Below are 56,998 nucleotides of genomic sequence, written 5' to 3'. Positions count from 1 at the left end.
TTCAATCACCAGATCGCGGTGTGCAAACCCACTGTAGTCGGTGGCGCCAGTGATCATCGCGAGGGTTTTATCGCGCTCACTGGCCTTGATATGGCGGCGCTTCACTTTGCGATCAAGGTTCTGCCAGCTGTACTGCAACGCGTGGTTGATACCTTTAGGATTGATATCTTTGATACGTACGGGCAATTTGCCTTTGCTGGCGGTGACAAATGCGATGCCGCCGCCCATCAGCCCACCACCCAGAACGCCAACGGCGCGCAGCGGAGCCGGTTCAGCTTCACTGCCCGGATCTTTTTTAACCTCCGTGCTGGCAAAGAAAATGCCGCGCAGCGCCTGCGACTGCGGCGTCATCGCCAGCTCGCCAAAGGCTTTCGCTTCCGCAGCATAACCGCTGCTGCTGCCCTGCGATAAACCGGTTTCAATCACCTTCAGAATGCGCGTCGCTGCCGGATAGTTCCCTTTGGTTTTTTGCTCGGTTTTTTTACCCACCATATTGAACAGCAGCGTGCGCCCCAGCGGCCCGGCGAGGATACGCTCGCGCACCGGCAGAGGGCGTTTCGCCTGACGACCTTTCAGCGCCCGCTCAACGGCGGCCTCAAGCAAGATGGCGTGCGGAACGACCTCATCAACCAGACCCGCCTTTAACGCCTGACGGGCGCGCAGCTGTTTACCGGTTAAAATCATCTCCAGCGCCGTACTGACGCCTACCAGACGCGGCAGGCGCTGCGTGCCACCTGAACCGGGCAGCAATCCAAGCTGTACCTCCGGCAGTCCGAGTACGGTTTTCGCATCGTCGGTACAAATTCGGCTGTGACAGGCCAGCGCCAGCTCAAGCCCACCGCCCAGGCAGGCCCCGTGGATCGCAGCGACAACGGGTATCGACAGCGCATGGATCTCCGCCATTACCTGCTGCCCCTGACGGGCCAGGTCTTCTGCTTCCTGGGCGCTTTTCGCCCGGGCAATCATGTTGATATCGGCCCCGGCAATAAAGTTATCCGGCTTTGCGGAGATAAATACCAGGCCACGTATCGCTTTGTTTTCGCGGATCTGTCTGAGCATCGCACGCACCTGAACGCCGAACTCGGCCTTCAGGGTGTTCATCTTTTCGTCGGGTACATCAATGGTGATAACAGCCACGTTATCAAGGCGAACAGCCAGATTAAATGCAGATGTCGTTTCCATTATTCAGCCTCCAGAACCATTGCTGCACCCAGGCCGCCCGCCGCACAGGCGGTAACGAGACCAAAACCGCCGCCGCGGCGACGCAGCTCGTGCAAAGTCTGGGTTATCATTCTCGCGCCGGTCGCCGCAAATGGATGGCCGTAGGCGATGGATCCGCCAAGCACGTTAAACTTACTCTGATCCACTTCGCCGGTCGCGTGGGCGCGGCCCAGTACATCGCGCGCGAAGCGCTCGCTTGCCAGCAGCTGAATGTTTGCCAGGGTTTGTGCGGCAAAGGCTTCGTGCATATCGATCAGGGTTAAGTCAGCCAGCGTCAACCCCGCACGCTCCAGCGCCAGCGGCGTGGACCAGGCCGGACCGAGCAGCATGTCCTGCCAGACATCAATGGCGGTAAAGGCGTAGCTACGCAAATAGCCCAGCGGTGTTATGCCAAGCTCTTTCGCCCGGGATTCCGTCATCAGGATCACGGCGGCGGCACCGTCCGTCAGTGGCGTACTGTTGGCCGCCGTAACGGTGCCATGTTTACGATCAAACGCCGGGCGCAGTTTTGCGTAATCCTCCAGCGTCGAGGTGCCACGGATATTGTTATCTTCCACCAGCGGTTCGCGGAAAGGCGGGATGTAAGCCGTCATCACCTCGTCGGCAAGTTTGCCTTCCGACCACGCCTTCGCAGCGAGCTGATGCGAGCGATGCGCCAGTGCATCCTGCTGTTCGCGGGTAATACCGTAGGTTTTTGCCATCTGCTCGGCAGTGTCGCCCATACGCAGGCCGGTGGAGTATTCAGCAACGGCAGGTGGCACGGGCATGAGGTCACGCAGACGTAAACGCGAGAAGAGTTTGAGCTTCGCACCGGTGGTCCGGGCTTTGTTGGCATCCACGAGGATGCGGGCCAGCTGTTTGCTAACACCGATGGGCAGCACGGATGAGGAATCCGCGCCGCCGGCGATCCCCGCGCGAATGGTCCCCGCCATCAGGCTTTCCGCCACGTTCGCCACCGCCTGGAAACTGGTGGCGCAGGCGCGGCTGACGCTGTATGCGTCGGTGTGAACATTCATGCCGGTGCCCAGCACGATTTCACGTGCGATATTGGGCGCTTCCGGCATTTGCACCACCTGGCCGAAAACCAGTTGCTCAATAACCTCTGGCGGGATCTCGCTGCGAGCCAGCATCTCCCCCACCACCATTTTTCCCAGATCGACAGCCGGTATACCGTGAAACGCGGTTGCCTGACGCGCAAACGGCGTACGTAACCCGCTGACAATGGCAATGCGGTCACCGTGTCGGGTGATAAGCGGTAATGCCTGACTCATAACACTCCCCTGTAAAAAAATTTTGCGCACACATTAAGTGGTCTGACCTGATAATAGTCTTAACTATTTTTTTACATTGAGCCAATCGGGGAAGCGAAAAATTGCGAGCTAAGGCACAGAGAAGAAAAAGAAAATGCCCCTGCATGGCAGAGGCATTTGTGAGATTTGTTGCCGGGTTGCGGCGTTGCCTTACCCGGCCTACACGATCGTAGGCCCGTGCAAAAAGTATTAACGCAGGCCCAGCTGGAAGATCAGCGTTTCTGCTTCGCAGGCGAACACAAAGTCGATATCCAGCCGCACGCCGCCTTCCACTTCCGTGAAGGTGGATTTGATTTCACACGGATCGGATTCGACTTCACGCGCGCGCTGGCTCAGCGCGGCCAGCGTCTCTTCCGCTTCAGCGCGGTTAGGGAATACGCGGCTGTAAGAGGCGGTGCAATCGGTGTTGTCCATAATGGTGCCAACATCCATACAGCAGCAAACCGGGGTTTCATCAGCACTGCATTTACTCATAGCTCAATTTCCTCTGTATTCGCGCAGGGCGCGAGATAAACACGATGCGTCTATTTTACGCCCCCGGACGAGCCCCCTCCAGCCGTTAATGGCGCAAAATCGGATAAGTGAGCAATATCACACTAAAAAATGATCTAAAACAAAATTCCCCTTTTCAGAGGAATCGCACTGGTCACAATTTTGCCAACCAGATCTCGTTTCAAGAAACATATCTGAAAATATTAATAAACAAACTTGCAACATCCCAGCTGGTCAGACCTATACTCTCGCCACTGGTCTGATTTGTAAGTCATACCTCAGACCCTACACTTCGCGCTCCTGTTACGGTATGTAACAATTATTGAATAAAAATAACTCAATGAGGTTATGGTCATGAGCCAGAAAACCCTGTTCAAACAAACTGCTTTAGCAGTTGCAGTGGCAATCGTCTCAACGTCCGCCTGGTCAGCGGGCTTCCAGTTAAACGAATTTTCTTCCTCTGGCCTTGGCCGTGCGTATTCCGGGGAAGGTGCGATTGCCGATGACGCAGGCAACGCGAGTCGTAACCCGGCACTGATCATGATGTTTGATCGCCCTACCTTCTCTGCCGGTGCGGTTTACATCGATCCTGATGTCAATATTTCTGGCAAATCTCAGTTCACCGGCGCAGATCTGAAGGCGGATAACATTGCGCCGACCGCGTGGGTGCCTAACCTGCACTTTGTTGCGCCAATCAATGAACAGTTTGGTTGGGGTGCCTCTGTCACCTCTAACTATGGCCTGGCAACGGAGTTCAATAATAACTATCCGGCCGGGGAATACGGCGGTAAAACCGACCTGACGACCCTGAACCTCAACCTGAGCGGCGCATATCGTCTGAACGATAACTGGAGCTTTGGTCTGGGCTTTGATGCTGTCTACGCCGATGCAAAAATCGAGCGTTACTCCGGGGAGCAAACTGCTGCACTGCCGAAAAACAGCAATAAAATTGCCAGCCTGAAAGGTGATGAATGGGGTTACGGCTGGAACGCCGGTATCCTGTATGAACTGGATAAAAACAACCGCTGGGGTCTGACCTATCGCTCAGAAGTGAAAATTGATTTCGATGGCGATTACAAAAGCGGCATCCTGAGCCCAGTCAACGGTATGGTCCCAGGCGCGGGCACCACCATTCCATGGGGTACCTCGAATCAAACCGTACCGGGTTCACTGTCGCTGCATCTGCCAGAAATGTGGGAAGTGTCAGGTTATAACCGCGTTGCGCCGCAGTGGGCAATTCACTACAGCCTCGCGTATACCAGCTGGAGCCAGTTCGAGGAGCTTAAAGCCACCGGCAGCAACGGCCAGACGCTGTTCTATAAAGACGAAAGCTTCCACGATGCTTACCGTATCGCGCTTGGTACGACCTATTATATGGATGACAACTGGACGTTCCGTACCGGCGTGGCATTTGATGACAGCCCGGTACCGGCCGATAAACGTTCTATCTCCATTCCGGATCAGGACCGTTTCTGGGTGAGTGCGGGGGCAACCTACGCGTTCAACGAGAATGCCTCTATCGACGCGGGCGTGTCGTACATGCATGGCCAGAAGGTGACCTTCCAGGAAGGCCCGTACGAGTTTTCCTCTGAAGGTAAAGCCTGGCTGTTTGGTACCAACTTCAACTACGCGTTCTAATCCCAACACGATTAAAAAAGGTGAGCATTGCTCACCTTTTTTTTATTCCGAATCGATATCTTTTAATTCGTTCTCGATGGCTTTCGCGTTCGGATTATCTTCCGGCTTCAGCTTACCGCCGTTGGCAATAAAGTCATGGTTCTGGAAGTAGGCCTCGCGCACCATGATGTACGGATCGGAAGACTGACGCAGCAGACCATCAGAATCCAGCAGTTGCGCACGCGTTTCAATTCCTTCCACGGTCCATTTACCAATCGACAGCGGCCAGGTGAGCCATGACAGTACAGGATACAGCGTATCCACCATGTCGCCGCCATCATCACGCACGGTAAAGCTGCCGTAGAATGGCAGGTGCACATACGGACCATAACCTACGCCATAATGACCCAGCGTGCTGCCGAAACGGTGCGGCTGTTCACGCTGTAATTTCGGGTTCGCCATGCCTGCGACATCAATTAAGCCGCCCATACCCAGCAGGGAGTTCAGGAAGAAGCGGGTGAAATGCACCATCCCCTGATACGGGTCGCCCTGAAGGAAGTAGTTGACCATAACCGCTGGCTCTTCCAGGTTACTGGTAAAGTTGCTCAGCCCGTTACGCGCCGGCTGCGGAACATAGTCACGCCATGCCACGGCAACCGGACGAACCAGATATGGATCCAGCACATTATAGTTAAAGCTGTACATTGAACGGTTAAATCCTTCGAGAGGATCGGAGCGTCCCGTTTGCTCGCCAGAGCTGGCGCAGCCCACAAGCATTGTTACGCCCAGCGCAAGCGCCGACAGCCGAAGCTTCATAAATTTCTCCCTGTTCAATATGGCTATCGTTGAATGCCATCTGTGACGGAGCCGGTGATGCTCCGCCTGAAACGTGCAAGTGATTGTAACAGCACGCTTACCGATGTCTACGAGGACAATGACGACCCGCTCGCGTCATCACGCTAATTTCAGCATAGCCTGTCTTTCGGAATTCGTTTCGCTGGCAATTTTATATTGGCTTTGAAAGAGATGTCTCACCTTTATTGCCATTTTCAGCAATTTAAGAGCATCCCCACGGGGAAAGCGCTAAAAGCCGCTACGCTTAAATGAGCAATTACCCCGAAGGAGCTGTTATGAAAGACATTAGCGAAGAGAAAATTGGTGAAAGCAAAGAGGAACATGAGGTTGAAAGCGAGGAGAAAGACCGGGGAGAAGAGATAGAAGTCGATGAAGATCGCCTGCCGTCGCGCGCCATGGCTATTCATGAGCATATTCGCCAGGACGGGGAAAAAGAGATGGAGCGCGACGCGATGGCCCTGCTGTGGTCAGCCATTGCAGCCGGTCTGTCGATGGGTGCCTCTCTGCTCGCCAAAGGGATATTTCACGTTCAGCTGGAAGGCGTACCGGGCGGTTTTTTGCTGGAAAATTTAGGCTACACGTTCGGCTTTATTATCGTCATTATGGCGCGACAGCAGCTTTTTACGGAGAATACCGTCACTGCCGTACTGCCCGTCATGCAAAATCCGACCCTCGGTAATTTCGGTTTACTGATGCGCCTGTGGAGCGTCGTGCTGCTGGGGAACCTGATCGGTACGGGCATAGCCGCCTGGGCGTTCGAGTATATGCCAATATTTGATGAACCGACCCGCGACGCATTTGTGAAAATTGGCATGGATGTGATGAAAAACACGCCGGTTGAAATGTTCTCTAATGCCATAATTTCCGGCTGGATCATCGCCACTATGGTCTGGATGTTCCCGTCAGCGGGCAGCGCGAAAATCGTGGTGATTATCCTGATGACCTGGCTTATCGCACTCGCCGATACCACACACATTGTTGTCGGAACTGTTGAAATCCTTTATCTGGTATTTAACGGCACACTCCACTGGAGCGACTTTTTCTGGCCGTTCGCCCTGCCAACCCTCGCAGGCAACATTTGTGGCGGGACCTTTATCTTTGCGCTGCTGAGCCATGCGCAAATCCGTAACGACATGTCCAACAAGCGTAAGGCCGAGCTTAAGGCTCAGGAAAAAAAGGATAAAACTGCCGAAAAATCGGCGTGAACGGTGACTCTTTGACCAGTCAGGCGGCAATGCGCTTAACGAAAAGTGTAAATAACGCTATACTCTTGCCGCTTCGTCCCCTTAGTTAAATGGATATAACGAGCCCCTCCTAAGGGCTAGTTGCAGGTTCGATTCCTGCAGGGGACACTTCTGTCTTTCCTTACGCCCCCTTCCAAAGCTCCACGCAGTTTCGGCCACGCCGTTTCGCGCCGTATAAGGCTTCATCCGCCGCCTGAATCAATCGCTCGTAATCGGGATGCCCGTTGAACATCGCAACGCCTATCGAGAGGGAGAGCGGGATAATATCGCCGGTTGGGGAGTTAACCTTGATTTTTTCCACCCGCCTGCGGATACGCTCGGCAATTCGCAGCGCGTCCACCTCTGAGATTTCCGTTAGCACAATCAGAAATTCATCGCCGCCGTAGCGAAAAACGTAATCACAGGTTCGCACGTTGTCGTAGAACGCGCCGGAGACTTTTCGCAGGATCTCGTCCCCGGTATTGTGCCCCCAGGTATCGTTGATTTGTTTAAATTTGTCGACGTCAATCAGCAGCGTCGAGAGCTTTGTTCCCGCCCGGGTAGCGTGCAGGATTTCGCGTTTGAAGATGGTTGGCAGGAAACGGCGATTCAACAGGCGGGTCAGGACATCAACCCCCACCTCGTGTCGCGACACTTCGTCAAAAAGTTCGCGCAAAAGCGTGATGATTTGCGAGAGGGTATTACGCATTCGCTGCAAGAATTTATCCCGCTGCGCTTTATCACTCAGACCCTGCCCTGCAAGACGGACCTCGTTAAAAAGGTCATCGAATTCCTGAATCAGACGAGAGATATGACCGGCCTCAGCGATGCCGCTGAAATAGTGCCGACCTTTATGGCTAAACCACAGTCCAAATTCAGACTGCCCCAGCGGCAGACTGTTGCCGATACTGGAATTAAGCGTGATCTTATACAGAAGCACCATTTCCCATGACAGCAGCGCCGCGGTCTGTCTCTCCTTCTCCTCTTCTGCGTTCTCCATTAAGGAAAAGATGCGATAATTTTCGTCCTCTTTCGCCGCATTGTTCTCGCTAAATACATAGGCCCGCGACATCACTTCCATGGCCAGATCGATACTGTTTATCGCGTAGTGATAAATATGCAGCTTCACCTCAGGCGAATGGGCGCTGGTAGTAATGACAGGTAACAGCAGCTTTTTCAGAACACGGAAGCCCATTTCGACTAAATCAACCGAAATACCAATACGGGCATGAACATCCGCAGCGCGCTGCTGCGCCCGCATCTGCTCTTCAACCTGCTCCACACGGCATGAGAGCACATCAATAAGCCAGCGACGAAGCGCCTCCTGAAGCTGCCTCTCCACCTGTTCGGTGGTCAGGAATTCAGCTGCCGATGGATCTGCCAGCACAACACGATAGAATTCAGCGACCAGTGGCATTGCATTATCCCTGGCAAGCTCAGTCGCAAGCCAGTGCACATCGGGATCGGTTTCATTAATCAGCTTCACCCACTCTTCTTTCACCGTTTGCAGGTAGGTTTCCATGGTCTGCACCTTCAGGAGACATGCGGGAACGCAGATTTAACAATAGCAAAATCAAACCACTCCGCAATTGCCGCTTTTTTAAACAAAAACGAGTGATAGCTCATAATGTATAACGGTGCTACATTATGCCGCCCACCCAAGTCAGCAATGGCCAGGCAACGTCGTAAAGAACGGTAAAGCCTGCAACCATGACCTCGTCCTACGGTCTCAATGGCACGTGGTATCGCGAAGTCTGCGCTACCTTCACAGGCTTCACATAGGTTCCACTATTTTGTCTCAATCCAAATTTCAGCGGGCGTTTCTGCACCCGCGCTACTGGTTTACATGGTTCGGCCTTGGCGTGCTTTGGCTGCTGGTTCAACTTCCATATCCCGTGATCCGTTTCCTGGGTTCTAAGCTCGGCAGCGCATCGCGTTACTTTCTTAAGCGCCGTGAATCCATTGCCCGAAAAAATCTCGAACTTTGCTTTCCGCATTACAATGCCCAGCAGCGCGAAACGCTGATTGCGGAAAACTTTAAATCTATCGGTATGGCGCTGCTTGAAACCGGTATGGCCTGGTTCTGGCCAGATGAGCGTGTCCGTAAATGGTTTGACGTGGAAGGCCTGGATAACCTGAAACGTGCCCAGATGCAAAACCGCGGCGTGATGGTTGTGGGTGTGCATTTTATGTCGCTTGAGCTGGGCGGCCGCGTTATGGGTCTTTGTCAGCCGATGATGGCAACCTATCGCCCGCATAACAGCGCGCTGATGGAATGGGTACAAACGCGGGGCCGCATGCGTTCAAATAAGGCGATGATCAGCCGTAACAATCTGCGCGGTATGGTTGGCGCCCTGAAAAAAGGGGAAGCCGTCTGGTTTGCCCCGGACCAGGACTACGGTCCTAAAGGCAGCAGTTTTGCCCCTTTCTTTGCGGTTAAAGATGTCGCTACGACGAACGGTACCTTTGTGATTTCACGTCTCTCAGGCGCCGCGATGTTGACGGTGACCATGGTCAGAAAAGCGGATAAGTCAGGCTATCGTCTGCATATCTCCCCAGAGATGGCGAACTATCCTGAAGATGAGAGTGAAGCCGCGACCTTTATCAATAAGGTGATTGAGTTTGAGATTATGCGTGCACCTGAGCAGTATCTGTGGATGCACCGCCGCTTTAAAACCCGTCCCCTGGGCGAAGCCTCACTCTATATCTGACCCCTGCCGAAGGTTAGTTTCGCTAAGAAACTAACCTTTTCAAACACCTGTAATCGCAGTGCGTAACGGCTTTTTTCGACCGTCGCTCAACAGGCATTTATTGCGTACCGAAATCAAACTGTCGCCGTTCCACGACACTCGTAAGTGTAGGAAATTATTTAAAAAAATGCCTCTTGTCACTCCTGAAATTTAGGCGTACATTAGCGCCGTCTGGCGACAGGAAAGCACAGAATTCAGAGCTGAAGTTAGCGACGTCACGGGATAATTCCGATTTCCCCTTTCGCATGATTTCAACTCTCTATACTCAGTTGGACTCTGTTTTTTTAATGCGTACCGGAAGATACGCGGAGCGATGAAACGTGAAATATTTCTTTATGGGCATTTCGGTTATTGTTTTAGTTTGGGCCGGAACGTTTGCTCTGATGATCTAGTTAAGAAAATGCAGTCAAAAAAACAGGCGCCGTTGGCGCCTGTTTTTTTTGTTGTCCGTTACGACTCGGGTTGTTCCGCAACGCTCTTCGCTGCAAGCAGGCCATCCGCGCGGAACATGCTTTTAATGCCCCGCACTGCCTGACGGATACGGTCGCTGTTTTCAATCAGCGCGAAACGCACGTGCGTGTCACCGTAGTCACCAAAGCCAATGCCTGGAGAGACGCAAACCTTCGCGTCCTGAAGCAGTTTTTTGGCAAATTCCAGAGAACCCATCGCCGCATACGGCTCAGGAATTTTCGCCCAGACGTACATAGAGGCTTTAGGCATTTCCACCATCCAGCCTGCTTCATGAAGCCCTTTTACCAGCACATCACGGCGGCGTTTATACTGAGCGGCAATATCGAGCACGCATTGCTGATCCCCTTCCAGCGCCGCGATGGCCGCGACCTGTAACGGCGTAAAGGTGCCATAGTCATGGTAGCTTTTAATACGCGCCAGGGCGCTCACCAGCGTTTTGTTTCCCACCATAAAACCAATTCGCCAGCCCGCCATGTTGTAGCTTTTCGACAGGGTGAAAAACTCAACCGCCACATCGCGGGCACCGGGTACCTGCATAATTGACGGCGCTTTCCAGCCATCATAAACGATATCGGCGTAGGCGAGATCGTGTACCACCAGCACGTCGTAACGCTTAGCCAGCGCGACCACTTTCTCGAAGAATTCGAGTTCAACGCATTGTGCTGTTGGGTTTGACGGGAAACCGAGGATCATCATTTTCGGCTTCGGATAGCTTTCACGAATCGCCCGTTCCAGCTCGTTAAAGAAGTCGACGCCTTCCACCAGCGGGACAGAACGCACCTGCGCGCCGGCAATCACCGCCCCATAGATGTGAATCGGGTAGCTCGGATTCGGCACCAGTACGGTATCGCCGTGATCCAGCGTCGCCAGCATCAGGTGGGCCAGCCCCTCTTTGGAGCCAATGGTCACAATCGCTTCACTTTCAGGATCGATATCGACCTGATAACGATCCTGATACCAGCGGGAGATCGCCCGACGTAAGCGTGGAATGCCGCGTGAGGTGGAATACCCATGGGTATCAGGACGCTGCGCAACCGTGCAGAGTTTCTCAACGATATGCGGCGGCGTTGGGCCGTCAGGGTTACCCATACTGAAATCGATAATGTCTTCGCCGCGCCGACGCGCAGCCATTTTCAGTTCAGCAGTGATATTGAAAACATAAGGGGGGAGACGATCGATACGCGTAAAACGGCGTTCAGGACTGAATTCAGCCATAGATTCCTCAGAGTCACGTTAGCGCCCGGACCGTCCGAGCGACGCTGCCACCCGTGTGGCGTGCTTAGAAAATAACCTGAAGAAAAAGACGCTGTCGAGAGGATAACGGCAAAACAATATTTTGCGCTAAAACGGGAATGTGATTGCAGTGAAAAGCGGAACTCTTATCGCGAACAGGCAGTTTTAAGCGCTACGATTTAACACAATATTTTCAGTATCGTTACCTGACGTTTCTCCCCAAACGGAAAAGCACCGGCTTTCAGTCAAAAGCCAGCAATCCCCTTTGAGAATTATGGTTTTTCCCCATTTGATAAATCTGATGGATAGCTGGTCATCAGGCCCTATGTTTTCTATCATAGATTTTTCCCGTTTTCCCAGGCCTGACCGTGCACGAAATCTTCAATATGCTCCTGGCGGTGTTCGACCGCGCGGCATTAATGCTGATCTGTCTCTTTTTCCTTATCCGCATCCGCTTGTTCCGCGAACTGTTGCATAAATCTGCCCATTCGCCAAAAGAGCTGCTGGCCGTCACGTTTATCTTTTCGATGTTTGCCCTGTTCAGCACCTGGTCCGGCGTGCCGGTAGAAGGCTCGCTGGTGAACGTGCGCATTATCGCCGTCATGTCGGGCGGGATCCTCTTTGGTCCCTGGGTCGGGATTATCACAGGCATTATCGCCGGCACCCATCGGTACCTGATTGATATTGGCGGCGTGACGGCCGTCCCCTGCTTTATCACCAGCATTATTGCCGGGCTGCTCTCGGGCTGGATTAACCGCAAAATCCCGAAAAAGCAGCACTGGCGTGCGGGGATTATCGCGGGGATGGTCTGCGAAACGCTGACCATGATCCTGGTCATCGTCTGGGCGCCAACCGTTGCGCTGGGTCTGGATATCGTCTCGAAGATCGGTATTCCTATGATCCTCGGGAGCGTCTGTATCGGTTTTATCGTGCTGCTGGTGCAAAGCGTGGAGGGCGAAAAAGAGGCCAGCGCCGCGCGTCAGGCCAAGCTGGCGCTGGATATCGCCAACAAGACGCTGCCGCTTTTCCGACACGTTAACGCCGAATCTTTACGTCAGGTTTGCGATATCATCCGCCGTGATATTCACGCCGATGCGGTCGCCATCACCAATATTGACCACGTGCTGGCTTACGTTGGCGTCGGGGAGCACAATTATCGCGACAGCGACGATACCATCAGCCCGACCACCAGACAGGCGATTAACTACGGAAAAATCATCATTAAAAACAATGATGAAGCCCACCGGACGCCAGAGATCCACTCAATGCTGGTGATCCCGCTGTGGGAAAAAGGCGTGGTCACGGGGACGCTGAAAATTTACTACTGCCATGCGCACCAAATCACCTCCTCGCTCCAGGAGATGGCGATTGGCCTGTCGCAGATTATCTCCACTCAACTTGAGGTTTCGCGTGCAGAGCAGCTGCGCGAGATGGCAAATAAGGCAGAGCTGCGCGCCCTGCAAAGCAAGATCAATCCCCATTTCCTGTTTAACGCGCTGAACGCTATCTCCTCTTCCATCCGTCTGAATCCGGATACCGCGCGGCAGCTGATATTTAATCTGTCGCGCTATCTGCGCTACAACATTGAGCTAAAAGACGACGAGCAGATCGACATCAAAAAAGAGCTGTATCAAATCAAGGATTACATCGCCATCGAGCAGGCTCGCTTTGGCGATAAGCTCACGGTCATTTACGATATTGATGAAGAGGTCAGCTGCGTGATCCCAAGTCTGCTGATCCAGCCTCTGGTGGAAAACGCCATTGTTCACGGTATTCAGCCGTGTAAAGGCAAAGGCGTAGTAACGATTAGCGTGACGGAAAGCGGTAACCGCGTGCGTATCGCCGTGCGCGATACCGGGCACGGCATCGATCCTAAAGTCATCGAGCGCGTCAAATCAAACGAAATGCCGGGCAACAAGATCGGACTGCTGAATGTGCATCACCGGGTCAAACTGCTGTACGGTGACGGGCTGCATATTCACCGTCTTGAGCCGGGCACCGAAATTGCCTTTTATGTTCCGAATGAGCGAACGCCCGTGAATGCCCCCATATCCTTGTTGCCGTAGGCCGGAGTAACAGATGAAAGTCATCATCGTAGAAGATGAAATTCTGGCTCAACAGGAGTTGAGCTGGCTTATCAAAACCCACAGCCAGATGGAGATTGTTGGCTGTTTTGAGGATGGTCTGGACGTGCTGAAATTTTTACAGCATAACCGGGTCGACGCGATATTCCTCGATATTAATATTCCGTCGCTGGACGGCGTCCTGCTGGCGCAAAATATCAATCAGTTCGCCCACAAGCCGTTTATTGTGTTTGTCACCGCGTGGAAAGAGCATGCCGTGGAGGCCTTCGAGCTTGAGGCGTTTGACTATATTCTCAAGCCGTACCAGGAGTCGCGTATTATCAGCATGCTGCATAAGCTGGAAGCCGCGTGGCAGCAGCAGGCATTACCCGCCAGTGCCAGCCCGGTAGCGCGGGAAAACGACACGATTAATCTGGTGAAGGACGAACGGATCATCGTCACGCCTGTCGACGATATTTACTATGCCGAAGCGCATGAAAAAATGACGTTTGTCTATACGCGGCGTGAATCCTACGTCATGGCGATGAACATCACCGAATTCTGCAATAAACTCCCGGCCGCTCACTTCTTCCGCTGCCACCGCTCGTTCTGCGTCAACCTGAACAAGATCCGCGAAATCGAACCCTGGTTTAACAACACCTATATTTTGCGGCTGAAGGATCTGGATTTTCAGGTGCCGGTAAGCCGCAGCAGAGTGAAAGAGTTCCGCCAGCTCATGCACCTGTAGCGCGTTCCCTCTCCCGCAGGAGAGGGGAATGAGCGTCAGAGAATCTGACCGAGTACCTGACGCAGATGCGCGCCGGAGCCCAGTAAGCCTGGGTTATCGTGGACAATCAGGTAAACAGGAATGTCCTGGACATAGCTTCTGAAGCGGCCTTTGTCTTCGAAGCCGCCACGGAAGCCGGAGGCGGTAAAGAAATCGAGGAAGCGCGGCACGATCCCGCCCGCAATATAGACCCCGCCAAAGGTGCCAAGGTTCAGCGCCAGGTTGCCGCCGAAACGCCCCATGATGACGCAGAACAGCGACAAAGCACGGCGGCAGTCAATACAGCTGTCGGCCAGCGCGCGTTCGGTCACATCTTTCGGTTGCAGATTTTCCGGCAGACGACCGTCTGATTTTACAATCGCCCGATACAGGTTCACCAGACCCGGACCAGAAAGCACCCGCTCGGCCGACACGTGGCCAATCTCGGCGCGTAGCTCTTCAAGAATAATGCCCTCTTCTTCGCTGTTCGGCGCAAAATCCACATGACCGCCCTCGCCCGGCAGGCTGACCCAGCGTTTGTCGACGTGAACCAGGTGCGCCACCCCCAGGCCGGTGCCCGCGCCGTAAACGGCAATCGGTTTGCCTTCAACCGGGGCCGTACCGCCGAACTGAATCAGATGCTCTGGTTTAAGCATTGGGATAGCCATGGAAACCGCAGTGAAGTCGTTGATTATTTCAAGGTGCGAGAAGCCGAGGTTTTTCCGCATTTCGGCAATTGAGAAGGCCCACGTGTGGTTGGTCATCGCCACCCAGTCACCGGTGATCGGACAGGCGATGGCGATACAACCGTCTTCAACGCTCACTTTATGCTCTTCCAGATAGACGCGAACCACCGCTTCCAGGCTTGGGTAATCCAGCCCTGAATAGGTTTTCGCCTGAGAAATTTCACCGCTGTTCACATCGCACAGGGCAAGGCGCGCGTTGGTGCCGCCTACATCACCTACCAAAGCATACTTTGTCATTCTTCTACTGCTCCGCTAAAGTCAGAATAAATCTTTGGGACACTGTAAATTCAAGGCGTGATAACAACAACGACCAGAAGGTGACTGCCCATGGATTATCGATCTTCGTCACATTATAACTTTACCGTTTCAGCACCTTTTGCACTATTGCCACAATGCTGATTGTGCAAAGTAACGTTAAGCCGTTTTGTACAAGGAAATCATCATGCTCCATCCGCGAGCCAGAACCATGCTGTTATTGGCTGTCCCGGCGCTGATTATTGGCGTGGCGTCGAGCCTGGTGCTCATCGTCGTCATGAAAGTGGCGGCGGTGCTGCAAACGATTTTATGGACCGCGCTTCCGGTAAAACTCGGCATCAGCATTGACTCGCCGGGCTGGATCATGATGATGCTGACCCTGACCGGGATTGCCGTAGGGCTGGTGATCCGCTATAGCCCGGGTCATGCCGGGCCGGACCCGGCACTGGAACCCTTGATTGGCGCCCCTGTCTCTCCCTCTGCTCTGCCGGGGCTTATTATCGCGCTGATTATCGGTCTTGCGGGCGGCGTAAGCCTCGGGCCTGAACATCCCATTATGGCGGTTAATATCGCGCTGGCGGTCTTTCTGGGGGCGCGTCTTTTTCCGCGCGTTGGCGCGCTGGACTGGACGATCCTGGCGTCAGCAGGCACCATCGGGGCGCTGTTTGGCACTCCGGTCGCGGCTGCGCTCATTTTTTCGCAAACGCTCAGCAGTGATCATGAAGTACCGCTGTGGGATAAACTCTTCGCGCCGCTAATGGCCGCCGCTGCGGGAGCCCTCACCACCAGCCTGTTTTTCCATCCCCATTTTTCACTCTCCATCCCCCACTACGGCCAGATGCAACTCACCGATATTTTCAGCGGTGCCGTCGTCGTCGCGATCGCCATTGCGCTGGGGATGGTCGCGGTATGGTGTCTCCCTCGCCTGCATCGCCTGATGCACAGGCTGAAGCATCCGGTGCTGATTCTGGGCATGGGGGGTTTTATTCTGGGCGTTTTAGGCGCCATCGGCGGGACGGTTACGCTGTTTAAGGGTCTGGACGAAATGCAGCAGCTGGCCTTCAGCCAGGTCTTTAGCGTCTCCGATTATCTGCTGTTCGCGCTGGTAAAACTGGCGGCGCTGGTGGTCGCTGCGGCCTGTGGTTTCAGGGGAGGTCGAATCTTCCCGGCGGTATTTGTTGGCGTCGCGCTGGGGCTGATGCTGCATGAGCACGTTGACGCTGTCCCTGCGGCGATTACCGTCTCCTGTTCCATTCTGGGACTGGTACTGGTGGTCACGCGCGATGCGTGGCTGAGCCTGTTTATGGCGGCTGTTGTCGTGCCGGATACCACGCTTCTGCCGCTGCTCTGTATCGTGATGTTGCCCGCCTGGCTCCTGCTGGCGGGCAAACCGATGCTGATGGGATGGCGAAACGACAGGTAATCAGGCGTTATTGCGTGCCTCCAGCGCTTTGGTCAGCGCGCTCAGCAGCGGCGGAATATCGGCTTTCGGCAGCATCACCTCGATCAGCGAAAGCCGCTCATGGTGTGCCACTTTATCCAGCACCTCCGCCAGCGCTTCCGCTTCGCTGACGCGCCAGCACTCTGCCTGAGGCGCCAGGCTCAGCGCCTGCGGGATCTGCGTCCAGTTCCAGAGGGCAATATCGTTATAGCGCTGCTCCGGCCCGTGGATGGCCCTTTCCACCGTGTATCCTTCGTTGTTAAGCACCAGAATAATCGGGCGCTGTTTGTCGCGCAGCATCGATCCCAGCTCCTGAATGGTCAACTGCGCGGCGCCGTCACCCGTCAGGACAATCACGCGTCGGTTCGGACACGCCGTTTGCGCGCCAAATGCTGCCGCCAGCGTGTAGCCAATCGATCCCCACAGCGGCTGGACGATAAAGTTCACGTCCGCGGGTAAACGCAGATCGATAGCGCCGAAAGCAGACGTTCCCTGGTCAGCCAGAATAATGTCTCCGGGGCGGATAAACGTTTGCAGGGTACGCCAGAAGCTCTCCTGAGTCAGCGCCCCTTCGATAGTCGGGAACGAAAAGCCGCTGTGATCCAATGGCGCTCGCGTATCACGAACATAGGTTTTACACAGCGCTGTCAGCGTTTCAATGGCCTCCCTCATCGGGATACCCGTAAACCAGACGTCGCCGACGCGGGACGCGTGTGGCTGAACCTCTATCGTCTGGTCTGGCGTCAGCTGGTGGGTAAACCCGGCAGTGAGCGTATCGGTAAAGCGCGTGCCAATACACAGCACCGTATCAGCCCCCTCGATGGCCTCTTTGACCGGCGCGGCGCTCGCCGATCCGCTGTAGGTGCCGTAAAAACCGCTCTGTCGTTCGTCAAAAATGCCCTTGCCCATCAGCATGGTGGCGTGTGCCATCGGCACCTCTTTCACCCACGTCTGAAGGGCCGTGCGCAGACCATGGCGGAGTACCAGGAAGTCCGCTAACAGCGCGGTGCGTTTGCTCGTGGACAAGCGCTTTTCGGCAGCCTCACGGAACGCCTGCAAGCAGGCTGAATCAGCCGGTGCGGGGTTAACAGTGAGAGCGCTTACAGGGGGCGTAGCGGCTTTTTTCGCCACATCAGCGGGCAGCATCAGGTAGCCCGGACGGCGCTCCCGCAGCATAGTGGTCAGGACTCTGTCAATTTCATAGCAGGCGTTTTGTTCGGTAAGTACCGCCTGTGCAACGGTGATGGGTTCGCTCATATGATAGAAATGGCGGAACTCGCCGTCGCCCAACGTATGGTGCAATAACTCTCCTCGCTGCTGCGCCGCCATACCCGGGGCCCCCACAATATGGAGGACGGGAACATGTTCGGCAAAGCTGCCCGCCACACCGTTCATGGCGCTTAACTCCCCAACGCCGAATGTCGTCAGGAGCGCGGCAAAGCCCTTACAGCGGGCATAGCCGTCTGCGGCGTAAGACGCGTTCAGTTCATTGGCACAGCCCACCCAGCAGATGTCCGGGCTGTCTATCACGTGATCGAGAAATTGCAGGTTATAGTCGCCCGGCACGCCAAACAGATGATCGGCACCACAATCTGTTAGTCGGTCCAGCAGGTAATCGGCGACGCAATAGGGGGTACGCATATTATAAGTGTCCTTCTGACGTTGACCTCACTCTGAGTATTAAATAAGCGTGAAGCGTGTCCAGAATTGGCGACAATCAGGGTCTGGAAAGAATGCTTTACGAAAAAAGCTGAGCTATGCTCATTTTCTTCAGGTTAGTGTAAACGTATACACTGATGTTTCTTTCCAGCGCCAGAGGTCTCGCCAATGGGTTATCAGCCTGACAAAAATCGTTATCAGACAATGCAATATCGCCGCTGTGGGCAAAGCGGCCTTAAGCTTCCCGCCATCTCGCTGGGGCTTTGGCATAATTTTGGCGACGCGACGTTACTCGAAAACAGCCGTCAACTTTTACAGCGTGCTTTCGATTTGGGTATTACGCATTTTGACCTTGCCAATAATTACGGCCCGCCTCCTGGTTCGGCCGAACGTAATTTCGGGCGCATTTTGCAGGAGGATTTCCTGCCCTGGCGCGATGAGCTAATCATCTCCACCAAAGCGGGCTACACCATGTGGGACGGGCCTTACGGCGACTGGGGCTCACGTAAATATCTGATCGCCAGCCTGGACCAGAGCCTCAGGCGTATGGGGCTGGAGTATGTCGATATTTTCTATCACCACCGCCCGGATCCACAAACGCCGCTACGTGAAACCATGAAAGCGCTTGACCATGTGGTACGTCAGGGCAAGGCGCTGTACATCGGTCTGTCCAACTACCCGGCAGAAGTGGCAAGGCAGGCGATTGAAATACTGGAGGATCTGGGCACGCCATGTCTGATCCACCAGCCGAAGTACTCCATGTTTGAACGTGCGCCTGAAGAGGGGTTGCTGGACGTGTTGCAGCATAAAGTGGTGGGATGTATCCCCTTCTCCCCCCTGGCGGGCGGACAGTTGACCGATCGCTATCTGAACGGTATCCCGGCGGATTCTCGCGCAGCAAGCGGCAGTAAGTTCCTTAACCCGGAGCAGATCACCGACAAAAAGCTGGAGAAGGTACGCAAGCTGAATGCGCTGGCGGAAAAACGGGGGCAAAAGCTTTCGCAAATGGCGTTGGCCTGGATCCTGCGCCACGATACAGTGAGTTCAGTGCTCATCGGCGCAAGCAAGACCGGACAAATTGAAGATGCAGCAGGCGTGCTTGAAAATTGTCGGTTCACGGCAGAAGAGCTGAAGACGATAGATACGATCCTGTCCAGTTCAGATTAAAAACACTTTTAGCAAAAAGTGCTCTCGTTCATGATTTAGGAGTTGAGGCGATGAAACGAATGTTTACCAACTCGTAAAATTGCGTTAACAGGTCGCACAGCGGCCCCGATCGTGAAGGAGAAGAGTATGTTCAGGTCACTGATTCTTGCAGCGGTATTACTGGCTTCGGCCCCGCTGGTCGCCAGTGCGGGCGAAATCACCCTGTTGCCATCGATTAAATTACAAATTGGCGATCGTGATGACTACGGCAGATACTGGGACGGTGGCTACTGGCGCGACCGTGACTACTGGCACCGCCATTATGAATGGCGTCAAAACCGCTGGTGGAAACACGATAACGGCTATCACCGTGGCTGGGATAAGCGTAAGGCTTACGAACGCGGCTACCGCGAAGGCTGGAACGATCGTGACGACCGCCGTGGCGGCTGGGGTCATGGAAAAGGCAGAGGCCACGGTCACGGCCATCACCATTAACAACAAAAAGGAGCCTTCCGGCTCCTTTTTCTTTTACAGGCCTGCGGCTGTGCCTATCAGCAACCACAAGTTTAACGCCACCACCACGACCACAATGGCCCACCCGGCGCGCTTCACCCACGTCGAATTCACCAGTTCGCCCATCAGCGATTTATTACTGGTGAAGATCAGCAGTGGCACCAGCGCCAGCGCAATCCCGAAACTTAGCAGTACCTGACTCATCACCAGAATGCGGGTCGGATCCAGCCCCATCAGGATCACAACAAAGGAAGGCAGCATCGTGACCGAGCGGCGAACCCACAGCGGAATATGGAAACGTACGAACCCCTGCATCACCACCTGCCCGGCCAGTGTCCCCACAACCGTAGATGAAAGACCCGCAGCAACCAGGCTTAAACCAAAAATAGTGGCAGCGGCATGACTCAGCAACGGCTCCAGCGTCAGGTAAGCCTGGTCGAGATCGGCAACCCCGGTATGCCCGTTAAAGTGGAACGCGGCGGCGGCGGTCGCCATCATCGCCAGATTCACAAATCCGGCAATGGTCATCGCGATAGTCACATCCCATTTCGAGGCGGAGTAGCGCTCTTTACTCGTCCCGCCATGCAGATTCTGGGTTAATGAAGAGTGCAGATAAATGACGTGCGGCATGATGGTCGCCCCCAGCACCCCGGCAGCCAGAAAAACGGCTTCAGAAGTGGGTAACGACGGGATCACCATCCCTTTCGTCAGCTGCGCCAGATTCGGCTGGGAGAAAATCAGCTCAACAATATAGGCGGCAGCGACGAACAGCAGCAGGCCGCCGATGACTTTCTCCAGCGGTTTTTGTCCCCGCCGCTGGAGCATCAGAATCAGGAAAGTGGCGATACCGGTCAGCACGGCCCCCTGAAGCAGGGAGACGCCCAGGATAAGCTTAAAGCCGATCGCCGCCCCGATAAACTCGGCGAGATCGGTGGCCATGGCGATAATTTCCGCCTGAACCCAGTAAAACCAAACTGCCGGACGTGGATAATGATCGCGGATTTGCTCCGCCAGGTTTTTTCCGGTAGCAATACCCAGCTTCGCGGAGAGCATCTGAATCAGCATCGCCATCAGATTGGCCCAGACCACAACCCACAGCAGTTTATAGCCGAAACTGGCCCCGGCCTGAATGTTGGTCGCAAAATTACCCGGATCGATGTAGCCAATCGCGGCAATGAATGCCGGTCCCATTAATGCGAACCGCAGCTTGCGTGCCGCTCTGCCGCTGCTACTCTCTACGCGACTATTCGTCATTTCTGCCTCTGGAAATATAGCCTTTGCTATGTTTTATGCTATCAAAATGAGAATGATTATCAAGTTCATTTGTAACGGTTAACATGATTTCTCTGATAGTCAGGAACGATAGACAGGCAGGTGGAGCAAGGTCACAGAATGTGAAAATGCGCAGACATTTGTGAAGCGTAGCACACAAACTTAACTTTTCACTCATTTACCTAACATAACAAAAATGTCTTGTTGATCACTATTTTTGAGACTCGTCACAGGATGTAACTATAGTGTGGGCTTGATCTCGTTTTCTTTGTGCTTGTTACATAGAATGTGCACGGAAATTAAACCTGCCTCATATTTGGAGCAAATATGGACCGCGTCCTTCATTTTGTCCTGGCACTCGTTGTCGTTACTGCACTTGCATTGCTGGTCAGCACAGACCGCAAAAAAATTCGTATTCGCTATGTTGTCCAACTGCTGGTCATTGAAGTTTTACTTGCGTGGTTCTTCCTGAACTCCAACGTAGGCCTGGGCTTCGTGAAAGGCTTCTCCGAAATGTTCGAAAAACTGCTCGGATTTGCCAACGAAGGGACAAACTTCGTCTTTGGCAGCATGAACGATCAGGGTCTGGCCTTCTTCTTCCTGAAGGTGCTCTGCCCTATCGTCTTCATCTCTGCCCTGATCGGTATCCTTCAGCACATCCGCGTTCTGCCGGTGGTTATCCGTGCGATCGGCTTCCTGTTATCGAAAGTTAACGGCATGGGCAAACTGGAATCCTTTAACGCAGTCAGCTCGCTGATCCTGGGTCAGTCTGAGAACTTCATTGCGTATAAAGATATTCTCGGCAAGATGTCCCGTAACCGCATGTACACCATGGCGGCAACCGCAATGTCTACCGTTTCCATGTCTATCGTGGGCGCGTATATGACCATGCTGGAACCAAAATACGTAGTTGCGGCGCTGGTTCTGAACATGTTCAGCACCTTTATCGTGCTTTCGCTGATTAACCCGTACCGCGTGGATGCCAGCGAAGAGAACATTCAGATGTCAAACCTGCACGAGGGACAGAGCTTCTTCGAAATGCTGGGTGAATACATTCTGGCGGGTTTCAAGGTTGCAATTATCGTCGCCGCGATGCTGATTGGCTTTATCGCGCTGATCGCTGCGCTGAACGCCCTGTTTGCGGCCGTACTCGGTATCTCCTTCCAGGGTATTCTGGGCTACATCTTCTACCCGATTGCCTGGGTGATGGGCGTGCCCGCTCACGAAGCGTTGCAGGTGGGCAGTATCATGGCAACGAAACTGGTTTCCAATGAGTTCGTGGCGATGATGGATCTCCAGAAGATTGCCAGCACACTCTCCCCTCGTGCGGAAGGGATCCTGTCCGTCTTCCTGGTCTCCTTCGCGAACTTCTCTTCCATCGGTATTATCGCTGGTGCGATTAAAGGCCTGAACGAAGAGCAAGGTAACGTCGTTTCGCGCTTTGGCCTGAAGCTGGTTTACGGTTCAACGCTGGTGAGCGTCCTGTCTGCCTCTATTGCAGCACTGGTTCTGTAATTCATACCGTGCAATAAAAACCGGGAGTCCTCGCTCCCGGTTTTTTTATGCCTCCAGCTCCGTCAGGGGCAGTGGTTTACCAATCAAATAGCCCTGCAAATAGTCCACGCCGAATCGCAGCAACATCTCACGTTGTTCAGCCGATTCCACATATTCAGCCACCACACAAAGCGATTTCGTTTTGGCCATGTTGCAAATGGACTGCACGATCATCGCATCCATGCTGTCGGTGCAGATATCTTTCACGAAGCAGCCATCGATCTTAATGATATCGGCCTCCAGCCGCTTCAGGCGCTCAAAGTTGGCATAGCCGGTACCAAAGTCATCAATAGCAATCCGGAAGCCGTAATCCCGCAGCTGCTGGATATTGTTGATGCTGCTTCCCGAGTCAGAGAAAGCCTGTTCCTCGGTGATCTCAATGACGATATCTTGCGGCGCAATGGCGTAGCGTTCAAAAAGCGCGATGATCTCAGCCGCAATCTCATTTTGCATCAGCGTCAGCGGCATCAGATTAACGGAGAACCGCGTTCCGGCCCGTTCGGACGGATGGCTGCGCATCCACATCAGCAATTTTTCCACCACGTTCAGGTCAAATCGGTGGCTCAGGTTAAACTGAGCAATCAGCGGAATAAAGCGATCAGGCGTGATGATCTCACCCTCGCTTTCAAGCCTTGAGAGGATTTCAAAGTACCCTTCCCCACGCGCGTTATGGATTGGCTGGGCGTAAAGGTGAAGCCCACCGATATCAAGGGCGCGTTTTATGCGGGCCAGCATCAGCACTCTGTCCGTCGTCTGACCGGAGACATCATCCAGACTGTTGGTTAACGCCAGGACGTTGTGCCCGGCACAGGACTGCTCGGAGAGCCAGCTCAGCTGACCCAGCGTGTGATGCAGGCTTTCTCCATCCGGCACTTCACCCCAGGAGGCGCCAAACTCGATGTCGAGCTCAGTCTTGTTCCAGATAATCTTACGGCTGTTCAGATGATCAACCATATATTGCAGACGTTCAGCCGTGCCCGGACCCAGCAAGACCACTACCAGCTCACTGCCCGGCAACTGGAAGAGCTTCTCGTCTTTTTGCAATAACGGTTGCAGCGACGCGGTTATCATCTTTTTACAATGTACACGCATGAGGATGCCGTAGTGACGACTCAGGAATTCGAGATTATCCAGGCGCAGGCAGCAGACTTTGGCCTCGGGATGGTGCTGTAAAAACACTTCCAGCGCACGAATGTTAGGCAGACCGGTGAGCGGATCGGTAAGCGCCCTCTCCTGCCACCCCTGTTTCAGCCATTCACTTTTCTGATAGATCCGCGACATGTAAAGCAGGCAGATGGCGAAAGAGATTAGCACCGACAGGATAAAAGAGAGCGAGTGGCCCGATTCAACGCCATTAAGAAAATTATAATTATAGGTCAACAGCATGAGCGCCGAGGCCGCCCAGAATAAAGAGATGAGCGCATAGCTCAGACGACCAATCCCTAGGGTGAAAAGAATGAAAACGATTGGCATCAAATAACCCGCAATAAACTGCGACTCAAAAGGCGCGCATAAAATAGCGATCATCGAGATCAACAGCATCAGCCACACAACGATAAATAACGCTTTTTTGTGACAAAAGAGGGGCTTCACGCTTCGCCGCCAGAATGTTCGGGCATAGTGAGGATTAATAATCATTCTTAACGGATAATAGAACATCATGGTGAAAATCAGGGCGGCACAAATCAGACTCTGAATATCGATAACGTTATAAATTGCAGAGCCTTCGCCGAAATAGGAGGAGATTGTCACCGGGAAATCAAATAAATATCCCGCCAGATACATCGATAATTTGATGCCCACAGGCACCATAAATCCGAGCCAGAAAATACGTATGCCAATGTACTTATTCGGTATGCTGTGTCGCCAGCGCTTGCCCAGCACCAGACGGATGACGCCACAGGCGGCGAAGACGGTAAACGTCTGACAACATAATAATACGGCAGATTGTAGTGGTGCTAAATCAAGATTATAAATATTAGTAATACTAAAACTTAACAGCAAAGGAATGATTGCCCGCCGTCCAAATAACAACACGATGGCGAGCATGGCACTTAAGGGCAACCACGCCAGATAAACATCATTTTCGCTGACGATGGCCCGTGGAGAGATATAACGAGAAAAAGGAATCGCAATCAGGCTTAGCGCCAGGGCAATCATAAATATCTTTACATTATTGTAAATTTTTCTATTCATTAATCCGGATAATCTATTTTACCATCGTCTCATTGACCGCATGGATAATAGGTTTATTAATAACACGAATCAAGTTCAGGTCTATTTATAGACTTGTTTATTGATTTGGATTGAGGTGAGGTGTAGAAAACGACGTTAATTGCAACAAAAACAGTCTAAAATATTTTACAAGATATAAAAAAACCCCCGTCTTGCGACGAGGGTTTAAATTTTGGTGGAGCTAAGCGGGATCGAACCGCTGACCTCTTGCATGCCATGCAAGCGCTCTCCCAGCTGAGCTATAGCCCCACATGTTACTTTACCTACCACACTCTGTTGGGTTCAGAGTTTGGTGGAGCTAAGCGGGATCGAACCGCTGACCTCCTGCATGCCATGCAGGCGCTCTCCCAGCTGAGCTATAGCCCCGTCGTAAAGCTGTCATGTTGACGGGCGGCATAATATGAATTCCGCCGCAGAGTGTCAACGGCAAATTCAGCCTCCGCCTTTCAATCGCCGAAAAATCATGCAAATGAATCACTTTGCGAGCCTGCTCGCAGCCAGGAGTTAAGCTTGTCACGTTTTCACGTAAAACGGTGCTATAAAATGAACCACTAATTAACCCCACAGATATTCAGGAAATTGTATGATCAAGGAACGAATGACGCCAGAAGAGTTAGCCCTGCTGACTGGCTATAGCCGACAGACCATCAATAAATGGGTACGCAAAGAGGGTTGGATTACATCGCCAAAGCCAGGCGTTCAGGGTGGCAAAGCGCGTCTGGTACACGTCAATGAAAAAGTGCGCGACTTTATTCGCAGCGCGCGCAGGGCAACAGAGACGCCAGAACTGCCAGGTAAGGCGTACCACGAGGGCTCGCTTCATGCCCTGCTCCTGACGCTGGCGAATGAAATGACGCCGGAAGAGCAAAAGCAGATGACATCGCTGTTACTGCGGGAAGGGATTACCGGCTTGTTACAACGTTTAGGGATTCGCGACCAACGCTGATATGAAAAGATTACGCAGCAAAATGACCACGGAAGAGCTGGCGGACAGTCTGGGCGTAGCCCGACAAACCGTTAATCGCTGGATACGACAGAAGGGATGGAAAACGGAGGGTATCAACGGTGTAAAAGGCGGAAGAGCGAGGGTGATATGTATTGATGCGCACGTTAAGGAGCACATCATTAGTCTTCCCGCCATTCGTAACCGTCGGGCTGTTTACCATGTGGCGGAAAGCCCTTCCCACTACGGCGTGGCAACCTCATCCAGCCTGCTTCCACAAATTATCGACTCGCTGGAAAACATGACGACTGTCGAACAGGAACGTTTGCACAAGTTGCTCGCTCGTGAAGGGTTGCAGGGTTTTCTCACGCGTCTTGGTATTGCTGAATAACAGGCATAAAAAACGGCAGGGTAACCTGCCGTTTTTTGTATTACACGAGTATTACTGCTGGCTTTCACGCTCAGCAATAAAGCCCAGCGCTTTGTTGATACGCGCAACGCTACGTGATTTGCCGATGGCATGAACGGTCACGTCCAGCGCCGGAGACTGGCCTGCCCCCGTCACCGCAACGCGCAGCGGCATACCGACTTTACCCATGCCAATTTCCAGCTCATCAGCGGTAGCCTGAATCGCGTGGTGAACATTTTCCGCAGTCCATTCGGTAATGGCTTCGAGTTTATCACGCACCACTTCCAGCGGCTGACGCGCAACCGGACGCAGGTGTTTCTTGGCCGCGTCGGCGTCGAACGCGTCAAACTCTTCATAGAAGTAACGGCAGCTTTCAGCAATTTCTTTCAGCGTTTTGCAACGCTCGCCAAGCAGCTTCACCAGATCCGCCAGTTCAGGGCCCGTACGGGTATCGATGTTTGCCTGTTCAATGTGCCATTGCAGATAAGTCGCCACATATTCTGGCTGCATGGTATTGATGTAGTGATGGTTCAGCCACAGCAGTTTATCAGTGTTGAACGCGCTGGCTGATTTGCTGACCGAGTTCAGAGAGAACAGCTCGATCATCTCTTCGCGGCTGAAGATCTCCTGGTCACCATGAGCCCAGCCCAGACGCACCAGGTAGTTCAGCAGCGCTTCCGGCAGATAGCCGTCATCACGGTACTGCATCACGCTCACCGCGCCATGACGTTTGGACAGCTTTTTACCGTCGTCACCGTTGATCATTGATACGTGCGCATACACCGGTACAGGCGCGTTCAGCGCTTTCAGAATGTTGATCTGACGCGGGGTGTTATTGATATGGTCTTCACCACGGATCACGTGAGTGATTTCCATATCCCAGTCGTCCACAACTACGCAGAAGTTATAGGTTGGCGATCCGTCAGTACGACGAATGATAAGGTCATCCAGCTCCTGGTTGCTGAATTCGATCGGGCCACGGATCTGGTCATCAAAGATGACAGAGCCATCCTGTGGGTTAGCAAAACGCACTACGCAAGGCTCATCCGCAGCATGCTCGCTGTGGTCATGGCGGCAACGACCGTCATAACGCGGTTTTTCGCCTTTTGCCATTTGCTCTTCACGCAGCGCATCCAGACGCTCCCTGGAGCAGTAGCACTTATAGGCCGTGCCTGCCACCAGCATCTCGTCAATTACGGCGTTATAGCGGTCAAAACGTTTGGTCTGGAAGTATGGGCCTTCGTCCCACGCCAGATTCAGCCAGTTCATCCCATCCATAATGGCTTCAATTGCTTCCGGCGTTGAGCGCTCCAGATCGGTGTCTTCAATACGCAGCACAAACTCACCGTTGTTGTGACGTGCGAAAAGCCAGGAGTAGAGAGCGGTACGTGCACCACCGACATGCAGATAGCCTGTCGGGCTCGGCGCGAAGCGAGTTTTGATTTTCATGAAATGGCCTTACGTTATAAAGATGCCGGTAATCGGCAAATTCCGGGAAGAAAACAATGGGCAATATTCTATCACTGTGGGCCGATTCCTCAATGTCGATCACTTTATCCGGTTCGAGATTGCTGTTTTTGTTTATAAATCATGCGCCACTGTCCGTTTTGCGATCGTTTTGACTAATTTTACGACGAACGAATAAAAACTTTAGAAAATGCGTTGACTCATTTTCAACTCTCCCTATAATGCGACTCCACACAGCGGGGGTGATTAGCTCAGTTGGTAGAGCATCTCCTTTACACGGAGGGGGTCGGCGGTTCGAGCCCGTCATCGCCCACCATTTCGGGTCGTTAGCTCAGTTGGTAGAGCAGTTGACTTTTAATCAATTGGTCGCAGGTTCGAATCCTGCACGACCCACCAATGTAAAAAAGCGCCCTAAAGGCGCTTTTTTGCTATCTGCAATACAGTAAATCCCCTTGCAGCCACACCGCTTGTTTTACTCAAGCTCACGCCTTTTTTGCCGATACCCCTATTTTATGGCGAAAAGGATCTCAAAATGACAACACTTAAGCCCGTTTCTCTGTCGGCGATGGAAATCGGCAGCGTAGATAACAGCTCCGGCGGAAACGACATTGCTTCTCAAATCACCCGTCTGACCAAACAGATAACGAAAGTCACTCAGCAGCTCAAAGAAGTGGCCATGGGTGATGCCACAGCAGAAGAGAAGCAAAAGCAGCAGGAATTACTCGAATCTCAGCTGGCTATGTTGCAGGCACAGCTGGCGCAATTGCAGCGTCAGCAGGCAGAAGAGGCGATGCCAAAACAGGAAAAAGGTCAGGCAGTCGCGGAAGGCATCAATAAGCCCTCCGCGGAGCATCAGATTAATATCTACATCTGATTATTGGTTTCGTTAAAAAGTGGATCGCGTGTGCGGGCCTCCATCAAACGTTCGGCCTGCATACGCACCACATCCCAGCAGGCGTGTGCCGCGCCGGAAAGTGACCTGTTTTTACGGCGTACCAGCATCAGCTGGCGTTCGACACAGGGTACGAAACGCTTCACCGTTAAACGACTCCCCTGCGGCAGTGGCAGCGCCAGCGCCGGCAGAACGCTGATGCCAATCCCCGCTTCGACCATCGGGAAGAGCGTGGCAGGATGCCCAATCTCCTGCACAATGGTTGCCTTAACGCCCTGCGCGGCCAGAGCGGCATCTATCAGCGGACGGCTGCCTGATGCATAATCCTGTAACACCAGGTTTGCCCCCTGCAAGGCCTGCCAGGCCACGTGTGGCAGCGATGCCAGCGGATCATCATCGCGGCAGAGCAATAAAAAGGGCTCCGAGAGCACCACTTCACATTCCAGGTCGCTTACCGCTCCGGGATCAATAACGATGCCAAAATCCACATCCCCCTGACGGATACTCTCCAGAACCCACTGCTGCGGCCTGTCATGCAAAACAAAATCGATATCCGGATAGCGGTGATTACTTTCAGCGATGCACTGGGGAATAAGATGCGCCGAAATCGTCTGGCTCGCCGCCACTCTCACGGTGCCGGAAAGCTGTTGTCCGAGCCGGCCGACATCCCTGAGCGTACTGTTCAGTTCATCCAGCAGCCTCTCCAGACGCATTGCCAGCTGCTGTCCCGCTTCGGTGAGTACCACTTCTCGCGTCGTGCGGTCGAGCAGCTTCACTCCCGTTTGCGTTTCAAGCTCCTTAACGCTATGGCTCACCGCCGACTGGCTGAGGCCAATCATCTCCCCTGCCCGGCTAAAGCTGCGGGCCTGCGCGACGGTGACGAAAACGCGAAGCTGACGTAACGAATAATTCATCTGTTTAATTCATGAATGGATGCAATAAATCAATTTTATTTCTCAAAGGGAAGAAAGCACAATAGCGGCATCTGTTTTCAGGAGTGATTATGAAACTTTTTCGTATCCTTGATCCGTTTACGCTGACCCTGATTAGTGTCGTCTTGCTGGCCTCGTTCTTCCCGGCGAGGGGCAGTTTCGTTCCGGTTATTGAAGGACTGACCACGGCAGCCATTGCCCTGCTGTTCTTTATGCATGGCGCCAAACTCTCCCGGGAAGCCATTATTGCAGGCGGTAGCCACTGGCGACTGCACCTGTGGGTAATGTGCAGCACCTTCATCCTCTTCCCGGTTTTGGGCGTGCTGTTCGCCTGGTGGGCGCCGGTGAATGTCGATCCGGCGCTGTATACCGGTTTCCTTTATCTGTGCATTTTGCCGGCCACCGTGCAGTCCGCTATTGCCTTTACCTCGCTGGCGGGCGGTAACGTCGCGGCGGCGGTTTGTTCTGCTTCCGCTTCCAGCCTGCTGGGGATCTTTGTTTCACCGCTGCTGGTCGGTCTGCTGATGAATATGCACGGGGCGGAAGGTAATCTGGAGCAGGTGGGTAAAATTTGTCTGCAACTGCTGCTGCCGTTTGTGCTCGGACACTTATCCCGTCCCTGGATTGGGGCGTTTGTGGCAAAACATAAAAAATGGATCGGGAAAACGGACCAAAGCTCAATTCTGCTGGTGGTTTACACGGCCTTCAGCGAAGCCGTGGTGAACGGCATCTGGCACAGGGTGGGCGCTGGATCGCTGCTGCTTATTGTGGTGGTAAGCATCGTTTTGCTGGCCATTGTCATCGCGGTTAACGTCTTTGTGGCCCGCAAATGCGGCTTCAATAAGGCCGATGAAATCACCATTGTATTTTGCGGATCGAAAAAGAGCCTGGCCAACGGGATCCCAATGGCCAATATTCTGTTCCCGACGTCCGTCATTGGGATGATGGTGTTGCCGCTGATGATTTTCCATCAGATCCAGTTGATGGTGTGCGCGGTACTGGCGCGGCGTTACAAGGCGCAGACTGAAAAGCTGGCGCAGGAAGAGACCCGCGCCGCGAAAGTTTAAGGACGTTTCAGGGGCTGAACCAGCTGGGTCAGCCCCTCTGTTTTGATCAGTAACGTGATAGCCATCAGCTCGCCCAGACGCCCGGCGGGGAACTCATCCTTACGGGCAAACCACAGCAGATACTCTTCCGGTAAATCAATCAGCCTGCGACCCTTATATTTACCGAACGGCATCTCCGTATTGGCGATCTCAACGAGCTGCTCTTTTTCCACGTCACTCTCCTAACAGGCGCATCATTTCCGCTTCGTCGATTACCTCGATGCCAAGCTCCTGCGCTTTTGCCAGCTTCGAACCGGCCGCTTCCCCGGCAATCACCAGGTCGGTTTTCTTCGATACGCTGCCCGCCACTTTTGCCCCCAGCGCCACCAGGCGCGCTTTCGCGTCATCGCGCGAGAGCTGGCTCAGGCTGCCGGTCAGCACTACCGTTTTACCGGCAAACGGGCTGTCGATCTCTTCGGCATTAACCACTACCGGTGCAGGCCAGTGAATGCCCTGTTCCAGTAATTTACCGATCACTTCACGGTTGCTCTCTTCGGCGAAGAAGTTGAAAACGTGGGTAGCGACCACAATGCCGACATCAGGGACTTTCTGTAGCTCGTCGATGGTGGCTTTCTCCAGCGCGTCCAGCGTGCCGAAATACGCCGCCAGCCCTGCCGCCGTCGCCTCTCCGACTTCACGAATGCCAAGCGCGTAAAGGAAACGGGCAAAGGTGGTGTTTTTGGCCGCCTCGAGCGCGTTAACGATGTTCTGGGCAGATTTCGGCCCCATACGATCAAGACCGGTCAGCTTACCTGCCGTCAGGGTAAAGAGGTCCGCTGGCGTATGGACGTACTCTTTCTCAACTAACTGGTCGATAATCTTGTCACCCATTCCGTCGACGTCCATCGCCCGGCGGGAGACAAAGTGCTTCAGGGACTCTTTACGCTGCGCGCCGCAGATTAACCCGCCCGTACAGCGCGTTACCGCTTCCCCCTCCACGCGCTCAACGTCCGAACCACATACCGGACAGTGGGCTGGAAACTCGATGGCACGGGTATCGGCAGGACGTTCAGACTCAACAACGTTAACCACCTGTGGGATCACGTCGCCCGCGCGGCGAATCACCACTTTGTCACCAATGCGCAGGCCCAGGCGGGCAATTTCATCGGCGTTATGCAGCGTGGCGTTACTTACCAGCACGCCAGCCACCTGCACAGGCTCCAGACGCGCCACAGGCGTAATCGCCCCCGTACGCCCTACCTGAAACTCCACGTCGCGAACGAAGGTCATCTGCTCCTGCGCCGGGAACTTAAAGGCCACCGCCCAGCGCGGCGCACGGGCCACAAATCCTAACTGTTCCTGCAACGCCAGCGAGTTAACCTTGATCACCACGCCATCAATATCAAACCCGAGCGTGGGACGATCTTCTTCAACCTTGTGATAGAACGCCAGCACCGCCTCCGGAGAGTCGCAGAGCTGCACGCGGTTGCTAACCGGTAACCCCCACTCTTTGAACTGCATTAAACGACCCAGGTGAGTATCTGGCAGGTCACCGCCTTCCAGGATCCCGACGCCGTAGCAGAAGAAAGTAAGCGGTCGCTTCGCGGTGATTCGTGGATCGAGCTGACGCAGCGAACCTGCCGCCGCGTTACGCGGGTTTGCAAACACTTTCCCACCGGTACGACGCGCTTCTTCGTTGATCTTCTCGAAGCCCGCCTGCGGAAGGAACACTTCCCCGCGCACTTCCAGCCGGGCGGGAATGTTATCGCCACGCAGTTTCAGCGGGATCGCACGAATAGTGCGCACATTAGTGGTGATGTCTTCCCCGGTAGTGCCGTCGCCGCGCGTTGCGGCACGCACCATCACGCCGTTCTCATAAAGAATGCTAACGGCCAGACCATCCAGCTTTAGCTCGCAGCACCAGCTCAGATTGTCGATGCTCTTCAGGCGATCCTGCACACGCTTGTTGAAAGCCAGAAAACTCTCTTCATCAAACACGTTATCCAGCGACAGCATCGGCACTTCATGTCGCACCTGGCTGAAAGCGCCCAGCGGTTCCGCGCCGACGCGCTGCGTTGGGGAATCGGGCGTAATCAGTTCGGGGTGCTGCGCTTCCAGCTCGCGCAGTTCACGCATCAGGCGGTCATATTCCGCATCCGGCACTTCCGGTGCGTCCATAACATGATAGAGATATTCATGATGGCGAAGCGTGGTTCGCAGTTCAGTAAGTTGTTGTTCGATTGAGTCCATATCGCACCATCAATGAGAAAAACCCCCGACAGGCGGGGGTTGAGGAGGAGGTGAAGTTAACGCGACGATTACGCGTTCGCTTCCTTAACTTCGCGGATGCGGTCCTGATACTCGCGCAGTTTCTGCGGCGTCATCATTCGACGCTGATCGTCGAGCACCACACCGCCCACTTCGTCGGCGATGTGCTGAGCGGACTGTAGCATCAGCTTAAAGTTTTGCAGCTCGTCACCGTAGGACGGCACCTGCATAAAGATCGTAACCCCCGGCGTGACGAAATCACCGGTCATTTCCGGGTCAAACGTGCCTGGATTGACCATATTGGCCAGGCTAAACAGCGCCGGACCGCTACCGTCAGGACTCAGGTGGCGATGGAAAATATTCATGTCGCCGAACTTGAAGCCTGCCTGTTGGATGCTGTTAAGCAGCACGTCACCGTTCAGATGGGTGCCATGATGAGCAGCCACGTTCATGATGATCACTGCTTCTTTACGCTGCGGCTTTTCAACAACCGGTTCTGGCTCTGCGACCGGCTCTGGCTCAACGCGCGGAGCGGGCTGTGGCGCAGGCGGTTCAGGCTGCGGCTGCGGTTGTTGTACCGGCTGCGGCTGCTGAACAGGCTGTGGCTGATGCACTGGCTGTGCAGGCTGTTGCACAGGTTGCGGCTGTACAGGCTGTGGCGCAACGGGCTGCTGTTGCACAGGCTGCTGCGGCGGATGACGAACAGGTTCTTCCACTGGCGGCGGCGCTGGCTGGCGCGGCTGGGCAGAAGCATACGGTGGTTGATACTGGTGCTGCGGAGCGCGGGGGGCTTCATGCTCTCCATGCGCTGCGCCGGGCGCAGTATTGACCCGATGAACACGAACTTCACCCACGCCGTCGTCGTCAGGACCGTCGATGTCGTCTTCAACGTCATCGTCGTCACGACTGGACTTCATGCGCTTCAGTGGACGATCGCGAAACATAGAGGAACGCTCTTTACGGCTGGTCCAGAAACCATGTACCAGTAAAGCGATTATGGCGATCGCGCCAACAATGATTAATATCAGACGCAAATCCTGCATCATTATATTCTCTGTTGTTCTAACACCTTGCCACCACGGCAAACATTTACTCACTAAGAGTATTTGCCGTTTACGTCAAGTGCAAGTGCATGCAGAGCATTCACAGCATAAAGATGAACTAAATCGTGCTTTTTGCTGGTTTTTCGAACATTTCCGAACTGGTCATTGGCCCGTAACTGGATAATATAGGCGGGCAATTCCACTGGTTGTGTAAAAAGGAGTACAGCCTGGTATGGTTTCAACATCTTCTTCTGCCCCACGCAGCGGGGTCTGGTACTTTTCTCAGGGCTGGAAACTGGTCTCCCTGCCGGGCATTCGACGCTTCGTTATTTTGCCGTTACTGATCAACATTATTCTGATGGGCGGGGCCTTCTGGTGGCTATTCACCAGACTGGAAAGCTGGATCCCTTCCCTGATGAGCTATGTGCCGGACTGGTTACAGTGGCTAGACTACCTGCTCTGGCCGATTGCGGTTATCTCCGTGCTGCTGGTTTTCGGCTATTTCTTTTCGACGATAGCAAACTGGATAGCCGCGCCGTTCAACGGTCTGCTGGCCGAACAGCTGGAAGCGCGCCTGACCGGTGCGACGCCACCTGACACGGGCGTACTGGGGATCGTGAAAGATCTCCCCCGCATCATGAAGCGTGAATGGCAGAAGTTCGCCTGGTACCTGCCGCGGGCGATTGTGCTGCTTATTCTTTATTTTGTACCCGGGATTGGCCAGACGGTCGCACCCGTGCTGTGGTTCCTGTTCAGCGCCTGGATGCTCGCTATCCAGTACTGTGATTATCCGTTCGATAACCACAAAGTGCCGTTTAAAGAGATGCGCACTGCCCTGCGCACTCAGAAGGTTGCCAACATGCAGTTTGGCGCGCTGGCCAGCCTGTTCACCATGATCCCTTTCCTGAATTTGTTCATCATGCCCGTTGCCGTTTGCGGCGCGACGGCGATGTGGGTGGACTGCTACCGTGCTAAGCACGCGTTATGGAAGTAATGCAAAAATGTGTAAAAGAGGGGTGGCTTATGCCGCCCCTTATTCCATACTGATCCCCATTATTTCCTTGCAGCATATAGATATGCGATTTCCTTACTTCCCCATACCTGTTCAACAGGTATGCTGGGTCGGTATCCCAATTTCATACAGTTAAGGACAGGCCATGAGTAAGATTTATGAAGACAACTCGCTGACTATCGGTCATACGCCCCTGGTTCGACTGAACCGTATCGGTAATGGACGCATTCTGGCGAAGGTCGAATCTCGTAACCCAAGCTTCAGCGTTAAATGCCGTATCGGTGCGAATATGATTTGGGATGCTGAAAAGCGTGGCGTGCTGAAACCTGGCGTTGAGCTGGTTGAACCCACCAGCGGCAATACCGGTATCGCTCTGGCCTATGTTGCGGCGGCGCGCGGCTATAAGCTGACGCTGACTATGCCTGAAACCATGAGCATTGAGCGTCGTAAGCTGCTGAAAGCGCTGGGTGCGAACCTGGTCCTGACCGAAGGCGCAAAAGGCATGAAGGGCGCGATTCAGAAGGCCGAAGAAATTGTTGCCAGCGATCCGGCAAAATATCTGCTGCTCCAGCAGTTCAGCAACCCGGCCAACCCGGAAATTCATGAGAAAACCACCGGCCCGGAAATCTGGGAAGATACCGACGGTCAGGTTGATGTGTTTATCTCCGGCGTAGGCACCGGCGGTACGCTGACCGGGGTGTCACGCTATATTAAAGGCACGAAAGGTAAAAAAGATCTGATTACCGTTGCCGTTGAGCCAACCGACTCACCGGTTATCGCTCAGGCGCTGGCAGGCGAAGAGATCAAACCTGGCCCTCACAAAATCCAGGGTATCGGCGCTGGCTTTATTCCAGGCAACCTGGATCTGAAGCTGATCGATAAAGTCGTCGCCATTACCAATGAAGAAGCCATCTCCACGGCGCGTCGCCTGATGGACGAGGAAGGCATTCTGGCGGGTATCTCTTCCGGTGCGGCGGTTGCGGCAGCGCTCAAACTGCTGGAAGACGAAACCTTTACCAATAAGAATATTGTGGTTATCCTACCGTCTTCGGGTGAGCGTTACTTAAGCACAGCACTGTTTGCCGATCTCTTCACAGAGAAAGAACTGCAACAGTGATGCCAGCATGTTAAAAACGCGTAAAAAAGCACCTTTTCAGGTGCTTTTTTGTGGCCTGCTTCAAAGTTTTACCCCTCCTGGCATTGCTTCACCCCGTTGGGTCTGGTATTTAAACCAGCAATTATTTTGATGCGCGAAATTAATCGGTGAACGAAATAGCGCTGCTGAATCGATTTTATGATTTGGTTCAAGTCTTGCTTTCACTGCATAATGTTTAATGACGATTGAAACGTCAGCGCTAACTATACAGGCTAAAGTTAAGTCGCCAGGCTAGACTTTAGTTCCACAACACTAAACCTATAAGTTGGGGAAATACAATGTTCCAGCAAGAAGTTACCATTACCGCTCCGAACGGTCTGCACACCCGCCCTGCTGCTCAGTTTGTTAAAGAAGCGAAAGGCTTCACTTCTGAAATCACTGTGACTTCCAACGGCAAAAGCGCTAGCGCAAAAAGCCTGTTCAAGCTGCAAACTCTGGGCCTGACTCAGGGTACCGTTGTTACCATCTCCGCTGAAGGTGAAGACGAGCAGAAAGCAGTTGAGCATCTGGTTAAGCTGATGGCTGAACTCGAGTAAGTTTACCGGGTTCTTTTCAATATCAGTCACAAGTAAGGTAGGGTTATGATTTCAGGCATTTTAGCATCCCCGGGTATCGCTTTCGGCAAAGCATTGCTGCTGAAAGAAGACGAAATCGTCATTGACCGGAAAAAAATTTCTGCCGACAAGGTTGATCAGGAAGTTGAACGTTTTCTGAGCGGTCGTGCCAAGGCATCTGCGCAACTGGAAGCGATTAAAACTAAAGCTGGCGAAACTTTCGGTGAAGAAAAAGAAGCCATCTTCGAAGGGCACATTATGCTGCTCGAAGATGAGGAGCTGGAGCAGGAAATCATAGCCCTGATTAAAGATAAAGGCATGACGGCCGACGCGGCTGCGCATGAAGTTATCGAAGGTCAGGCATCTGCCCTGGAAGAGCTGGACGATGAATACCTGAAAGAACGTGCGGCTGACGTACGTGACATCGGTAAGCGCCTGCTGCGCAACATCCTGGGTCTGGCCATCATCGATCTGAGCGCGATTCAGGACGAAGTCATCCTGGTTGCCGCTGACCTGACCCCGTCTGAAACCGCACAGCTGAACCTGAACAAGGTGCTGGGTTTCATTACTGATGCAGGTGGACGTACCTCCCACACCTCAATCATGGCGCGTTCTCTTGAGCTGCCAGCCATTGTGGGTACCGGTAGCGTTACCTCCCAGGTTAAAAACGACGACTATCTGATTCTGGATGCCGTAAACAATGTGGTTTACGTCAACCCAACTAACGATGTGATCGAGCAGCTGCGTTCCGTTCAGGAGCAGGTTGCTACCGAGAAAGCGGAACTCGCTAAACTGAAAGATCTGCCAGCTATCACGCTGGACGGCCATCAGGTTGAAGTGTGCGCTAACATCGGTACCGTACGTGACGTTGACGGCGCTGAGCGCAACGGCGCGGAAGGTGTAGGTCTTTATCGTACTGAATTCCTGTTCATGGATCGCGACGCTCTGCCAACGGAAGAAGAGCAGTTTGCAGCGTACAAAGCGGTTGCGGAAGCGTGCGGCTCGCAGGCTGTAATCGTCCGTACCATGGACATCGGTGGCGACAAAGAGCTGCCGTACATGAACTTCCCGAAAGAAGAGAACCCGTTCCTGGGCTGGCGTGCCGTGCGTATCGCCATGGATCGCAAAGAGATCCTGCGTGACCAGGTTCGCGCTATTCTGCGTGCCTCCGCTTTCGGTAAACTGCGCATCATGTTCCCGATGATCATCTCTGTTGAAGAAGTGCGTGCACTGAAGAAAGAGATCGAAATCTACAAACAGGAACTGCGCGACGAAGGTAAAGCATTTGACGAATCCATTGAGATCGGCGTGATGGTGGAAACACCGGCAGCCGCGACCATTGCGCGTCATTTAGCCAAAGAAGTTGATTTCTTTAGTATCGGTACCAATGATTTAACGCAGTACACCCTGGCAGTTGACCGTGGTAATGATATGATTTCACATCTCTACCAGCCAATGTCACCGTCCGTACTGAATTTGATCAAGCAAGTTATTGATGCTTCTCATGCAGAAGGTAAATGGACTGGCATGTGTGGTGAGCTTGCAGGCGACGAACGTGCTACACTTCTGTTGCTGGGTATGGGTCTGGACGAATTCTCTATGAGCGCCATTTCCATCCCGCGCATTAAGAAGATTATCCGTAACACGAACTTCGAAGATGCGAAGGTGTTAGCAGAGCAGGCTCTTGCTCAACCGACAACGGACGAGTTAATGACGCTGGTTAACAAGTTCATTGAAGAAAAAACAATCTGCTAATCCACGAGATGCGGCCCAATTTACTGCTTAGGAGAAGATCATGGGTTTGTTCGATAAACTGAAATCTCTGGTTTCTGATGACAAGAAAGACTCCGGAACTATTGAGATTGTTGCTCCGCTCTCCGGCGAGATCGTCAACATCGAAGACGTGCCGGATGTAGTGTTTGCTGAGAAAATCGTTGGTGATGGCATTGCTATCAAACCAACTGGCAACAAAATGGTTGCTCCAGTTGACGGCACCATCGGTAAAATTTTTGAAACCAACCATGCGTTCTCTATCGAATCCGATAGCGGTATCGAACTGTTCGTTCACTTCGGTATCGACACCGTTGAACTGAAAGGCGAAGGCTTCAAGCGTATCGCAGAAGAAGGCCAGCGCGTTAAAGTTGGCGACCCGGTAATTGAATTCGATCTGCCGCTGCTGGAAGAAAAAGCGAAGTCTACCCTGACTCCGGTTGTTATCTCCAACATGGACGAAATCAAAGAACTGATCAAACTGTCTGGCAGCGTCACCGTGGGTGAAACCCCGGTTATCCGCATTAAGAAGTAATTCTTGCCGCACAGAAAAATGGCGCCTTCGGGCGCCATTTTTGTTTATGCCGGCAGGATAAGCTCGTCATAGCCTTTCGACTGCGTATAGATCATAACGTCAGTCACCCGATCGCCCGCCATGCGAATGGCATCGGCAACGGTTTTCCCTCCCACAATGCCGCTGACCAGCTCCGAACAGAACAGATCGCCCGTTCCTTTCAGATCCGTCTCTACGCGCGGGTGCGCGCTTACGGTAACACCTTCTTCGCTCACCAGCACAACGTGGATATTCTGCGGATCGTCAGACACTGGCGCACTGGTGATCGCTACCCATTTCAGCGAGTCGGACAGCAGCCCCTGCGCGGCGGCAATGGCGCTCTCCGGCGTACGGCACGGTTTGCCGCTCAGCACTTCCAGTTCATACACGTTGGGCGTAATGCCCTGGGCCAGCGGGAGCAGATGCTCACGGTAGGCTTCAGGAATATCCGGCTTCACGTACATCCCGCTATCGATATCCCCAATTACCGGGTCGACCAGCACCAGCAGATCGGGATGTTGCACTTTGATTGCCTTCAGCCACTGCGCCAGCAGCGCGATCTGGCTGGCGCTGCCCATATAGCCGGTGGTGACCGCTTTAAGCTCGCGCAGGATCTCGCGCTCTTCCAGCGCCTTAAGGTAGCCGCTGAACCACTCGTCCGGGATCACCCCGCCGTAGAAGGTGTCGTAGTGCGGCGTATTGCTGAACAGCACCGTTGGCACGGCGGTAACGTTCAGCCGGTGGGTGCGAATATTCGGCACCGCGATGCTGTTTCCCACGCTGCCGTACACCACCTGCGACTGAACGGCGACAATATCGGTTTGCTGCGCCCGGGTGTTATCCCGGAATAAAATCATCTCCATGACGCTTAAATCCCCGCCCCCTGCGAATAACTCTCTTCACCAAAGACGCCGGTAGACAGATAACGGTCGCCGCGATCGCAAATAATCGCTACGACCACCGCCCTCGGCGTGGACTCAGCCACCCGGATCGCACCCGCTACGGCACCGCCAGAGCTGACGCCGCAGAAGATACCTTCACGCACGGCCAGCTCACGCATGGTATTTTCCGCCTCGCGCTGATGAATATCCAGCACCTGGTCCACAAGCTGCGCATTAAAGATGCCCGGCATATACTCCGCCGGCCAGCGGCGGATGCCCGGAATACTGCTCCCCTCTTCCGGTTGCAGGCCGACAATCGTCACCGGCTTCTCCTGTTCGCGCAGAAAGCGTGACACACCGGTGATCGTGCCCGTGGTCCCCATGCTGGAGACAAAGTGGGTGATGCGCCCGTCGGTTTGGTGCCAGATTTCCGGGCCGGTGGTGGTGTAGTGCGCGTACGGGTTGTCCGGGTTGTTGAACTGGTCGAGGAGCTTGCCTTCCCCGCGCTCCGCCATCGCTAACGCTAAATCTCGCGCCCCTTCCATCCCCTGCTCTTTGCTCACCAGAATCAGCTCGGCTCCATAGGCGCGCATGGCGGCCCGGCGCTCCTGGCTCATGTTATCCGGCATCAGCAGCTTCATGCGGTAGCCTTTCAGGGCGGCAATCATTGCCAGCGCGATACCGGTATTTCCGCTGGTGGCCTCAATGAGCACGTCGCCTGGCTTAATTTCACCGCGCTTCTCGGCCTGGACAATCATCGACAGTGCCGCCCGGTCTTTCACCGACCCCGCCGGGTTATTGCCTTCGAGTTTGACCCAGATTTCGCTGCCGTTATCGGGCCCCATGCGCTGAAGCTTGACCAGAGGGGTGTTGCCGATGGTGTGTTCGAGTGTATTCACGATTTTTACTCAATAAAAAAGCCGGGTGGCGCTTAGCTTACCCGGCCTACAAGACGCAGTGATAACTGTAGGCCCGGTCGGCGCAGCGCCACCGGGCGATAAACATACTAATAACCTATCAGGCTGACTCCGCCAGAGCAATATCCTCGCGCGTCTCAATGCGCTCGTTACCGTGATAAATGCGCGCGTGTTGCAGCCCGACAAACAGGCGCTCCCCCCGGTACGGCGGCACGTCGTCACGCATAACCACGGTCAACGGCTCGGTGTACCAGCCCAGGGGCTGTACCACTAATTGGGTGTAGTGCCCTTTAGGGCTAGCTTCCAGCACCTGCACCGGAAGCGGTGAATCCAGGCTGGTACGGCGGCTGACGTCCACTTCCCACGGACGCAGGAACAGATCCACCGGCCCCTGATGCGCGGAGGTATACCCCAGCGGCCAGCGGTGCGCGCCAACGTGGAACTGACCGCCGCGAATGGTGCCCTGAAGGCGGTTTACTTCCCCCATAAACTCCAGCACAAAGCGGGTCGCCGGTTCACGCCAGAGCTGCTCTGGCTCGTCAACCTGCTCAATGTTGCCCTGACTCATCACCACCACGCGATCGGCCACTTCCATCGCCTCTTCCTGATCGTGGGTCACGAAAACGCTGGTGAACTGGAGTTCCTCATGCAGCTGACGCAGCCAGCGGCGCAGCTCTTTTCGCACCTGTGCATCCAGCGCGCCAAACGGTTCGTCCAGCAGCAGGATTTGCGGTTCAACGGCTAACGCACGCGCCAGCGCCACGCGCTGCTTCTGCCCGCCGGAAAGTTGAGCCGGGAAGCGGTCCGCCAGATGCGCAAGCTGCACCATCTCCAGCAGTTTGGTCACTTTCGCTTTGATGGCGGCGGCATCTGGACGTTCACGACGCGGCAGCACGGTCAGGCCAAACGCGATGTTGTCGAATACCGTCATGTGGCGGAACAGCGCATAATGCTGAAATACAAAGCCCACTTTACGGTCGCGGGCGTGCAGGCGGCTAACGTCCGTACCGTGGAAGCGAATATGTCCGCTGGTCTGGTGTTCAAGCCCGGCGATAATACGCAGCAGCGTGGTTTTACCGGAGCCAGACGGCCCCAGCAGCGCCACCATTTGTCCGGAAGGGATATCCAGCGAGATATCATTCAGCACCTGGGTGCGACCAAAAGACTTCTTAATATTGGCAATCTCAATGCTCATGATTTCCCTCCTGATGCTGACGTTTTTCCTGATTCTCTAAACGCCACTGCACCACACTCTTCAAAAACAGGGTCAAAATCGCCATCAGCGTCAGCAACGCTGCGGCAGTAAAGGAACCGACGGTGTTGTAGTCCTGTTCCAGTAATTCAATCTGTAACGGCAGCGACAGGGTTTCGCCGCGAATCGAGCCGGATACCACCGACACCGCGCCAAACTCACCGATCGCACGGGCGTTGGTCAGCACCACGCCGTAAAGCAGTGCCCAGCGGATATTCGGCAGCGTGACGCGGCGGAACATCTGCCAGCCGGAAGCGCCGAGCAGCACCGCGGCTTCATCTTCATGGCTGCCCTGGCTGAGCATCACCGGCACCAGCTCGCGCACCACGAACGGACAGGTGACAAAGACGGTCACCAGCACCATCCCCGGCCAGGCGAACATGATTTGCAGGTCGTGCTCATCCAGCCAGCCGCCCAGCGGGCCATTGGAGCCGTAGAAGAGCAGATAAACCAGACCCGCTACCACCGGAGACACCGCAAACGGGATATCCAGCAGGGTCAGCAACAGCTGACGCCCCGGGAAGTTAAAGCGCGTTACCAGCCAGGCCAGCAATACGCCAAACACCAGATTCACCGGGACGGTGATGAGGGCAATCATCACCGTCAGCCAGATGGCGTGGAGCATGTCCGGATCGGCCAGGTTTTGCAGCGCGGGCATAATCCCTTTGCTGAAGGCCTGCACGAAGATGTACACCATCGGCACGACGAGAATGAATGCGGAGACCAGCACGCCGGTACCAATCAGAAACCATTTGCCCCAGTTGATGCGGGGCGCGTCATAGCGCTTCAATTGCGTAACTTCCGCCATCAGTGACCTACCACACGTCGACCAAAGCGACTTTGCAGAGTGTTAATCGAAAACAGTAGCAGCAGCGACGCGGCAAGGATCACCGAGGCAATCGCGCTCGCCGCCGGATAATCAAACTCCTGCAAACGGACAAAAATCATCAGCGAGGTCACTTCGGTTTTCCACGCGATGTTCCCGGCGATAAAAATGACCGCGCCAAATTCACCGAGGCTGCGGGTAAAGGAAAGCGCCACCCCCGCCAGCAAGGCCGGAGAAAGTTCCGGCAGCACAACCTTACGGAAACTCTGCCAGCGCGTGGCGCCCAGGGTTTCCGCGGCCTCTTCGTATTCGGGGCCTAACTCTTCCAGCACCGGCTGCACGGTACGTACCACAAACGGGATGCTGGTAAAGGCCATCGCCACCGCGATACCGAGCCAGGTATAGGTCACTTTAATATCAAACTTCGCCAGCCATTCGCCGTAAAACCCGTTCACCGAGAACAGCGACGCCAGCGTCAAACCGGCCACCGCAGTAGGCAGCGCAAACGGCAGATCCATCAGCGCGTCAAGCAGCGTACGCCCCGGAAAGCGGTAGCGGGTTAAGATCCACGCCATCAGCAGGCCAAACACGCCGTTAAAAATCGAGGCCACAAACGCCGAAAGCAGCGTCACTTTGTAGGCCGCCACCACCTGCGGATTGGTGACCACTTCCCAGTACTGGGACCAGCTCATCTCAGCGAGCTGCATCACCAGAGCGCTGAGCGGTAACAATAAAATCAGACAGACGAACAGCAGGCTGGTCCCGAGGCTTAAGGTAAAACCCGGCAGCACACGTCTTGTTGATCCTGCAAACATTACTTACGCCCCGCCGCCAGCAATTTGTCTAACTCACCGCCGCTGGCAAAATGCGTTTTCATCACCTCAGGCCAGGCGCCGAAATGATCTTCCACGCGGAACAGCTCGGTCTGCGGGAATTTGTCTTTCAGCTTGTTCATCACGTCCGGATTATTAACGCGGTAGTAATAGTCAGTAATCACCGTCTGCGCCTGCGGGCTGTACAGATAGTTGAGATAGGCTTTTGCCGCTTTCTCTGTGCCGTTGGCTTTGACGTTTTTATCCACCCACGCCACCGGGAACTCGGCCAGAACGTTGGTTTTCGGGATAACCACTTCGAAGCCCTGCGCTTCGTACTGTTTACGAATATTGTTCACTTCGGATTCAAAGCTGATCAGCACATCGCCCAGCCCGCGCTCGGCGAAAGTGGTGGTTGCGCCCCGGCCGCCGGTGTCAAACACTTCGACATTTTTCAGGAACTGGGTCATAAACTGTTCGGTTTTCGCTTTATCGTTACCGTCAGCTTTGTCCGCCGCGCCCCACGCCGCCAGATAGGTATAACGCGCGTTGCCGGAGGTTTTCGGATTCGGGAAAATCAGCTTGACGTCAGAACGCACCAGGTCGTTCCAGTCGTGAATGTTTTTCGGGTTGCCCTTGCGCACCAGGAAGCCCATGGTGGAGTAGAACGGCGAACTGTTGTTCGGCAGGCGGCTTTGCCAGTCCGCCGGGATCAGCTTGCCTTTGTCGTGCAGGATCTGCACGTCCGTGACCTGGTTGTAGGTCACCACATCCGCTTTCAGCCCCTGCAAAATGGCCAGCGCCTGCTTGGATGAGCCAGCGTGCGACTGTTTGATGGTCAGCTTGTCGCCGTTGTTCTCTTTCGCCCACTGCTGTTCAAATGCGGGATTAAGGGCGGCAAACAGCTCGCGTGAAACATCATAAGAACTGTTCAGCAACTCGGTTGCCTGCGCCTGCGCCACCAGCAGTAAACCTGCCAGTGCCAGCGATCCTTTTTTCAGTACATTAACGGCCATTGCGCACCCTTATAAATGTGATGACTATCTTATAGTCATAATATTTATAACGGAGTCTAAAGGAGTAACGGTTTTATATACCGTTTGGTGATTTAGAAGCAGAAAAGGGAATAAGGGGTGCGGGAGAAATTGCCGGGTGGCGCTAACGCTTACCCGGCCTGCGAATGGAGAGCGATTTACAGCGCCAGCAGGCGCTCAACGGACGGCGCAAAGTAGTAGCCGCCGGTCACCGGACGGGTGAAGCGCAGCATGGCGTCACGCTTGCCGTCGGTATCGCCAAACATGCTCAGCAGCTGCTGTTCGATGTTGTAGAGGCGTGCACAGTAAGCGCAGAAGTACAGGCCGTGCGTACCGCTCGCGGTGCCGTACGGCAGGCTCTGGCGAACAATCTTCAGCCCCTTACCGTCTTCTTTAAGGTCAACGCGGGTCAGGTGGGACGTGACCGGACGCGCATCGCCGTCAATCTCTTCATTGGCGTCTTTGGTGCGGCCAATCATCATCTCCTGGTCATGCACGCTCATGCGGTTAAGCTGCCTGAGGTTATGCTCCCAGCGCTGGACGAACACGTAGCTGCCGCCTGCGTCCACGCCATCCTTGATTACAGCCACCTCGCGACGCGTCTCTTCCCCGGCCGGGTTTTCCGTACCGTCGACGAAGCCGCTCAAATCGCGCTCTTCCACCCAGCGGAAACCGTGGATCTCTTCCTGCACGTCGATGCTGTCACCAAAGGCCTCAATCGCTGCCTGAGCGACGGAGAAATTCACGTCATGGCGCAGGGAGAGGATATGAATCAGGACGTCATACTGGGTGGCGGGCGCAAGACCTTTGCCATAAGGAATAAAGTCTTTCAGCTCTTCTGCGCCTTCGCCGCCGCTCAGCTGACGCCAGACGGTGTTGCCAAAGGCAACCACCGCGCCCAGATGGGCTTCGGGGAATTTGGCCTGAAAGGTGGCCAGTTTATCAACGAAAATTTTGCTGGCCGCGCGCAGGGCATCCACGTCCCCTTTGACGTTGGCTTCAATCCAAATCGCCGCGCGGCAATGTTCTGGCAAAATGCCACTCTGAACCTGAGACATCGCTCCTCCTGAAAAAAAGATGCCACGACAGCGTGGCATTGATGGCGGCTATTATACCTGGATTTCAGCGAGGCGGCTTGCTCAGGCGCAAATTACTGCTTCCAGATAATTTTGCTCACTTTCCACTTTTTCAGGGTGTCGTCAGAGGGCATTAACCCTTCCGGACCGTTCCAGGTGCCGCTGAATACATAGCTAATGTGCTGGCTGCCGTCGGCCTTACACTCGACCGCCACGCTGTCATCCGACGGCACGCTGGCGCAGTGGCCAAACGCTTTCTGATAGAGTTCGCCAAACGGCGTACCTACCTTCACGCCACCTGAGGTCGGGATCTCTTCATCCATCACCGCAATGCGGTTGACCGTACCTTTATCGCCGTTGATGACCATCGCCACCTTGTCGTCTTTCAACGCTTCGAAATAGCGCACGATGTTGCCGTTCTCGGTTTTCATGCCGCTGCGCAGGCGATAATCACTGCCGATGGCCTCCTGAATGGCATCCTGATCCAGCGCCGTCGAGGCGGTGATTTTGCCCACGCCCTGCTCGGTCACTTCCGTTGAGGAGCCAAACCAGTTCCACGGATAGGCCGCAGACCAGTTGATGGATGAGAGCGTGGAACAGCCGGTTAACGCCAGCGGGAGAGCGCATAAAAGTAAACGCAGCGATTTCATTGAGACGTCCTTACGTAATAAATCAACGCTTGTTGGAGTGCAGTATCGGCAAAAAGTGCCGTTTTAATCTGACTCTTGCGTAAAACAGGCGCGTAAACGGGGGTTCGTGACCAGCCACAGCAGCGCGACAATATCCGCCACCACCAGCGCAATCCCGATACCGGAAAGCGGCTCGCCGTACAGCCAGAGCACGGGCTGCCAGATCAGGAGCACAACCTGCGCCAGAATCAACAGCCAGCGAAGCGCGCGCCAGAAGCGCGGGAGGAACTGCCGCCGACCGCTGCACAGGAACGCCAGCACCGCCGGTACACCGGGCAGTAACCCCAGCCAGAACGCATCGTGATCGGGATAAAAGAGATTCAGTAGCGTATCGCCCTGCCCGCGTGACGCGCCAGCCATCACGAACAGCACCCAGGTGCGGGCCTGCAACAGCAGAACGCACCAGAATAAAAAAGGCAGACGCAGACGACCGTGAACATCATAGTCGCCAGGGTGGAACTCAGTACTCTTCATCTTCGATCAGGCGCTTACCCAGCGTCAGTACATCCGCGTGCTCGTAGCCCAGACGTTCATACATGCCCAGCACCACGTCGTTATCTTCCCGCACCATAATCTGGATTTTCGGGCAGCCACGGGCGATCAGTTTCTTTTCCAGACGGTTAAGCAGCGCGTTGGCGATGCCGCGCGCGCGATATTCCGGGTGCACGCCCAGATAGTAGGCCGACCCGCGGTGGCCGTCGTACCCGCCCATTACCGTCCCGACCACCTCGCCGTTGACCTCAGCGACCAGAAACAGACTGACGTCGTGATTCACCTTCCGTTCGATGTCCATTTCCGGATCGTTCCACGGACGCAGCAGATCGCAGCGCTCCCAAAGGGTGATCACCTCTTCGAAATCTTCCTGGCGAAAAACGCGTATCTCCATGGTATTAACCGCCTTTTCGGGTTTAAAAACAGTGATTATGGCGTGAACAGGGCATTTAGCCAATAACCGGGGAAAAACTCGCCAAAATTTGGCATAATGTCACTTTGTCACGTATTGAAATGAAAAGTAAAACAATTCTCAATAAGGAATGTCGTCACGCAAAACGCGATACGATATAACACCAGGACCCCAATTTTTACAATTCAGGCCGCATGAGCACATTCAAACCATTAAAAGCACTCACATCGCGTCGTCAGGTTCTCAAAGCGGGGCTGGCGGCCTTAACGTTAACAGGCATCGCAAAGCAGGCTCAGGCAAAAGAAGAGAGCTCGCTTAAAACCAGTAACGGACACAGCAAGCCGAAAACCAAAAAAGCCGGGGCAAAGCGTCTGGTCATGCTCGATCCGGGCCACGGCGGGATCGACACCGGCGCCATTGGCCGAAACGGGTCGAAAGAAAAACACGTCGTGCTGGCAATTGCAAAAAATGTGCGCGCAATTTTACGCAGCAACGGCATTGACGCCCGCCTGACGCGCACGGGCGACACGTTTATCCCGCTGTACGATCGCGTGGAAATTGCCCATAAGCACGGCGCTGACCTGTTTATGTCCATTCACGCGGATGGCTTCACAAACCCTTCCGCCGCAGGCGCATCGGTGTTCGCCCTCTCCAACCGTGGCGCCAGTAGCGCCATGGCGAAATACCTCTCCGATCGCGAAAACCGGGCGGATGAAGTGGCCGGGAAAAAAGCCACCGACAAAGACCATCTGTTGCAGCAGGTTCTGTTTGATCTGGTACAGACCGATACCATCAAAAACAGCCTGACGCTCGGCTCGCATATCCTTAAACGGATTAAGCCCGTGCACCGTCTGCACAGTAAAAGCACCGAGCAGGCCGCGTTTGTGGTGCTGAAGTCCCCGTCCATTCCGTCCGTGCTGGTTGAAACCTCGTTCATTACCAACCCGGAAGAGGAGCGTTTACTCGGCACCACGGCGTTTCGTCAGAAGATCGCGAACGCTATCGCCTCCGGGGTCATCAGTTATTTCAACTGGTTCGATAATCAAAAAGCGCACTCCAGGAAACGTTGATGAAACCGAATGCACAGCTGGTCAAAACTTTCCTGATGCAGCTACAGGACGCGATTTGCCAGAAACTGGCCGCCGCAGACGGCGGTGAATTCCAGGAAGATGCCTGGCAGCGCGAAGCGGGCGGCGGCGGGCGCAGCCGCGTGCTGCGTAACGGTGGCATTTTTGAACAGGCCGGGGTCAACTTCTCCCACGTCCACGGTGATGCAATGCCGGCGTCCGCCACGGCGCATCGGCCTGAACTGGCGGGCCGCAGCTTCGAGGCGATGGGCGTCTCGCTGGTGGTGCATCCGCATAACCCGTTTGTGCCAACCAGCCACGCCAACGTGCGCTTTTTCATCGCGGAAAAACCGGGGGCCGATCCGGTCTGGTGGTTTGGCGGCGGTTTCGACTTAACGCCTTACTATGGCTTCGAAGAGGACGCCGTGCACTGGCACACCACCGCGCGCGACCTCTGCCTGCCGTTTGGCGAAGACGTTTACCCGAAATACAAAAAGTGGTGCGATGATTATTTCTATCTGAAGCATCGCGACGAGCAACGCGGCATCGGCGGGCTGTTCTTTGACGATCTCAACACGCCGGATTTTGATACCGCGTTCAGCTTTATGCGCGCAGTGGGTGAAGGCTTTACCGATGCCTATCTGCCGATTGTCGAACGCCGCAAAAACACCGACTACGGCGTTCGCGAGCGTGAGTTCCAGCTGTACCGCCGCGGGCGTTACGTGGAGTTTAACCTGGTATGGGATCGCGGGACGCTGTTTGGCCTGCAAACCGGTGGGCGCACGGAGTCCATTCTGATGTCGATGCCGCCGCTGGTGCGCTGGGAATACAGCTTTGAACCCAAAGAAGGCAGCCCGGAGGCTGCCTTGCGTGATTTTATTCGGGTTCGGGACTGGGTGTAACCCCCTCACCCCTGCCCTCTCCCAAAGGGAGAGGGAGTATAAATTCCCTCTCCCTTTGGGAGAGGGTTAGGGTGAGGGTAAAAATTACAGCGGCTGCGTCTGTGCCTCAACCACCGCCAGCGCCACCATGTTGACGATACGACGCACGGAGGCAATCGGCGTTAATACATGTACCGGTTTTGACACCCCCATCAGCACTGGCCCTACGGTCACCCCTTCAGAACTCGACACGCGCAGCAGGTTATAGCTGATACGCGCCGCTTCTACGTTCGGCATAATCAGCACGTTCGCGGAGCCTTTCAGCGGGCTGTCCGGCATACGTTCATTACGAATGCTCTCCACCAGCGCGGCGTCGCCGTGCATCTCGCCGTCGATCATCAGTTCCGGCGCACGCTCGCGCACCAGGTCCAGCGTCTGGCGCATTTTGCACGCCGCCGCGGATTTGGATGACCCGAAGTTAGAATGCGACAGCAGCGCCACTTTCGGTTCGATACCAAAGCGGCGCACGGTTTCCGCCGCCATCACGGTTATTTCCGCCAGTTCGTCCGGGGAAGGATCGTCGTTGACGTAGGTATCGGCGATAAAGGTGTTCCCGCTTGGCAGCAGCAGCGCGTTCATTGCGCCGGCAGTATGGACACCCTCGCGATAGCCGAAGATCTCCTGCACCACGCTGAAATGCTCATGGTACTCGCCGATGGTCCCGCAGATCAGCGCATCCGCCTCACCGCGGTGAACCATGATCGCGCCGATCACCGTGGTGTTGCTGATCACCGCCCGCTGCGCCTGCTCCTGGGTGATCCCCCGACGCTTCATAATCGAATAGTATTCGTTCCAGTACTCTTTGAAGCGCGGATCGGATTCGTTATTGACGATCTCAAAGTCGACGCCCGGCTTAATTTGCAGGCCCAGCTTCTGAATACGCATCTCGATCACGCTCGGACGACCAATCAGGATCGGTTTCGCCAGCCCTAAGGTGATCAGCTCCTGAGTGGCATGCAGCACGCGCGCCTCTTCCCCTTCCGCCAGCACCACGCGCTTCGCGTCAGCGCGCGCCTGGGAGAAGATCGGCTTCATAAACAGGTTGGTTTTGTAGACGAACTCGGTGAGTTTATCGACGTAGGCATCGAAATCTTCAATCGGCCGCGTCGCCACGCCAGAGTCCATCGCCGCTTTGGCCACCGCTGGCGCGATCTTCACGATCAGACGCGGGTCAAATGGTTTAGGGATAATGTAGTCCGGGCCGAAGCTCAGATCCTGATCGCCGTAGGCGGAGGCCACCACTTCGCTCTGCTCGGCGTGCGCCAGCTCTGCGATAGCATGAACGGCGGCAAGCTTCATCTCTTCGTTGATTGCCGTAGCGCCAACGTCCAGCGCACCGCGGAAGATGAACGGGAAGCAGAGCACGTTGTTCACCTGGTTCGGGTAGTCCGAACGTCCGGTACAGATGATCGCGTCTTCACGCACTGCCTTCGCCAGCGGCGGCAGAATTTCCGGCTCCGGGTTCGCCAGGGCCAGGATCATTGGCGCGCGCGCCATCTTCTGCACCATTTCCTGGGTCAGTACTTTCGGGCCTGAACAGCCGAGGAAAATGTCGGCACCTTCAATGACGTCTTCTAGCGTGCGCTTGCCGTCGTCTTCCACCGCATAGGCCGCCTTGGTTTCCGCCATGTTTGGCTCGCGGTCTTTGTAAATCACGCCTTTGGAGTCGCAGACCACGATGTTGTGTTTCTGCATGCCCAGCGCCACCAGCAGGTTCATACAAGCGATGGCCGCGGCTCCAGCGCCGGAGACCACCATGCGCACGTCGGAGAGGTTTTTCTCCACCACACGCAGACCGTTCAGAATGGCGGCGGTACTGATAATCGCCGTGCCGTGCTGGTCGTCATGGAACACGGGAATGTTCATACGCTCGCGCAGCTTCTGCTCGATATAGAAACATTCCGGCGCTTTGATGTCTTCCAGGTTGATGCCGCCGAAGGTCGGCTCCAGCGCCGCCACCACGTTGATGAATTTATCCGGGTCCAGTTCGTCCACTTCGATATCAAAGACGTCGATACCGGCAAATTTCTTAAACAGAACGCCCTTCCCTTCCATCACCGGCTTACCGGCCAGCGCGCCAATGTTCCCTAACCCCAGTACCGCCGTACCGTTAGAGATAACGGCCACCAGGTTGCCACGGGCGGTGTATTTGTACGCTGCCAGCGGATCTTTTTCGATTTCAAGGCACGGGGCAGCTACGCCTGGCGAGTAGGCCAGCGCCAGATCGCGCTGGGTCGCCAGCGGTTTGGTCGGGGATACCTGGATTTTACCCGGAACAGGAAACTCGTGAAAATCGAGAGCGCTTTGTTTTAACTGATCATCCATCTTGTTATTCCTTTCACGTTTCGGTCAAAAAGGGTGATGTTGACGTTCCTATGCACACCCTGGTGTGCCGCATAGTATCGCCGCAGGCAGGCTCCTAAACTTTGAAGGCTGCCAAACTCTCACCATTGCAGAATAAAAATTGTTATCAATTTATAACAGCCATGTTACCCGTCTCAGACAGCAATGCCTCCCCCGTCTGCTATGCTTTTTTGTTAAGTCCATCATGATTTTCTCAGAAGTGTGACCTGACGCACTCGACTAACTCTTTTATTTCCAAGGAGTAATTATGAACCAGCTAGACGGCATCAAACAATTTACCACCGTGGTTGCAGACAGCGGCGACATCGAATCGATTCGTCACTACCAGCCGGAAGACGCGACCACCAACCCCTCGCTGCTGCTCAAGGCGGCCGGTCTTGCGCACTTTAGTCATCTGATTGATGACGCCCTTGCCTACGGCAAACAGCGCGGTAAAACGCAGGAGCAGCAGGTCGCCGAAGCCAGTGACAAGCTGGCGGTCAATATCGGTGCGGAAATTCTTAAAAGCATACCGGGACGCGTCTCCACCGAAGTGGATGCCCGCCTCTCATTCGACCAGGAAAAGAGCATTAGCAAGGCTCGCCGCCTGGTGGAACTCTACCAGGAGCAGGGAATCGATAAATCACGCATCCTGATCAAGCTTGCCTCCACCTGGGAAGGCATCCGCGCGGCGGAAGTGCTGGAGAAAGAGGGGATCAACTGTAACCTGACGCTGCTGTTCTCCTTCGCCCAGGCGCGTGCCTGCGCCGAAGCGGGCGTGTTCCTGATTTCACCGTTTGTCGGACGTATCTACGACTGGTATCAGGCGAAACAGCCGATGGATCCGTATGTGGTGGACGAAGATCCCGGCGTGAAATCGGTGCGTAATATCTACGATTATTACAAGCAGCACCGCTACGAGACCATCGTGATGGGGGCCAGCTTCCGCCGCACCGAGCAGATCCTCGCGCTCGCGGGCTGCGACCGGCTGACCATCTCCCCTGACCTGCTGAAAAAGCTTCAGGAGAGTGAAGAGACGGTGATCCGCAAGCTGGTGCCAACCTCCACCGTTCTGCCAAAACCAAAACCCATGACCGAAGCGGAATTCCGCTGGGAGCACAATCAGGATCCAATGGCCGTGGAAAAACTGGCGGACGGCATCCGTCAGTTCGCCGTCGACCAGCGCAAACTCGAAGATCTTCTCGCCGCCAAACTTTAACCTTGCCACGGAGTGAACTATGTCCCGTAAAGAGCTCGCCAACGCCATTCGCGCCCTCAGCATGGATGCCGTACAAAAAGCCAATTCCGGCCACCCTGGCGCCCCCATGGGTATGGCTGATATCGCCGAAGTGCTGTGGAACGACTTCCTGAAGCACAACCCTACCGATCCGACCTGGTACGACCGCGACCGTTTTATTCTTTCCAACGGGCACGCCTCGATGCTGCTCTACAGCCTGCTGCACCTTTCCGGCTACGATCTGCCGCTTGAGGAATTAAAAAACTTCCGCCAGCTGCACTCCAAAACGCCGGGCCACCCGGAGATCGGCTATACGCCGGGCGTTGAAACCACTACCGGCCCGCTGGGCCAGGGGCTGGCGAATGCGGTTGGCCTGGCGATTGCCGAACGTACGCTGGCCGCGCAGTTCAACCAGCCCGACCACGAGATTGTCGATCACTATACCTATGTCTTTATGGGCGACGGCTGTCTGATGGAGGGGATCTCTCACGAGGTCTGTTCTCTGGCGGGCACCCTGGGGCTGGGCAAGCTGATTGGCTTCTACGATCACAACGGCATCTCCATTGACGGGGAAACCGAGGGCTGGTTTACCGACGACACGGCGAAACGCTTTGAAGCCTATCACTGGCACGTGGTGCACGAGATCGGCGGTCACAATCCTGAGGCGGTGAAAAAAGCGATTCAGGAAGCGCAGAGCGTGAAGGACAAACCGTCCCTGATCATCTGCCGCACCACCATCGGCTTCGGCTCGCCGAACAAAGCGGGCAAAGAGGAGGCGCACGGCGCGGCGCTGGGTGAAGAGGAAGTGGCGCTGACCCGCCAGAAACTGGGCTGGAAACACCCGGCCTTTGAGATCCCAAAAGAGATCTACAAGGCCTGGGATGCTCGCGAAACAGGTGAAAAAGCGCAGCAGGCCTGGAACGAGAAGTTTGCCGCCTACAAAAAAGCGTATCCGGAGCTGGCGGCTGAGTTTACCCGCCGCATGAGCGGCGGCCTGCCGGAAGACTGGGAAGAGAAAACCCAGGCGCTGATTGAAAACCTGCAATCCAACCCGGCGAAAATTGCCACCCGTAAGGCATCACAAAACACCCTTAACGCGATTGGCCCAATCCTGCCCGAACTGCTGGGCGGCTCGGCGGATCTGGCGCCAAGTAACCTTACCATCTGGTCCGGCTCTAAATCCCTGAAGGAGGACATTGCCGGGAACTACATCCACTACGGCGTGCGCGAGTTCGGGATGACCGCCATTGCCAACGGCATCGCCCACCATGGCGGCTTCGTGCCGTACACCGCCACCTTCCTGATGTTTGTCGAATATGCCCGTAACGCGGCGCGTATGGCGGCCCTGATGAAGGCGCGGCAAATCATGGTGTACACCCACGACTCTATCGGGCTGGGTGAAGATGGGCCGACGCACCAGGCGGTAGAGCAGCTGGCGAGCCTGCGCTTAACGCCAAACTTCAGCACCTGGCGTCCTTGCGATCAGGTGGAAGCGGCAGTGGGCTGGAAGCTGGCCGTAGAGCGTCATAACGGACCCACGGCGCTGATCCTGTCGCGCCAGAACCTGGCGCAGATCGAGCGCACGCCGGAGCAGGTGAAAAATATCGCCCGCGGCGGGTACATCCTGAAAGACAGCGGCGGCAAGCCAGACGTGATCCTGATCGCCACCGGTTCCGAGGTGGAAATCACGGTAAAAGCGGCGGAGAAACTGACCGCCGAGGGTCACGCGGTGCGCGTGGTTTCACTCCCTTCAACGGATATCTTTGATGCTCAGGATGAGGCGTACCGCGAATCGGTGCTGCCTTCAAACGTCGCGGCGCGCGTGGCGGTTGAAGCTGGCATTGCCGACTACTGGTACAAATACGTGGGCCTGAAAGGGGCAATTGTCGGGATGCATGGTTACGGTGAATCCGCCCCGGCCGACAAGCTGTTCCCATATTTCGGCTTTACCGTTGAGAACGTGGTGGAGAAGGCGCTAAGCGTGCTGTAGTGCTTTTGCCGGGTGACGCTGTCGTTTACCCGGCCTGCGGTTCGAGGCTTTGTAGGCCGGGTAAGGCGTAGCCGCCACCCGGCTTTTTCACACCACTCTTACCCCTGCCGCCATCACCCGCTCCGGCGTTAATAACACACTTTCTCGGGCGTCATCGGTTTCCGCGCAGAGCAACATGCATTCAGATGTTTCACCGCGCATTTTAGCCTTTGCCAGGTTACACAACACCACCACCGTTTTGCCCATCAGCTCCTCTTCCCGGTAATACGGCACCAGGCTGGTGACGGTTTGCAACGTTCTGTCTCCCACCTCTATCTGCGCAATATAGAGCTTGTCCGCATTGGCGTGACGTTTAACGTCAACAATCTTCCCCACGCGGATCTCGAGCTTTGCAAAATCATCGTATGCTACCGTTTCCACTTTTGCCTCCTTGGTAAAATTTTACTAAATACTAACACGGTAACTGGCGAGAGCAACAGGGATGTTATTTACTAAAAATTAATGCATGTCCGAACGCATCCTTTACAATAAGCTATCTCGTGGGGAATAAGGACAAACATGGCAACGCTGAAAGACATCGCGACAGAAGCTGGCGTCTCGCTGGCAACGGTATCCCGGGTTTTAAACGATGACCCGACGCTGAATGTGAAAGAAGAGACGAAACACCGCATTCTGGAGATTGCCGAGAAGCTGGAATACAAAAGCACGACCTCCCGTAAAATGCAGTCTGTCGCTGCCGGTCAGCAACATATTCTGGCGCTCTACAGCTACCAGCAGGAACTGGAGATCAACGACCCTTACTATCTTGCCATTCGCCACGGCATTGAGACGCAGTGCGAAAAACTGGGGGTCGAACTGAGTAACTGCTACGCTAATGCCACCCTGCCGGAGCTGAAAAAGCTCACCGGGGTGTTGATTGTAGGCAAACCCTCCCCTGCGCTTCGACGTGCGGCAATGTCGTTGACCGACAACGTCTGTTTTATCGACTTTCACGAGCCAGGCAGCGAGTACGATTCTGTCGATATTGACCTTTCGCGCATCAGCAAGCAGATCGTGGATTTCTTTATTGCTCAGGGAGTTAAGCGGATTGGCTTTATCGGCGGCGAAGATGAGCCAGGCAAGGCTGATATTCGGGAAGCCGCCTTCGTGGAGTACGGGCTCCTGAAAGGGGTGGTATCGGAACAGGACATCTGGCGCGGCGGTTTTTCCAGCTCGTCCGGTTATGAACTGGCAAAAATCATGCTGGCACAACAGTGCTGGCCTTCCGCCTTGTTCGTGGCCTCCGATTCCATCGCCATCGGGGTGTTACGCGCCATCCACGAAAAAGGGCTGGCGATCCCGGAAGATATTTCACTGATCAGCGTGAACGACATTCCAACCGCCCGCTTTACCTTCCCGCCTCTTTCCACCGTGCGCATTCACTCTGAAATGATGGGCAGCCAGGGCGTTAATCTGCTGCTGGAAAAGGCCCGCGATGGCCGCGCGCTACCGCTTCAGGTCTTTGTCCCGAGCGTACTGAAGCTGCGCGGCACCACCCGCTGATTTCCACCTGTAAACTCTCCCGCCGGGCACGCCCGGCTTTTTTAATTTCGTGATCGAGTTAAAGCAAATCGGTTTTACTGATTTTATTTAGTAAAATATTTACTAAAATCTCCAGCAATGATGTTTTACCCCTACAGGGAGATCACATGAATCGCTGGGAAAATATTCAACTCACGCATGAAAACCGGCTCCCGCCACGTGCGTACTTCTTCTCTTATGACACCGTTTCCCGGGCGCGCACGTTTGCGCGTGAAGCCAGCAGCCACTTTCTGTCGCTAAGCGGAAAGTGGAACTTTCGCTTCTTCACGAACCCGCTGCTTGTCCCGGAAAACTTTACCTCAGAATACATGGCCGACTGGGGCGATATTACCGTGCCGGGCATGTGGCAGATGGAAGGTCACGGTCAGTTGCAGTACACCGACGAAGGCTTTCCTTTCCCGGTGGACGTACCATGGGTGCCGTCAGACAACCCGACCGGGGCATACCAGCGCTGGTTTACGCTTTCTGAAAGCTGGCAAGAGAAACAGACCCTTATCAAGTTTGACGGCGTCGAAACCTATTTCGAAGTCTACGTGAATGGCCGCTATATAGGCTTTAGCAAAGGCAGCCGACTGTCTGCC

At 54.6% G+C, this 56,998-nt stretch carries 52 protein-coding genes and 5 tRNA genes (2 of these 57 cut by a window edge); 28 read left to right on the top strand and 29 right to left on the bottom strand.

Going from position 1 to position 56,998, the window contains the following annotated elements; all coding sequences use genetic code 11:
* The 3 genes from fadJ to ACOTY5_RS16675 form a co-directional block, all read right to left on the bottom strand.
* A protein-coding gene (gene fadJ / locus ACOTY5_RS16685) for a fatty acid oxidation complex subunit alpha FadJ (RefSeq protein ID WP_023295098.1) crosses the window boundary here: on the bottom strand, nt 1-1,182 show its 5' portion. Its footprint begins 966 nt before the window's first position; the window shows 1,182 of its 2,148 coding nt (coding positions 1-1,182); it begins with the start codon at nt 1,180-1,182; its stop codon lies off the left edge, out of view.
* Nucleotides 1,182-2,492, bottom strand: a complete 1,311-nt coding sequence (gene fadI, locus ACOTY5_RS16680) for an acetyl-CoA C-acyltransferase FadI (protein WP_017692982.1) — start codon at nt 2,490-2,492, stop codon at nt 1,182-1,184. The genes fadJ and fadI overlap by 1 nt, the downstream gene beginning before the upstream one ends.
* Nucleotides 2,493-2,720: 228 nt before the next feature.
* Complete coding sequence (locus tag ACOTY5_RS16675; RefSeq protein WP_017383455.1) at nt 2,721-3,005, bottom strand: YfcZ/YiiS family protein; 285 nt, start codon at nt 3,003-3,005, stop codon at nt 2,721-2,723.
* Between the two features lie 372 nt (nt 3,006-3,377).
* On the opposite strand from ACOTY5_RS16675, the gene fadL reads away from it, so the two are divergent.
* Entirely contained in the window at nt 3,378-4,661 is a 1,284-nt protein-coding gene (fadL, locus tag ACOTY5_RS16670) for a long-chain fatty acid transporter FadL (protein ID WP_017383456.1), read from the top strand.
* A gap of 42 nt (nt 4,662-4,703) precedes the next feature.
* On the opposite strand, the gene mlaA is transcribed toward fadL, so the two are convergent.
* Complete coding sequence (gene mlaA, locus ACOTY5_RS16665; RefSeq protein ID WP_003861365.1) at nt 4,704-5,456, bottom strand: phospholipid-binding lipoprotein MlaA; 753 nt, start codon at nt 5,454-5,456, stop codon at nt 4,704-4,706.
* Between the two features lie 314 nt (nt 5,457-5,770).
* On the opposite strand from mlaA, the gene ACOTY5_RS16660 reads away from it, so the two are divergent.
* Both ACOTY5_RS16660 and ACOTY5_RS16655 read left to right on the top strand, forming a co-directional pair.
* Nucleotides 5,771-6,700, top strand: coding sequence for a formate/nitrite transporter family protein (locus ACOTY5_RS16660; protein WP_045141725.1), 930 nt, complete (start codon nt 5,771-5,773; stop codon nt 6,698-6,700).
* Nucleotides 6,701-6,775: 75 nt separating this feature from the next.
* A tRNA-Arg gene (locus tag ACOTY5_RS16655) sits at nt 6,776-6,847 on the top strand.
* A 13-nt stretch (nt 6,848-6,860) separates the two neighbouring features.
* On the opposite strand, the gene ACOTY5_RS16650 is transcribed toward ACOTY5_RS16655, so the two are convergent.
* Nucleotides 6,861-8,240: a diguanylate cyclase gene (locus ACOTY5_RS16650; RefSeq protein WP_062934024.1), complete on the bottom strand. Its 1,380-nt coding sequence runs from the start codon at nt 8,238-8,240 to the stop codon at nt 6,861-6,863.
* Nucleotides 8,241-8,508: 268 nt separating this feature from the next.
* Here ACOTY5_RS16650 and lpxP point away from each other — a divergent pair, with 268 nt between their 5' ends.
* Nucleotides 8,509-9,429, top strand: a complete 921-nt coding sequence (lpxP, locus tag ACOTY5_RS16645) for a kdo(2)-lipid IV(A) palmitoleoyltransferase (protein ID WP_026080619.1) — start codon at nt 8,509-8,511, stop codon at nt 9,427-9,429.
* Nucleotides 9,430-9,788: 359 nt separating this feature from the next.
* Entirely contained in the window at nt 9,789-9,860 is a 72-nt protein-coding gene (ypdK, locus tag ACOTY5_RS16640; protein ID WP_099458937.1) for a membrane protein YpdK, read from the top strand.
* A 58-nt stretch (nt 9,861-9,918) separates the two neighbouring features.
* On the opposite strand, the gene alaC is transcribed toward ypdK, so the two are convergent.
* On the bottom strand, nt 9,919-11,154 hold the full coding sequence (gene alaC / locus ACOTY5_RS16635; RefSeq protein WP_017383460.1) for an alanine transaminase: 1,236 nt from the start codon (nt 11,152-11,154) through the stop codon (nt 9,919-9,921).
* A gap of 386 nt (nt 11,155-11,540) precedes the next feature.
* Here alaC and ACOTY5_RS16630 point away from each other — a divergent pair, with 386 nt between their 5' ends.
* Both ACOTY5_RS16630 and ACOTY5_RS16625 read left to right on the top strand, forming a co-directional pair.
* A complete protein-coding gene (locus ACOTY5_RS16630) occupies nt 11,541-13,238 on the top strand; it encodes a sensor histidine kinase (protein WP_033487397.1) in 1,698 nt (565 codons plus the stop codon).
* Nucleotides 13,239-13,251: 13 nt separating this feature from the next.
* A complete protein-coding gene (locus tag ACOTY5_RS16625) occupies nt 13,252-13,983 on the top strand; it encodes a LytR/AlgR family response regulator transcription factor (RefSeq protein ID WP_017383462.1) in 732 nt (243 codons plus the stop codon).
* A 35-nt stretch (nt 13,984-14,018) separates the two neighbouring features.
* Here the strand turns inward: ACOTY5_RS16625 and glk are convergent, their stop codons facing one another.
* Nucleotides 14,019-14,984, bottom strand: a complete 966-nt coding sequence (glk, locus tag ACOTY5_RS16620; protein ID WP_003861352.1) for a glucokinase — start codon at nt 14,982-14,984, stop codon at nt 14,019-14,021.
* Nucleotides 14,985-15,189: 205 nt separating this feature from the next.
* On the opposite strand from glk, the gene ACOTY5_RS16615 reads away from it, so the two are divergent.
* The gene (locus tag ACOTY5_RS16615; protein WP_045141727.1) at nt 15,190-16,425 is read left to right on the top strand and encodes an ion channel protein; all 1,236 of its coding nucleotides are present in this window, start codon (nt 15,190-15,192) and stop codon (nt 16,423-16,425) included.
* On the opposite strand, the gene ipdC is transcribed toward ACOTY5_RS16615, so the two are convergent.
* The gene (ipdC, locus tag ACOTY5_RS16610; protein ID WP_017692977.1) at nt 16,426-18,084 is read right to left on the bottom strand and encodes an indolepyruvate decarboxylase; all 1,659 of its coding nucleotides are present in this window, start codon (nt 18,082-18,084) and stop codon (nt 16,426-16,428) included.
* 186 nt (nt 18,085-18,270) lie between these two features.
* Here ipdC and mgrA point away from each other — a divergent pair, with 186 nt between their 5' ends.
* Nucleotides 18,271-19,269: an L-glyceraldehyde 3-phosphate reductase gene (gene mgrA / locus ACOTY5_RS16605; RefSeq protein ID WP_045141728.1), complete on the top strand. Its 999-nt coding sequence runs from the start codon at nt 18,271-18,273 to the stop codon at nt 19,267-19,269.
* A gap of 126 nt (nt 19,270-19,395) precedes the next feature.
* Entirely contained in the window at nt 19,396-19,743 is a 348-nt protein-coding gene (locus ACOTY5_RS16600) for a DUF2502 domain-containing protein (protein ID WP_015572233.1), read from the top strand.
* A gap of 33 nt (nt 19,744-19,776) precedes the next feature.
* Here ACOTY5_RS16600 and ACOTY5_RS16595 read toward each other — a convergent pair whose 3' ends face one another.
* The gene (locus tag ACOTY5_RS16595) at nt 19,777-21,015 is read right to left on the bottom strand and encodes an Nramp family divalent metal transporter (RefSeq protein ID WP_023295104.1); all 1,239 of its coding nucleotides are present in this window, start codon (nt 21,013-21,015) and stop codon (nt 19,777-19,779) included.
* A 345-nt stretch (nt 21,016-21,360) separates the two neighbouring features.
* Between ACOTY5_RS16595 and nupC the strand changes: the two genes are divergently transcribed.
* Nucleotides 21,361-22,548, top strand: coding sequence for a nucleoside permease NupC (gene nupC / locus ACOTY5_RS16590; RefSeq protein WP_006811440.1), 1,188 nt, complete (start codon nt 21,361-21,363; stop codon nt 22,546-22,548).
* A gap of 45 nt (nt 22,549-22,593) precedes the next feature.
* Here the strand turns inward: nupC and ACOTY5_RS16585 are convergent, their stop codons facing one another.
* The 3 genes from ACOTY5_RS16585 to ACOTY5_RS16575 form a co-directional block, all read right to left on the bottom strand.
* Complete coding sequence (locus ACOTY5_RS16585; protein WP_062934023.1) at nt 22,594-24,783, bottom strand: sensor domain-containing phosphodiesterase; 2,190 nt, start codon at nt 24,781-24,783, stop codon at nt 22,594-22,596.
* 212 nt (nt 24,784-24,995) lie between these two features.
* A tRNA-Ala gene (locus tag ACOTY5_RS16580) sits at nt 24,996-25,071 on the bottom strand.
* 41 nt (nt 25,072-25,112) lie between these two features.
* A tRNA-Ala gene (locus ACOTY5_RS16575) sits at nt 25,113-25,188 on the bottom strand.
* A gap of 217 nt (nt 25,189-25,405) precedes the next feature.
* Here ACOTY5_RS16575 and ACOTY5_RS16570 point away from each other — a divergent pair.
* Together ACOTY5_RS16570 and ACOTY5_RS16565 are read left to right on the top strand one after the other, a co-directional pair.
* Nucleotides 25,406-25,768 (top strand): YfeC-like transcriptional regulator, encoded by a 363-nt coding sequence (locus ACOTY5_RS16570; RefSeq protein WP_039270229.1) that lies wholly within the window; start codon nt 25,406-25,408, stop codon nt 25,766-25,768.
* A gap of 1 nt (nt 25,769) precedes the next feature.
* Complete coding sequence (locus ACOTY5_RS16565; protein WP_017383469.1) at nt 25,770-26,156, top strand: YfeC-like transcriptional regulator; 387 nt, start codon at nt 25,770-25,772, stop codon at nt 26,154-26,156.
* 51 nt (nt 26,157-26,207) lie between these two features.
* On the opposite strand, the gene gltX is transcribed toward ACOTY5_RS16565, so the two are convergent.
* Entirely contained in the window at nt 26,208-27,623 is a 1,416-nt protein-coding gene (gene gltX / locus ACOTY5_RS16560; protein WP_015572231.1) for a glutamate--tRNA ligase, read from the bottom strand.
* Nucleotides 27,624-27,881: 258 nt separating this feature from the next.
* Here gltX and ACOTY5_RS16555 point away from each other — a divergent pair.
* The 3 genes from ACOTY5_RS16555 (at nt 27,882) to ACOTY5_RS16545 (ending at nt 28,515) form a co-directional block, all read left to right on the top strand.
* A tRNA-Val gene (locus ACOTY5_RS16555) sits at nt 27,882-27,957 on the top strand.
* 4 nt (nt 27,958-27,961) lie between these two features.
* Nucleotides 27,962-28,037 (top strand) — tRNA-Lys (locus ACOTY5_RS16550).
* Nucleotides 28,038-28,173: 136 nt separating this feature from the next.
* Nucleotides 28,174-28,515: a FlxA-like family protein gene (locus ACOTY5_RS16545; RefSeq protein ID WP_017383471.1), complete on the top strand. Its 342-nt coding sequence runs from the start codon at nt 28,174-28,176 to the stop codon at nt 28,513-28,515.
* Here ACOTY5_RS16545 and ACOTY5_RS16540 read toward each other — a convergent pair.
* Entirely contained in the window at nt 28,506-29,447 is a 942-nt protein-coding gene (locus ACOTY5_RS16540; RefSeq protein WP_032102758.1) for a LysR family transcriptional regulator, read from the bottom strand. The genes ACOTY5_RS16545 and ACOTY5_RS16540 overlap by 10 nt on opposite strands.
* Nucleotides 29,448-29,536: 89 nt before the next feature.
* Between ACOTY5_RS16540 and ACOTY5_RS16535 the strand changes: the two genes are divergently transcribed.
* Nucleotides 29,537-30,532 carry a bile acid:sodium symporter family protein gene (locus tag ACOTY5_RS16535; RefSeq protein ID WP_421631977.1) on the top strand — a complete coding sequence of 332 codons (996 nt, stop codon included), beginning with the start codon at nt 29,537-29,539 and terminating at the stop codon, nt 30,530-30,532.
* Here the strand turns inward: ACOTY5_RS16535 and ACOTY5_RS16530 are convergent.
* The 3 genes from ACOTY5_RS16530 to zipA all read right to left on the bottom strand — a co-directional run bounded on the left by ACOTY5_RS16530 (nt 30,529) and on the right by zipA (nt 33,825).
* Nucleotides 30,529-30,744 (bottom strand): DUF3820 family protein, encoded by a 216-nt coding sequence (locus ACOTY5_RS16530; RefSeq protein WP_003861328.1) that lies wholly within the window; start codon nt 30,742-30,744, stop codon nt 30,529-30,531. The two genes, ACOTY5_RS16535 and ACOTY5_RS16530, sit on opposite strands and share 4 nt — an antisense overlap.
* Before the next feature lies 1 nt (nt 30,745).
* The gene (gene ligA / locus ACOTY5_RS16525) at nt 30,746-32,761 is read right to left on the bottom strand and encodes an NAD-dependent DNA ligase LigA (protein WP_017383473.1); all 2,016 of its coding nucleotides are present in this window, start codon (nt 32,759-32,761) and stop codon (nt 30,746-30,748) included.
* 68 nt (nt 32,762-32,829) lie between these two features.
* Nucleotides 32,830-33,825 (bottom strand): cell division protein ZipA, encoded by a 996-nt coding sequence (gene zipA / locus ACOTY5_RS16520; RefSeq protein ID WP_015572226.1) that lies wholly within the window; start codon nt 33,823-33,825, stop codon nt 32,830-32,832.
* 229 nt (nt 33,826-34,054) lie between these two features.
* On the opposite strand from zipA, the gene cysZ reads away from it, so the two are divergent.
* The 5 genes from cysZ (at nt 34,055) to crr (ending at nt 38,849) form a co-directional block, all read left to right on the top strand.
* The gene (gene cysZ / locus ACOTY5_RS16515) at nt 34,055-34,816 is read left to right on the top strand and encodes a sulfate transporter CysZ (protein ID WP_045141730.1); all 762 of its coding nucleotides are present in this window, start codon (nt 34,055-34,057) and stop codon (nt 34,814-34,816) included.
* A gap of 163 nt (nt 34,817-34,979) precedes the next feature.
* A complete protein-coding gene (cysK, locus tag ACOTY5_RS16510; protein ID WP_006811453.1) occupies nt 34,980-35,951 on the top strand; it encodes a cysteine synthase A in 972 nt (323 codons plus the stop codon).
* Nucleotides 35,952-36,268: 317 nt separating this feature from the next.
* Nucleotides 36,269-36,526: a phosphocarrier protein Hpr gene (ptsH, locus tag ACOTY5_RS16505; protein WP_000487600.1), complete on the top strand. Its 258-nt coding sequence runs from the start codon at nt 36,269-36,271 to the stop codon at nt 36,524-36,526.
* A gap of 45 nt (nt 36,527-36,571) precedes the next feature.
* The gene (gene ptsI / locus ACOTY5_RS16500; protein WP_006811455.1) at nt 36,572-38,299 is read left to right on the top strand and encodes a phosphoenolpyruvate-protein phosphotransferase PtsI; all 1,728 of its coding nucleotides are present in this window, start codon (nt 36,572-36,574) and stop codon (nt 38,297-38,299) included.
* 40 nt (nt 38,300-38,339) lie between these two features.
* The gene (crr, locus tag ACOTY5_RS16495) at nt 38,340-38,849 is read left to right on the top strand and encodes a PTS glucose transporter subunit IIA (RefSeq protein ID WP_003861316.1); all 510 of its coding nucleotides are present in this window, start codon (nt 38,340-38,342) and stop codon (nt 38,847-38,849) included.
* 44 nt (nt 38,850-38,893) lie between these two features.
* Here the strand turns inward: crr and pdxK are convergent, their stop codons facing one another.
* From pdxK to ACOTY5_RS16445, 10 genes are all read right to left on the bottom strand, one after another.
* On the bottom strand, nt 38,894-39,730 hold the full coding sequence (pdxK, locus tag ACOTY5_RS16490) for a pyridoxine/pyridoxal/pyridoxamine kinase (protein ID WP_015572224.1): 837 nt from the start codon (nt 39,728-39,730) through the stop codon (nt 38,894-38,896).
* A 5-nt stretch (nt 39,731-39,735) separates the two neighbouring features.
* A complete protein-coding gene (gene cysM, locus ACOTY5_RS16485) occupies nt 39,736-40,647 on the bottom strand; it encodes a cysteine synthase CysM (protein ID WP_421631976.1) in 912 nt (303 codons plus the stop codon).
* A gap of 118 nt (nt 40,648-40,765) precedes the next feature.
* Entirely contained in the window at nt 40,766-41,860 is a 1,095-nt protein-coding gene (gene cysA / locus ACOTY5_RS16480) for a sulfate/thiosulfate ABC transporter ATP-binding protein CysA (protein ID WP_017692966.1), read from the bottom strand.
* Entirely contained in the window at nt 41,850-42,725 is an 876-nt protein-coding gene (cysW, locus tag ACOTY5_RS16475) for a sulfate/thiosulfate ABC transporter permease CysW (RefSeq protein WP_003861305.1), read from the bottom strand. Before cysW ends, cysA begins: the two co-directional genes overlap by 11 nt.
* Nucleotides 42,725-43,558 carry a sulfate/thiosulfate ABC transporter permease CysT gene (gene cysT / locus ACOTY5_RS16470; protein ID WP_003861303.1) on the bottom strand — a complete coding sequence of 278 codons (834 nt, stop codon included), beginning with the start codon at nt 43,556-43,558 and terminating at the stop codon, nt 42,725-42,727. Before cysT ends, cysW begins: the two co-directional genes overlap by 1 nt.
* Nucleotides 43,558-44,571 (bottom strand): sulfate ABC transporter substrate-binding protein, encoded by a 1,014-nt coding sequence (locus ACOTY5_RS16465; RefSeq protein ID WP_045141732.1) that lies wholly within the window; start codon nt 44,569-44,571, stop codon nt 43,558-43,560. The genes cysT and ACOTY5_RS16465 overlap by 1 nt, the downstream gene beginning before the upstream one ends.
* A 176-nt stretch (nt 44,572-44,747) precedes the next feature.
* Nucleotides 44,748-45,647: a Dyp-type peroxidase gene (locus tag ACOTY5_RS16460; protein WP_017383480.1), complete on the bottom strand. Its 900-nt coding sequence runs from the start codon at nt 45,645-45,647 to the stop codon at nt 44,748-44,750.
* A 92-nt stretch (nt 45,648-45,739) separates the two neighbouring features.
* Nucleotides 45,740-46,315 carry an RpoE-regulated lipoprotein gene (locus tag ACOTY5_RS16455; protein WP_015572220.1) on the bottom strand — a complete coding sequence of 192 codons (576 nt, stop codon included), beginning with the start codon at nt 46,313-46,315 and terminating at the stop codon, nt 45,740-45,742.
* 63 nt (nt 46,316-46,378) lie between these two features.
* Nucleotides 46,379-46,828: a DUF2919 domain-containing protein gene (locus ACOTY5_RS16450; RefSeq protein WP_023304181.1), complete on the bottom strand. Its 450-nt coding sequence runs from the start codon at nt 46,826-46,828 to the stop codon at nt 46,379-46,381.
* Nucleotides 46,815-47,240 carry a GNAT family acetyltransferase gene (locus ACOTY5_RS16445; protein WP_003861292.1) on the bottom strand — a complete coding sequence of 142 codons (426 nt, stop codon included), beginning with the start codon at nt 47,238-47,240 and terminating at the stop codon, nt 46,815-46,817. The genes ACOTY5_RS16450 and ACOTY5_RS16445 overlap by 14 nt, the downstream gene beginning before the upstream one ends.
* Before the next feature lie 212 nt (nt 47,241-47,452).
* On the opposite strand from ACOTY5_RS16445, the gene amiA reads away from it, so the two are divergent.
* Both amiA and hemF read left to right on the top strand, forming a co-directional pair.
* Entirely contained in the window at nt 47,453-48,328 is an 876-nt protein-coding gene (amiA, locus tag ACOTY5_RS16440; protein ID WP_015572219.1) for an N-acetylmuramoyl-L-alanine amidase AmiA, read from the top strand.
* Nucleotides 48,328-49,227 (top strand): oxygen-dependent coproporphyrinogen oxidase, encoded by a 900-nt coding sequence (gene hemF / locus ACOTY5_RS16435; protein ID WP_023295114.1) that lies wholly within the window; start codon nt 48,328-48,330, stop codon nt 49,225-49,227. Before amiA ends, hemF begins: the two co-directional genes overlap by 1 nt.
* An 84-nt stretch (nt 49,228-49,311) precedes the next feature.
* On the opposite strand, the gene maeB is transcribed toward hemF, so the two are convergent.
* Nucleotides 49,312-51,591: an NADP-dependent oxaloacetate-decarboxylating malate dehydrogenase gene (gene maeB / locus ACOTY5_RS16430; protein ID WP_023295115.1), complete on the bottom strand. Its 2,280-nt coding sequence runs from the start codon at nt 51,589-51,591 to the stop codon at nt 49,312-49,314.
* A 286-nt stretch (nt 51,592-51,877) separates the two neighbouring features.
* Between maeB and tal the strand changes: the two genes are divergently transcribed.
* Entirely contained in the window at nt 51,878-52,828 is a 951-nt protein-coding gene (gene tal, locus ACOTY5_RS16425; protein WP_015572217.1) for a transaldolase, read from the top strand.
* A 19-nt stretch (nt 52,829-52,847) separates the two neighbouring features.
* Nucleotides 52,848-54,836, top strand: a complete 1,989-nt coding sequence (tkt, locus tag ACOTY5_RS16420) for a transketolase (protein ID WP_045141733.1) — start codon at nt 52,848-52,850, stop codon at nt 54,834-54,836.
* A gap of 87 nt (nt 54,837-54,923) precedes the next feature.
* Here the strand turns inward: tkt and ACOTY5_RS16415 are convergent, their stop codons facing one another.
* Nucleotides 54,924-55,256, bottom strand: coding sequence for a tRNA-binding protein (locus ACOTY5_RS16415; protein WP_017383485.1), 333 nt, complete (start codon nt 55,254-55,256; stop codon nt 54,924-54,926).
* A 138-nt stretch (nt 55,257-55,394) separates the two neighbouring features.
* Here ACOTY5_RS16415 and ebgR point away from each other — a divergent pair, with 138 nt between their 5' ends.
* Nucleotides 55,395-56,378 (top strand): transcriptional regulator EbgR, encoded by a 984-nt coding sequence (gene ebgR, locus ACOTY5_RS16410; RefSeq protein ID WP_015572215.1) that lies wholly within the window; start codon nt 55,395-55,397, stop codon nt 56,376-56,378.
* Nucleotides 56,379-56,524: 146 nt separating this feature from the next.
* A protein-coding gene (gene ebgA, locus ACOTY5_RS16405; protein ID WP_045141734.1) for a beta-galactosidase subunit alpha crosses the window boundary here: on the top strand, nt 56,525-56,998 show its 5' end (the start). The gene runs 2,610 nt beyond the window's last position; only the first 474 of its 3,084 coding nucleotides appear in the window; its start codon is at nt 56,525-56,527; its stop codon lies off the right edge, out of view.

Source organism: Enterobacter cloacae complex sp. SHL018, from assembly GCF_049237905.1.
GTDB lineage: Bacteria > Pseudomonadota > Gammaproteobacteria > Enterobacterales > Enterobacteriaceae > Enterobacter > Enterobacter hormaechei_C.
Note: the sequence above shows the minus strand (reverse complement) of the source record. Positions and strands in the feature narration are given on the sequence as shown.

What these genes read in the sequence shown, in the direction of transcription:
- ACOTY5_RS16650 (WP_062934024.1), bottom strand. Translation starts at nt 8,240, where the DNA reads ATGGAAACCTACCTGCAAACGGTGAAAGAAGAGTGGGTGAAGCTGATT.
- ACOTY5_RS16675 (WP_017383455.1), bottom strand. Translation starts at nt 3,005, where the DNA reads ATGAGTAAATGCAGTGCTGATGAAACCCCGGTTTGCTGCTGTATGGAT.
- amiA (WP_015572219.1), top strand. Translation starts at nt 47,453, where the DNA reads ATGAGCACATTCAAACCATTAAAAGCACTCACATCGCGTCGTCAGGTT.
- ACOTY5_RS16460 (WP_017383480.1), bottom strand. Translation starts at nt 45,647, where the DNA reads ATGTCTCAGGTTCAGAGTGGCATTTTGCCAGAACATTGCCGCGCGGCG.
- cysK (WP_006811453.1), top strand. Translation starts at nt 34,980, where the DNA reads ATGAGTAAGATTTATGAAGACAACTCGCTGACTATCGGTCATACGCCC.
- ptsI (WP_006811455.1), top strand. Translation starts at nt 36,572, where the DNA reads ATGATTTCAGGCATTTTAGCATCCCCGGGTATCGCTTTCGGCAAAGCA.
- ACOTY5_RS16540 (WP_032102758.1), bottom strand. Translation starts at nt 29,447, where the DNA reads ATGAATTATTCGTTACGTCAGCTTCGCGTTTTCGTCACCGTCGCGCAG.
- ACOTY5_RS16595 (WP_023295104.1), bottom strand. Translation starts at nt 21,015, where the DNA reads ATGACGAATAGTCGCGTAGAGAGTAGCAGCGGCAGAGCGGCACGCAAG.
- gltX (WP_015572231.1), bottom strand. Translation starts at nt 27,623, where the DNA reads ATGAAAATCAAAACTCGCTTCGCGCCGAGCCCGACAGGCTATCTGCAT.
- tkt (WP_045141733.1), top strand. Translation starts at nt 52,848, where the DNA reads ATGTCCCGTAAAGAGCTCGCCAACGCCATTCGCGCCCTCAGCATGGAT.
- ipdC (WP_017692977.1), bottom strand. Translation starts at nt 18,084, where the DNA reads ATGCGTACCCCCTATTGCGTCGCCGATTACCTGCTGGACCGACTAACA.
- glk (WP_003861352.1), bottom strand. Translation starts at nt 14,984, where the DNA reads ATGACAAAGTATGCTTTGGTAGGTGATGTAGGCGGCACCAACGCGCGC.
- cysW (WP_003861305.1), bottom strand. Translation starts at nt 42,725, where the DNA reads ATGGCGGAAGTTACGCAATTGAAGCGCTATGACGCGCCCCGCATCAAC.
- ligA (WP_017383473.1), bottom strand. Translation starts at nt 32,761, where the DNA reads ATGGACTCAATCGAACAACAACTTACTGAACTGCGAACCACGCTTCGC.
- ACOTY5_RS16450 (WP_023304181.1), bottom strand. Translation starts at nt 46,828, where the DNA reads ATGAAGAGTACTGAGTTCCACCCTGGCGACTATGATGTTCACGGTCGT.
- ACOTY5_RS16445 (WP_003861292.1), bottom strand. Translation starts at nt 47,240, where the DNA reads ATGGAGATACGCGTTTTTCGCCAGGAAGATTTCGAAGAGGTGATCACC.
- ACOTY5_RS16625 (WP_017383462.1), top strand. Translation starts at nt 13,252, where the DNA reads ATGAAAGTCATCATCGTAGAAGATGAAATTCTGGCTCAACAGGAGTTG.
- ebgR (WP_015572215.1), top strand. Translation starts at nt 55,395, where the DNA reads ATGGCAACGCTGAAAGACATCGCGACAGAAGCTGGCGTCTCGCTGGCA.
- cysZ (WP_045141730.1), top strand. Translation starts at nt 34,055, where the DNA reads ATGGTTTCAACATCTTCTTCTGCCCCACGCAGCGGGGTCTGGTACTTT.
- ACOTY5_RS16615 (WP_045141727.1), top strand. Translation starts at nt 15,190, where the DNA reads ATGCTCCATCCGCGAGCCAGAACCATGCTGTTATTGGCTGTCCCGGCG.
- ACOTY5_RS16600 (WP_015572233.1), top strand. Translation starts at nt 19,396, where the DNA reads ATGTTCAGGTCACTGATTCTTGCAGCGGTATTACTGGCTTCGGCCCCG.
- cysT (WP_003861303.1), bottom strand. Translation starts at nt 43,558, where the DNA reads ATGTTTGCAGGATCAACAAGACGTGTGCTGCCGGGTTTTACCTTAAGC.
- fadI (WP_017692982.1), bottom strand. Translation starts at nt 2,492, where the DNA reads ATGAGTCAGGCATTACCGCTTATCACCCGACACGGTGACCGCATTGCC.
- ptsH (WP_000487600.1), top strand. Translation starts at nt 36,269, where the DNA reads ATGTTCCAGCAAGAAGTTACCATTACCGCTCCGAACGGTCTGCACACC.
- zipA (WP_015572226.1), bottom strand. Translation starts at nt 33,825, where the DNA reads ATGATGCAGGATTTGCGTCTGATATTAATCATTGTTGGCGCGATCGCC.
- ACOTY5_RS16545 (WP_017383471.1), top strand. Translation starts at nt 28,174, where the DNA reads ATGACAACACTTAAGCCCGTTTCTCTGTCGGCGATGGAAATCGGCAGC.
- ACOTY5_RS16570 (WP_039270229.1), top strand. Translation starts at nt 25,406, where the DNA reads ATGATCAAGGAACGAATGACGCCAGAAGAGTTAGCCCTGCTGACTGGC.
- pdxK (WP_015572224.1), bottom strand. Translation starts at nt 39,730, where the DNA reads ATGGAGATGATTTTATTCCGGGATAACACCCGGGCGCAGCAAACCGAT.
- tal (WP_015572217.1), top strand. Translation starts at nt 51,878, where the DNA reads ATGAACCAGCTAGACGGCATCAAACAATTTACCACCGTGGTTGCAGAC.
- ACOTY5_RS16585 (WP_062934023.1), bottom strand. Translation starts at nt 24,783, where the DNA reads ATGAATAGAAAAATTTACAATAATGTAAAGATATTTATGATTGCCCTG.
- mlaA (WP_003861365.1), bottom strand. Translation starts at nt 5,456, where the DNA reads ATGAAGCTTCGGCTGTCGGCGCTTGCGCTGGGCGTAACAATGCTTGTG.
- cysA (WP_017692966.1), bottom strand. Translation starts at nt 41,860, where the DNA reads ATGAGCATTGAGATTGCCAATATTAAGAAGTCTTTTGGTCGCACCCAG.
- hemF (WP_023295114.1), top strand. Translation starts at nt 48,328, where the DNA reads ATGAAACCGAATGCACAGCTGGTCAAAACTTTCCTGATGCAGCTACAG.
- maeB (WP_023295115.1), bottom strand. Translation starts at nt 51,591, where the DNA reads ATGGATGATCAGTTAAAACAAAGCGCTCTCGATTTTCACGAGTTTCCT.
- ACOTY5_RS16465 (WP_045141732.1), bottom strand. Translation starts at nt 44,571, where the DNA reads ATGGCCGTTAATGTACTGAAAAAAGGATCGCTGGCACTGGCAGGTTTA.
- nupC (WP_006811440.1), top strand. Translation starts at nt 21,361, where the DNA reads ATGGACCGCGTCCTTCATTTTGTCCTGGCACTCGTTGTCGTTACTGCA.
- ACOTY5_RS16660 (WP_045141725.1), top strand. Translation starts at nt 5,771, where the DNA reads ATGAAAGACATTAGCGAAGAGAAAATTGGTGAAAGCAAAGAGGAACAT.
- ACOTY5_RS16565 (WP_017383469.1), top strand. Translation starts at nt 25,770, where the DNA reads ATGAAAAGATTACGCAGCAAAATGACCACGGAAGAGCTGGCGGACAGT.
- alaC (WP_017383460.1), bottom strand. Translation starts at nt 11,154, where the DNA reads ATGGCTGAATTCAGTCCTGAACGCCGTTTTACGCGTATCGATCGTCTC.
- crr (WP_003861316.1), top strand. Translation starts at nt 38,340, where the DNA reads ATGGGTTTGTTCGATAAACTGAAATCTCTGGTTTCTGATGACAAGAAA.
- mgrA (WP_045141728.1), top strand. Translation starts at nt 18,271, where the DNA reads ATGGGTTATCAGCCTGACAAAAATCGTTATCAGACAATGCAATATCGC.
- ACOTY5_RS16455 (WP_015572220.1), bottom strand. Translation starts at nt 46,315, where the DNA reads ATGAAATCGCTGCGTTTACTTTTATGCGCTCTCCCGCTGGCGTTAACC.
- fadL (WP_017383456.1), top strand. Translation starts at nt 3,378, where the DNA reads ATGAGCCAGAAAACCCTGTTCAAACAAACTGCTTTAGCAGTTGCAGTG.
- ACOTY5_RS16535 (WP_421631977.1), top strand. Translation starts at nt 29,537, where the DNA reads ATGAAACTTTTTCGTATCCTTGATCCGTTTACGCTGACCCTGATTAGT.